We start from the raw sequence: 47,038 nt of genomic DNA, 5'->3' as shown, positions 1-47,038 counted from the left end.
GCGGACCCTCCGGGCTTCGTTCTTTCGTGTTTCCAGCTTATCAGACGCTTTCCGCTCCGTTTTCCGGAGTTTCATTCATCGGATTTGCTTTCCGCCTTGCCGCCCCGGTCTCCCGCGGCGACTCCGGAACTGTACGGGGACCGGCCCGCCACATGCAAATCGTCCCGCCCCGCTGCCGCGGGACGGGACGATCCGTGGTTCGGGCACCGTCAGGCGCGGCCCATCTCCTCGGCGATGGCCGCCGCGAAGGCGTCGATGTCGGCCTCCGTGGTGTCGAAGGCGCACATCCAGCGGACCTCGCCGGTGTGCTCGTTCCAGAAGTAGAAGCGGTAGCGCTTCTGGAGCCGCTCGCTCACCTCGCGCGGGAGGATCGCGAACACCGCGTTCGCCTGGACCGGGCGGACCACCTCGACGCCGTCGATCTTCCGGACCGCTGCCTCCAGGCGGCTCGCCATCGCGTTGGCGTGGCCGGCGTTGCGGAGGTAGAGGTCGCCGGAGAGCAGCGCCTCGAACTGGACCGAGACGAAGCGCATCTTCGACGCGAGCTGCATCGAGGTCTTGCGCAGGTACTTGATGTTGCGCACCCGCTCCGGGTTGAGCACCACCACGACCTCGCCGAACAGCAGGCCGTTCTTCGTCCCGCCGAAGGAGAGCACGTCGACGCCGACGTCGGTGGTGAAGTCGCGCAGCGGCAGGCCGAGCGAGGCGGCGGCGTTGGCCAGTCGGGAGCCGTCCACGTGGACGAGCATGCCCAGCTGGTGGGCGTGCTCGGTGATCGCGCGGATCTCGTCGGGGGTGTAGAGGGTGCCGAGCTCGGTGCTCTGGGTGATGGAGACCGCGAGCGGCTGCGCGCGGTGCTCGTCGCCGAAGCCCCAGGCCTGCTGGTCGAGCAGCTCGGGGGTGAGCTTGCCGTCCGGAGTGGGGACGGTGAGCAGCTTGATGCCGCCCATCTTCTCCGGGGCGCCGCCCTCGTCGACGTGGATGTGGGCCGACTCCGCGCAGACCACCGCGCCCCAGCGCGGGAGCAGCGACTGGAGGGCGACCACATTGGCGCCGGTGCCGTTGAAGACGGGGTAGGCCTCCGCCTTCTCGCCGAAGTGGCGGCGGAAGACGTCCTGGAGGTGGGCCGTGTAGTCGTCCTCGCCGTAGGCGATCTGGTGACCGCCGTTGGCGAGGGCTATCGCGGCGAGGACCTCCGGGTGCACGCCGGCGTAGTTGTCGCTGGCGAAGCCGCGGACGGCGGGGTCGTGCCGCCGTACCGCGTCCGTACGGGTGAGGTCGGTCATCGGGCTGTCAGCCACAGGTGCTGTCCGTTCAGTTCTGCTGCGGGGCGGTCCCAGAGGCCCGCCAGGTGGCCGGCGAGGTCGGTGGTGTCCGTGAAGCCGGCGAACTTCGCCTCCGGCTTCTCGGCCCGCATTTCGGGGCTGACCAGCGCCTTGATGACCAGGATCGCAGCCGCGGCGGTGGGCTCGCCGTCGGGGTCGGTGGTCTCCTTCTTGAAGGAGTCCGCCATGGCGAGGGTCCACGCCTCGGTGGCGGCCTTGGCGGCCGCGTAGGCGGCGCCGCCGGCGGTGGGCTTGTGCGCGGCCGCGGCGGAGATCATCGCGTAGCGGCCGGCGGTGCTGCGGACCAGCGCGGGCTGGAAGGCCAGCGAGGTGTGCTGGAGGGTCCGCACGACGGTGTCGTGCAGGAAGTCCCAGTCGTCCAGCCGGGTGTCGAAGAAGGTCTTGCTGCCGCGCCAGCCGCCGACCAGGTGGAACAGGCCGTCGACGTGGCCGTGCTCCGACTCCAGGTGGTCGGCCCAGTCGTGGACCTCCTGCGGGTCGAGCAGGTCGATCACCTGGCCGCTGACCTTGGCGCCGCGGACGGCCACCCGGGTGGCGTCCAGGGCGGACTCCAGGCGCTGGGCGTCGATGTCGGCGCCGATCACGGTGGCACCGTCGGCGGTGAGGCGGCGCAGCACGGCGCGGCCGGCCGGGCCGCTGGCTCCGGCGACGGCGATGACCTTGCCGGCCAGCGGGGCGTTGGTGGAGGTGGTCACGCGGCGGCTCCCTGGATCCCGGCGCCGGTGATGCCGGCGGTGGCGGCGATGACGCCGCTCAGCTTCTTGTTGAGGGCTTCGTAGAACATGCTCAGCGGGAACTCGTCCGGGAGCACGGCGTCGCACAGGGCCTTGTTGAGGGCCTTGCCGTCGGTGATGTCGAGCGGCAGCGCCTCGGAGCCCTTCGCCCAGGTGGAGGCCGGGTGCGGGGTGAGGTAGCGGGAGACCAGCTCGTAGGCGGCGATCCAGTGGGCCGGCTTCGGCCGGTCGATGCCGTCGCGGTAGAGGGTCTCGATCTCGGCGCAGAGCGCGTTGGTGACCTGCGGGGCGCGCTCCCAGTCGATGCTGAGGCGGTTGTCGCGCCAGCGCAGCGCGTCGTGCTTGTGCAGGTAGGCGAAGAGCAGCTGGCCGCCCATGCCGTCGTAGTTGCGCACCCGGTCGCCGGAGACCGGGAAGCGGAACAGGCGGTCGAAGAGGATCGCGTACTGGACGTCGCGGGCGTGCCGGTTGCCCTCGGTCTCCAGCTTCACCGCCTCCTTGAAGGTGGTGAGGTCGCAGCGGAGCTCCTCCAGGCCGTACATCCAGAACGGGCTGCGCTGCTTGATCATGAAGGGGTCGAACGGCAGGTCGCCGTGGCTGTGGGTGCGGTCGTGGACGAGGTCCCACAGGACGAAGGTCTCCTGCGCGCGCTGCTGGTCCTGGAGCAGGCCCTCGGCGTCGGCCGGGATCTCCAGGCCGAGCTGCTGGACGGCGCTGCTGGAGACGGCGCGGAAGCGGGCGGCCTCGCGGTCGCAGAAGATGCCGCCCCAGGTGAAACGCTCCGGCGCCTTGCGCACGGAGACCGTCTCGGGGAAGAGCACGGCGGAGTTGGTGTCGTAGCCGGCGGTGAAGTCCGTGAAGGTGATCGGCACGAACATCGGGTTGTCGAAGCGGGTGCGCTCCAGCTCTGCCAGCCAGTCGGGCCACACGACGCTCAGCAGGACGGCTTCCAGGTTGCGGTCCGGGTTGCCGTTCTGGGTGTACATCGGGAAGACGACCAGGTGCTCCAGCCCGTCCTCGCGCTGGTCGGCGGGGTGGAAGGCGAGCAGCGAGTCCAGGAAGTCGGGCTCGCGGTAGCCGGTGTCGGCCCACTTGGCGAGGTCCGCGTCGACGGTGGCCAGGTAGGCGGCGTCGTGCGGGAAGTGCGGAGCGAGCTCCTGGACGGCGGCGCGGACGGTGGCGACCAGCGGGTCGACCGTGTGCCGCTGGACGGCGGCCAGGTCGATCGAGCCGTCCTTCGACTGGAGCGGGCGCAGCGTCTCGACGGCCTCCTTCAGGCGCAGCCAGGCCGGGTGGCCGGCGAGGGTCGAGACCGGGGCGTCGGCCGCCACAGCGAGCCTTGGCGAAAGATTCTGCATCGTGGACTCACTTCGACAGGAGTTATTTCAACGGGGACACCATAAGTACGAAAGGTTCTCCTGTTCAAGAGGGCCAGGACCGGCAAAGCTCCGGTGCACCGCCCCTCCGGCGCCCAAACCTTCGACGGGAGGCGGATTGTCCGGCATGTGGACAGTGATCTGGATGTTCTGGACAGATGCGCTGTTCTGATGCGAACCTCCCCGCATGCTCCCGGCGGTGATCACGGTGGCCGAACGCCACGACAGCCCCTTCCGGGCGCCCTCCCGTCGGCACGTCTGCCGTCGCTGTCGCGCGCGCGGCCTGAGCTGCCGCTGTCGCCGCTGCTGTTGACCGGCCTGCCGCCGCCCCGGCTGCTGCCGATCCGGCTCGGGGGGCGCCGCGGACGCGGGCCCGTACGCCGACCATGCCGCGTGTGTTCCGGCGCCGCCACCGGGGGGAAGTGACCCGCCGGGACGCGGGCCGCCCGTCGCGCCCTCCCGCGCCCCTCCTCGTTCCCCCCGTCCCGCCGGTCCTTCCCTGGAGCCCCGTCATGACCCTCCGCAAGCCCTCCGCCGTACTGCCCATCGCCGCGCTGGTCGCCGCCGCGGCCGTGCTGACCGCCTGCGCGCCGCAGGACTCGAAGTCCGACACCGCCTCGGGCGCGGCCGGGACGGCGGCGGGCTGCGCGCCGGGGGCGCTTGCCACGCGCACCGCCGGAACGCTGACCGTCGGCACCGACAAGCCCGCGTACGACCCGTGGTTCTCCGACGACAAGCCGGAGAACGGCAAGGGCTTCGAGTCCGCCGTGGCCTACGCGGTCGCCGAGAAGCTCGGCTACCCGAAGGAGAAGGTCGGCTGGGTGGTCGCGCCGTTCAACAAGGCGACCTCCCCCGGCGCCAAGGACTTCGACTTCGACATCAACCAGGTGTCCGTCAGCGACGAGCGCAAGCAGGCCGTGGACTTCTCATCCGGCTACTACGACGTGCGCCAGACCGTCATCGCGCTGAAGAACTCCAAGGCGGCGGGCGCCAGGAGCATCGCCGACCTCAAGGGCGCCAAGCTCGGCGCGCAGGTCGGCACCACGAGCCTGGACACCATCACCAACACCATCAAGCCGAGCACCCAGCCGGCCGTCTTCGACTCCAACGACCTGGCCAAGGCCGCGCTGAAGAACGGCCAGATCGACGCCCTGGTGGTGGACCTGCCGACCGCCTTCTACATCACCGGCGCCGAGGTCCCGGAGGCCCAGGTGGTCGGCCAGTTCGAGGCCGCCGCGCAGGCCGAGCAGTTCGGTCTGGTACTGGACAAGGGCTCCAAGCTGACCGGCTGCGTCTCCCAGGCCGTGGACGCGCTGCGCGCCGACGGCACACTGGCGAAGCTGGAGAAGCAGTGGCTGTCCGACGCCGTCTCGGCACCGGTGCTGAAGTGAGCGCTGACCTGAGCCCCGGGCCGGGCGGGGAGGCGCCGGGCCTGGAGGCACCGGGCGGGAAGGCGCCGGGCGCCGCCGGACCGGCGGAGCTCACCAAGGCGCCGGCGCCGCGCACCGCACGGCCGACCGGGGCGCCGGCGACGGAGGACGACTACCGCCCGTCCGAGCGGCGGCTGGCGCACGAGGCGTACCGGAGGTCCCGGGCCCGCCGCTCGGCGCTGATCGCCACCGGCTCGACCCTGGCCACGGCCGTCGTGCTCTACCTCCTGATCGTCAACTCCCCCGGGTGGGAGGTGACTCGGCGGACCTTCTTCAACCTCGACTACGCCCGTCAGGCGCTGCCCGAGGTCCTGAAGGGACTGCGGCTGAACCTGGAGCTGATGCTCGGCTGCGGGGCGCTGATCCTGCTGTTCGGGCTGCTGCTGGCGGTGCTGCGGACGCTGCGCGGTCCGGTCTTCCTGCCGGTACGGCTGTTGGCCACCGCGTACGTGGACTTCTTCCTCGGACTGCCGATGATCATCTGCCTGCTGGTGATGATCACCGGAGTGCCGGCGCTGCGGCTGACCGGGGTGACCACCGATCCGCTGCTGCTGGGCGGGGCCGCCCTGGTGCTGACCTACTCGGCGTACGTGTCGGAGGTGTTCCGCTCCGGCATCGAGTCGGTGCACCCGAGCCAGCGGGCCGCGGCGCGGTCGCTGGGGCTGACCAACGCGCAGACGATGCGGTACGTGGTGCTGCCGCAGGCCGTCCGCCGGGTCGTGCCGCCGCTGCTCAACAACCTGGTGAGCCTCCAGAAGGACACCGGGCTGGTCTCGATCGGCGGCGCGATCGACGCGGTGTACGCGGCGAAGATCATCGCGGCTCGCTCCTTCAACTTCACGCCGTACCTGGTGGCGGGGCTGGTGTTCATCGTGCTGACCATTCCGCTGACCCGGTTCGCCGACTGGCTGACCGCCCGGATGAACCGCCGCCAGCTCCAGGGAGGTGCGGTGTGACGTCGAGCGACGTGCTCCGGTTGGAGTCGGTGCGCAAGACCTTCGGCGGCCAGGTGGTGCTGCGCGACGTGGACCTCGCCGTGGCCGAGCACTCGGTGACGGCGCTGATCGGGGCCTCCGGCTCCGGCAAGTCCACGCTGATGCGCTGCGTCAACCTGCTGGAGGGGATCGACGACGGGGCGATCTTCCTGGACGGCGAGGAGATCACCGATCCGCGCGCGGACGAGGACGCCGTGCGGCGCCGGATCGGCGTGGTGTTCCAGTCGTACAACCTGTTCCCGCATCTGACGGTGCTGGAGAACATCACGCTCGCCCCGCGCCGGGTGCACCGCGTCGCCAGGGCCGAGGCACGGGCCCGGGCGCTGGAACTGCTCGACCGGCTCGGGCTGGCGGCCAAGGCCGAGGAGTACCCGGACCGGCTCTCCGGCGGGCAGCAGCAGCGGGTCGCCATCGTGCGCGCGCTGGCCACCGGGCCGCGGCTGCTGCTCCTCGACGAGATCACCGCGGCGCTCGACCCGGTGCTGGTCGGCGAGGTGCTGTCGGTGGTGCGGGACCTCAAGGAACAGGGGATGACGATGGTCCTCTCCACCCACGAGATGGGCTTCGCCCGTGAGGTCGCCGACCAGGTCTGCTTCCTGGACGGCGGGGTGGTGCTCGAACAAGGGCCGCCGGAGCAGGTGTTCGGCGATCCGCAGGAGGAGCGGACGCGGCAGTTCCTCAGCCGGGTGGTCGCCTCGGGTCGGCTCCAGGGCTGAGCGCCCCCGCCTGATGGCGGCCGGGTGGGCGGTCCGCTCGGCCGGGGAGTGCGACCAGGCGTGCGACGGGTGCGCGACGAGTACGCGACGGGTGCGCGGCCAGGGCTTTCGCAACGACGGGCACCACTGTGCGCCCCTGTACGCGCCCTGGCCGCGCCCGGCCGGGTGCGGTGATCGTGGACCGGACGTCCGTCGCCGCGCACGGGGGCGGCGAACAGATGACAGCTCACGGATGACAGATGACAGCCGACAGATTTCATCATCTGTTCACTGTCATCTGTCCGCCGACCGCTGTTCGCTGTCCCCTGTTCGCCGCCCCCGGCGCCCACCGCCCCGGGAGGCCGCCGTTGCACGGACCCACCCTGGTCAACTGGCTCCTCGCCCTCCTCGCCACCGGCGCCGGCACGTCCTGTCTGGTCCGGCTGCGCCGCTCCCCCTGCACCCCGGGCGGTGCGCACCGGCCGCTCGCCCGCGAGTCCGACGCCGCCGAGGCCCTGATGGGGTTGGGCATGGCCGCGATGGCCGTCACCGGCGCCACCGTCCCGCCCGCCGTGTGGGCCGGGCTCTTCGGCCTCCCCGCCACCGCCTTCCTGCTCGCCGCCGCCCACGCCCCGGCCGGCCGGGCGCACCGGCTGCACCACGCGATCGGCGCGCTCGCCATGACGTACATGGCCCTCGCGATGGCGTCCACCTCCGGTCACGGCCACCACCGGGCCGCCGCCCTGGGCCTTCCACTGCTGACCGGGGTGCTCCTCCTCTACTTCGCCGCGTACACCGTCTGGACCGGCAGCCGGCTGCTGCGCACTCCGGCGGGCACCCTCGCGGTCGGCACCGCCGGGCTGCCGCAGGCCTGCCGACTGACCATGGGCATCGGCATGTTCGCCATGCTCCTGACCATGTGACGACCCGCGGGACACCCTCCCGGCACCCCGGAGCCGCCGCCCGCCACGCCGAAGCCCCCTGCCCCTGCCCCCTCCACGCCAAAGCCCCCGTCCGAGCGTGGCGTTGGTCACTGGCCGGTCGAAAGCCGTTCCACCGGGCGTCGCCAGCGCATAGGTTGACAGGGAGCGCGTTGTCGCGTTCCGTGCGTACTCGGGGAGCCCATCGATGCCTGCCCTGATCGGCCTGCTGCTGCTCGGCCTGCTGCTCTCGACCCTCGTGCCCCGGCTGCTGGCCCGGGCCCGCTGGGCGGAGCGCGAACCGGTGCTGGCGCTGCTGGTGTGGCAGTGCCTGGTGGTGGCCGTTCTGCTCTGCTGCGCGCTGGGCCTCCTCCTGGCGGCCTCCGCCGCCCTGCCGGAGCTGCGCTCGCTGGTGTTCGCGGGCGCGCCGCACGGCGTGGAGGCGGCGTACGGCCTCCAGGAGGCCGAGGGCTGGGGCCGGCTGTGCGCCGCGGTGCTGGCCGCGGGCGGGGTGCAGACGGTGCTGGCGCTGACCCGGGAGGTTCGTACGGCGAAGGCGGTGCGCAATCGCCGGCACGCCCAACTGGCAAACCGGGCACCGGAGTTGCCTGACACCATCGAGACCGCCCGGAGCCGCCGGGAACGGCTGGTGGTCTTGGAGAACGTCCGTCCGGAGGCCTGGTCGCTGCCCGGCCCGGACTCCCGGCTGGTGGTCACCACCGGCGCCCTCCAGCAGCTGACCGACCGGGAGCTGGCCGCCGTGCTGAGCCATGAGCGCGGTCACGTCCGGGCCCGGCACCACTGGCTCCAGCAGTTCGCCCAGGCGCTCGCCTCGGGCTTCCCCGGGGTCGGCGTGTTCAGCGCCTTCCGGAACCAGGTGGCGGAGCTGGTCGAACTGGCCGCCGACGACCGGGCCGCCCGTCGGCACGGCCGGCACACCACCGCCCTCGCGCTGGCCGAACTCAACCTGGACCGCGGGGTGTTCGGCTCCTGCCCGCCCGGCCTGGCACAGTCCCCGAAGCGGGTGGACCGACTGCTCGCGGGCCGTCCGCGGCTCTCCGTCCCGCACCGGCTGCGGCTCACCGTCGCGGCGCTCGCCGCGCCCGCCGTGGTCGTGCTGCTGGCCGCGGCACCGGGGCTGCACTCCCTGCTGTGAGGTCGACACCGCACCCGGTCGGCACTTCTGACGGGACGTCAGCCGGAGGCTGATCCGCCGGCCGGGCCGGGACCGTCGCCGAGGGCCTGCTCCAGCACCCGGCGGTGGAGCGGCCTGGCCTGCTCGTAGCGCTCCCGACCGGCCTCGGTGAGGGTGAGCTGGACGCCCCGGCGGTCGCTCTCGCACATCGCCCGGGTGACCAGTCCGGCCTTCTCCAGGCGGGCGATCAACCGCGAGAGCGCGCTCTGGCTCAGATGGACGGTGTGGGCCAGCTCGCTCACCCGCACCGCCTGGCCCCCACCGCCCCCGCAGTTCTCGACGAGACGCTCCAGCACCTCGAACTCGCTCATGCCCAGCCCGTACCGGTCGCCCAGCTCGCGGTCGAGGGCACAGGCCGCGGCGGCATGCCGGGCCAGCAGTTCGCGCCACTGCGCGACGAGACCGGCCTCCGCCGGGGAGTCGAGTTCAGCCACGCCGCCACCCTAGCACGTGCATCGACAATTAATGCGTTCACATTTAATTCATTTGCATTGAATGCATGTGCATGTACTGTCCTCCCCATGACCACCGCGACCGTCACGTCACCCGACGCCCCGTCAACCAGCGGGCCGCACTGGACTCCCCGCCTCTGGGGCACCCTGATCGTGCTCTGCGCCGCCATGTTCCTGGACGCCCTGGACGTCTCCATGGTGGGCGTCGCCCTTCCGTCCATCGGCTCCGACCTGCACCTGTCCACCTCCACCCTGCAATGGGTGGTCTCCGGCTACGTCCTCGGCTACGGCGGCCTGCTGCTGCTCGGCGGGCGCGCCGCCGACCTGCTCGGGCGCCGCCGGGTGTTCCTGGTCGCCCTGGGCGTCTTCGCCGCCGCATCGCTGGTCGGCGGCCTGGTCGACGACGGCGGCCTGCTGATCGCGGCCCGCTTCCTCAAGGGCGTCAGCGCCGCCTTCACCGCCCCGGCCGGCCTGTCGATCATCACCACGACCTTCGCGGAGGGTCCCGCCCGCAACCGCGCGCTGTCGATCTACACCACCTGCGGCGCCAGCGGCTTCTCGCTCGGCCTGGTGCTCAGCGGCCTGCTCACCTCGGTCGGCTGGCGCTGGACCTTCCTGATGCCCGTCCCGGTCGCGCTGCTCGCCCTACTCTTCGCCGTCCGGCTGCTCCCCCGCCCGGTCGAGGAGCGCGCCCAGGGCGGCTACGACGTCCTCGGCGCGATCACCGGCACGGCGACCGTCCTGCTGCTGGTCTTCACCGTGACCGAGGCCCAGGGCGCCGGCTGGCTGAGCCCGCGCACCCTCGGCTCACTGCTGGTCGTCGCCGTGCTGGCCGCCGCCTTCCTGCGGGTGGAGAGCCGCGCCGCGCACCCGCTGGTGCGGCTCGGCATCTTCCGCAACGGCTCGGTCGCCCGGGCCAACGTGGTCGCCTTCGCGATGACCGGCGCGTACGGCGGGTTCCAGTTCGTGGTCACCCTCTACCTCCAGCACCTGCTCGGCTGGTCGGCCCTGGAGATGGCGCTCGGGCTGCTGCCCGCCGCGGCCCTCATCGCGCTCTCGGCACCGTTCATGGGCCCGATCGTGGACCGCTTCGGCACCGGGCGGCTGCTGCCGATCGGCCTGGCCTCACTGGTCGCCGCCTTCGCCCTGTTCCTGCGGCTGGACGAGCACAGCTCGTACCCGGGCCTGGTGCTGCCCTCGATGCTGCTGCTCGGCGTGGGATTCGCGTTCGCCTTCCCCGCGGTGAACATCGCCGCCACCGACGGCGTGGGCGACGAGGAGCAGGGGCTGGCCTCGGGTCTGGTGAACACCGCGATCCAGGTCGGCACCGCGGTGGTCCTCGCCGGGGCGACCGCGATGATCACGGCCGGCAGCGCGGGCGGCGACAGCCCGCAGGCCCAGCTGGACGGCTACCGGCCGGCGCTGCTGTTCGTCACGGTGGTCGCGGTGGTCGGCCTGGTGGTCGCGACGGCGGGCGCCCTGGTGGACCGGCGTCGCAAGGCGGTTCCCGCACCCGCGCCGGATCGTGACGAGCCGACGGTCGGGTCGACCGCGGCCCGGGCCGACGTCCTGGCCGGGCGCTGACCCCCGGACCCCGCCCGTGACCGGCCTCCGCGCCGCCGGGCCATGGCGCCGGCTCCACCAAACCCCCGTGTCGGTGGAGCCGGCCGTCTTCGTGGCGGCCGCCCGGGCAGTGCCCGCCGGGGCACGGTATCCCGGTGCGGCTGTCGGCTCCACAAGTATATTGGCCCGGAGCCAACGAACGTTCGGAGCAGACACGATGGCACCTCGCGGGGATTCGGTCAATGAGGAGATGCGGCAACGCTCCCGCCGGCGGATCATGCGGGCCACCGTCGAGCTGGTTGACCAGTGCGGTTACGCGGGCACCACGCTCACGGACATCGCCGAGCGGGCCGGCCTCGCCCGCGGACTGCTCTCGTACTACTTCGACGGCAAACGGCTGCTCATGCAGTCCGCGACGCACCGGATGATGCACCAGTCACTGGCCGCCACGCTGGCGGAACTGGCCCCCGGGGCCTCCCCCGACGCACGGCTGGCCGGGGCGATCGACACCGTGCTCGGCCTGGCGATGGACCACCCCCGGGTGATGCGCTCGCACCTGGCGCTGATCCTCGACCCGGACAACGGCGCCTTCGTCCAGGACCCGGAGCAGCAGCAGCTCGGCGCCATCCTCCAGGGACTGCTGCGGGACTGGGGCGCGCCCGACCCGGTCGCCGAGCACGCGGTGCTGCGCAGTGCGCTGATGGGCGGCTGCATCGGGGTGCTGCTGCCGGGCGCCGAGAGCCCGCTGGCCCTGATCCGCGCCGACCTCTTCGGCCGCTACGACCTGGCCTGGGAACTGGGCCGCCCGCCGCAGCAGTCCCCGCCGGAACGCGAACGGCCGCCGGCCCGCGGCTGACGGCGGGCGGGCGGCCTGGTGACCGGCTGCCGGGGGGCCTCGCGAGGGAGGGAGCTCACAGGCCCCGGACGGCAGCGGCTCAGCGTTCCTTCAGGATCGAGGCGAGCAGGTCAATCGTGCGTTCCGGCGTGAGGCTGTCCACGCAGAGCCGCTCCATGACCTGGATGTAGGCGTCGACGTCGTCGCGCTTGTCCAGGTAGAGCGCGCTGGTGAGCTGCTCCAGGTAGACCACGTCCGCGAGGTCCTGCTCCGGGAAGCGCAGGATCGTGAACGCCCCGGACTCGCCCGCGTGCGCGCCGAACCGGAACGGCATGACCTGGATCACCACGTTGGCCTGCTCGGCGACGTCGATCAGGTACTGCACCTGACCGCGCATCACCTTGGGCCCGCCGACCGGCCGGCGCAGCGCCGCCTCGTCGATGACGGCCCACAGGCGCGGGCTGGCGCCCTCGGCCAGCAGCTTCTGACGGCGCAGCCGCAGGCTGACCCGTCGCTCGACCTCCTCCTCGCTGATGACCGGCCGACTCTGTCCGAAAACCGCCCGTGCGTACTCCTCGGACTGGAGCAGCCCGGGGATGAACTGCACCTCGTAGGTGCGGATCAGCTGGGCGGCCTCCTCCAGGCCGACGTAGGTCTGGAACCAGCCCGGCAGCACGTCGTTGAAGCTGTGCCACCAGCCGGACTTGTTGGCCTCGCGGACGAGGCCGAGCAGGGCTTCCCGCTCGATGCCGTCGTCCACGCCGTACAGACTGAGCAGGTCGGCGACGTCGCGCTCCTTGAAGCTGACGCGGCCGAGTTCCATGCGGCTGATCTTGGACTCGGAGGCCCGGATCGCGTAGCCCGCGTCCTCGCGGGTGATGCCGCGCGCCTCACGCAGGCGGCGCAGCTGCGAGCCGAGGAGGATCCGGCGGACCATCGAGCCGCCGCCCGGCTGAACTGTGGTCATGCGGTCGAAACCTCCACCTAGGGCAAACAGCGCACAGTCTGCCATCAGTTGAGCGCTCACGGTGCCGATACTGACGGATGTTCCTATCAGTTCCGCACTCCACGCACCAGGATGCACGTGCATCCGGCGCTTGCATATGCCAATAGTGCGACTGCACGTGAATCGACTCTTGCATCTGCAGTGAGCGCACACCACCATGGTGCACGTGCACCTGCACATCCCTGGCAATCCCGCGGGCTCCGTGTCGACCCCACGCGCGACTCCGTGCACCGACCCGACGACGTCCCCCGCGTCATCGGGCGTTCGAGTGCGCGCGCGCCTGGTCGAGGGGGCGGCCGAGCGGCCGAGCGAGTCGGAGGTGACCGGCATGACCCCGGCGGGTCCAGCCGTGTCCGCCCCCTTATGGGAGGAGCTCTTCATGAGCACCGGTACGGCTTTGGCGGTTGACCCCCTTGTGGTCACCTGTACGCTCGCTCCTCGCTTCGAAGCCGTCAGAACCGCGCGCGACTTCGCTCGGAGCACGCTCCAGCACTGGGGCCTGACGGAGCTGTTCGACGACGTCGCGCTGGTGGCCTCGGAACTCGTGACCAACGCGCTCCGGCATGCGATCGGCGCACGGCCCGACCCGTCGGGCGGCACCCAGGGCGAGTACGACTTTCCCATACAGCCGACCCCGGACGGCCGGCTCCCGATCCGAATAAGCCTGGTGCACCGCGCACCCCAGGTGGTCTGCGCGGTGAGCGATCCGAGCAGCATCGGCCCGATCGCCCGGGAGGCCGACTTCGTCGCCGAATCCGGCCGCGGGCTGCACCTGGTGGAGTCGTTCAGCCGCTCCTGGGGCTGGCACCCGCTGGGCAGCGGCAAGGTGGTCTGGGCGATGTTCGAGGCGGAGACGATCGTCGGCTCCCCGCTGGACGGGCGCCCCGGACTCGGCGGCCGCTCACCGCTCGACGGCCCCGTCGAGATCGGCGGACGGCATCGGCGCTCGGCCTAGGACGGGCCGTGCGCCCCGGCCGGGCCCCCGACTCGAACGGATCCCCCGACCCGAGCGGGCCGCGCGCCCAGGACGGACCATGCGCCGGGCGGCGCACGGCCGGTCGACGGAAGCCCCGGGAGGACCGCACCCCGGGCCCTTCCACCCGGCCCCGCCGAGGACTTCCGGTCCAATGCGGACACCTCCGGAGCGGACGCCCCCGGAGCGGACGCCTCCGGAGCGGAGACCGCCGGTGAAGAGGCCCCCGGAAGAGACAAAGACAAAGGCCGTCGTGGTGTCGGCACCCACGACGGCCCCCCGATGATGGAGCACGGCGGTCGGTCAGACCGCCAGGTGGTCGAACTCCCCGTCCTTGGCCCCCAGCAGCAGGGCGGCGATCTCGGCCCGGGTGTAGATGAGGGCCGGGCCGTCCGGGAACCGCGAGTTGCGCATCGCCACATCGCCGCCGGGCAGGGCCGCGAACTCGACGCAGTTGCCCTGGGAGTTGCTGTGCCGGCTCTTCTGCCAGACCACCCCCTGGAGATCGGCGGCGGCCATCCCGTTGTAGGTGTCGTACGAGCCGTGCGTGTCCTGCGAGTCGTGCATAGAAATCTCCCGAAGAGCTTCCGGAGTTGTCGTCCAGCGCGGCGCCCCCGGCACCGTCGAAACGAACGGACCGGCCCCGTACCGGTCCGGCACAACGCCTCACTTGACGCGATGATAGCTGCAGTGCACGTGCATCAGCACGGGACGTTGCAGGTGCACGTGGCCTTTTGTCCGCAGCCGCGAACTCTTCACGGACCCTTCTCCTGACGGTACGTAAACGGACATAGCCGATGAATCGTCGGGCGCGCGATAACCGGCCGTGAGCGCCTCCCCGCTGAATGTTGATCTTCGAATGCCGGGAGTCGCACCCCCGTGACCCTCCGTCAAACCATCCTCATGCTGTGAGACATCTCACGCGCCCCAGGTGCAACGCCGGCCCCCTCGGGTCGCGTCGAGGCAACCACCGGCGGTCGCGCGGGGATTGGGAGCGGAATGTCCGGATTGTAGGCAAAGTGCCCGGACCGGCGCCGGAGACGCACCGGGCTCCGGACCGCGACCGCGTGAAACCCACTCGGCAGCCGACTGCAAGCCGGACGGGCAGATGTCCTACGATCTCCGGCATGAGCACCGCAGCCATCCCGGGCGCGCCACTGCCCGTCCGTACTCCAGGCTCCCGTGCGCGGGGGCGCCACCGTCGTCCCGAGCGCCCCGAGATCCCGGCCGGCGCCCCGGCCCTGGTGCTCGCCGTGCCCGCGACCGCCGGGCCCGAGTCCCGCTCGGTCGTCGAGGAGTTGCTCTCGATCGTCCGCACCGAGCAGAACGGCGTCCGGACCGCGGTCGGCTACCTGCCCGGCAACGGCGGCGAGGGCGCGGGCGGCGAGGACCGCACCGTGGCCGAGCTGCTGGCCATGGCGGCCGAGGCCGGGCTGCCGACGCCCGTCCTGGTGCCGCTGGTGCCCGGCCCGCACACCTTCCTGACCGAGCTTCACGCGCTCGCCGCCGAGTACGGCGCGCCCGTCACCGACCCGCTGGGCCCGCACCCGCTGCTGGCCGAGGCCGTGCACGTCCGGCTGTCCGAGGCCGGGCTGGCCCGGGCCGACCGCGCCCGGCTGTTCGCCATCGCGACCGCCGCGGACGGCGTGGTGCTGACCACCGTCGGCGGCGAGGACGCGGCCGCGGCGGCCGGCATCACCGGCGTGCTGCTGGCCGCCCGACTGGCCGTGCCGGTCGTCGCCGCCGCGCTCGACGTGCCCGGCTCGGTGGCCGCGGCCGTCAACCACCTCAGGGACACCGGCTCGCAGCGCCCGGCGCTGGCCCCGCTGGTGATCGGCCCGGAGGCGGACTCCGAGCTGCTCGCCACCGCCGCCGAGGAGACCGGCTGCCCGTCGGCCGCGCCGCTGGGCTCGTACCCGTCGGTCGGCCAGCTGATCGCCTCCACCTACCTGGCGGCGCTGCCCGCGCCGTCCCCGGAGGACCTGGCACGGGCCGAGGCGGAGGCGGCGGCCGCCGCCGAGGCCGAGGGGGCCCTGGAGGGCGTCCGCGGCGCCCACGCGGCCTCCCAGGGGCCCGCAGGGCGGTAGTCGACGTCGCGCGCCGGTTCGCGCGCTCCGAAGGGCCCGGAACGGCATGCGTTCCGGGCCCTTCGGTTTTGCTCCGCCCGCCCATGGCCGTCCCGCGCGGAAGTCGGACGGCGGCGAAGTGGAATGTCCGTTCTGGCCTTTTTGAAAGGAAATAGGAAACGCGGTCGCGGGCGCTCGCATCACAGCCGCCGCATCATCCGCCGGGGCGCTCCGGCCCGCGATTCGACGCGCCGTCACACCACTTCTGAAGTGCTGCCAGTTGTGGGCTTCCACAACAGGGTTGCTTGAAAACGATCATTTACGATCATGGAGAGCGGCAATTTTGGCAGTTCCCACTAAACCGTGATGCGCATCACAGCCATTTGCAGTTTGAACTTAAGTCTGATTAACGTGCTCCCCGTTCGTGACCACACGAACCCGGTTCATCCGCGACGCCGAGTCCTGCCGTCGGATGTCCTGGCAGCGCGAAATCGCACCACGGCAGGAGCGGGGGACCCACAGGTAAGTCGCCCCGGACCGATCTCCGGAACGGTCCAGGGCTAGGGGTGAAGCCGCGCCCACAGCGCGGCCGGGCAACTCCAGCCCGAATCCGACAGCTCACCTCGCAGGCGTGGGAGAGGACCGCGTCTTCATGCTGCCCACCAACGGCACTCGTCTGTCCAGCCGCACCCGTCGCGTGATCGCCGCCCTCGGCGTCGCGGGCGTCGGCCTCACCGTCCCCTGCATCGCCTCCGGCACCGCCTCCGCCGCCACCGTCGCCACCTGGGACAAGGTCGCCCAGTGCGAGAGCGGCGGCAACTGGAGCATCAACACCGGCAACGGCTTCTACGGCGGCCTCCAGTTCACCTCCAGCACCTGGTCCGCCTTCGGCGGCACCGCCTTCGCGGCGCGCGCCGACCTGGCCACCAAGGACCAGCAGATCGCCGTCGCCGAGAAGGTCCTCGCCTCGCAGGGCCCCGGCGCCTGGCCGGTGTGCTCGGTCCAGGCCGGCCTCACCAAGGGCGGCGCCGCGGCCGCCGTCGACACCTCGGCGGGCTCCACCGCCGGCTCGACCACCGCCAAGCCCGCGCAGCCCGCGCAGAGCGCCAAGCCGGCCGCCCCGGCCGCCAAGCCCGCTCCGCAGACCCAGGCCCCGGCCGCCAAGCCCGCCGCGCCCACCGCGCCCGCCGCGCCCGCCCAGGACGGCACGCAGGCCAGCACCGACTCCACCGCCTCCGGAAACCGGAGCGACTGGGTCCAGAAGCGCCAGCAGCAGGCCCAGAACGGCGACTACACCGTGGTCGAGGGCGACTGGCTGTCCGCGATCGCCGACCAGCACAAGGTGCAGGGCGGCTGGCAGCGGCTGTACGAGCTCAACCGCGGCACCCTGACCGAGGGTCCGGACAGCATCTACCCGGGCCAGCAGCTGTCCTTCGGCGGCAACGGCCAGGCCCAGGCCGGCCAGTCCGCCACCGGCAAGTCCGGCTCGGACTTCACCTGGTTCGACCGCTCGCAGAAGTCCGGCCAGTCCGCGAACGGCGGTGCCGTGAACGCCCAGCCGACCGCGCAGGCCCAGACCCCGGCCGCCAAGCCGTCCACCAAGCCGGCCGCCAAGCCCGCTCCGCAGACCCAGGCTCCGGCCCAGACCCAGACCCAGGCTCCGGCCGCCACCGGCAGCATGGCCGCCGCGGTCTCCTTCGCCGAGTCGAAGGTCGGTCAGGCGTACGTCTACGGCGGCACCGGCAACGGTGGCTGGGACTGCTCCGGCCTGACCCAGGCCGCGCTGCGCGCCGCGGGCGTCTCCGTCCCGCGCGTCGCCGCCGACCAGGCCGCCGCCAGCACCCACGTCTCGCTGGACAGCCTCCAGCCGGGCGACCTGCTGTTCTGGTCCAACAACGGCAAGGACTCCGGCGTCTACCACGTCGCGATCTACGTCGGCAACGGCAAGTACGTCGAGGCCGCCAACCCGAGCTCGGGCGTCCGCGAGCAGAGCATCGCCAACTGGGCCCCGGACTTCGCCGGCCGGGTCTGAGAACGGCGAACAGCTGACGGACGGCGGACGACGGATAACAGCTGACAGATAACAGATAACAGATTTCATCATCTGTCAGCTGTCGTCCGAACGTTGACCGCCCACGCCCCCGGGGAGAGTCTGGTCGCTCCTCCCCGGGGGTTCCGGCATGCCTCCGGCCGTACCTCGTGGCAAATCCCCGCGGTGAAGCTCCGTGCTGAATCCCCACGGCGAATCCCCATGGCGAAGCCCCTGCTGAATCACCACGACGAATCCCCGTGGTGAATCCCCGCCCCAACGGGCATGCTGCTGCTCTGCACCCGAGGAGGAGTCACATGGCCCAGGTCACCGTCACCCTCGACGCGAACCTCGCGATCGACGCGATGTTGCTCTCCGGCACCAAGAACCCGCAGGACGCCGTCGAACTGGTCCTGCGCGACTACCTGGCCCGCGGCCGCCGTACCGAGACCCGTACCGGCGAGGCGGCCGACGGGCACCGACCGACCGTCGACCGCCCCACCGCCCAGGAGGGCTGACCGCCCGACGGCCCGGGCGGCCGACCGCACGCACGCACGCCGAAGGGCCCCGGGGAGCAACCGCCCTCCGGGGCCCTTCCGTCGGCCGTGACGGCCGGGGTTCAGCGCGCGCAGGCCCCGGTGGACCCGCGCATCACCAGCTCCGGCTGGAACATGAACTCGCCGCGCTGGGCCGCGTTTCCGCCGACCTCCTCCAGCAGCGCGTCGACCGCCGCCGTGGCCATCGCCTCGACCGGCTGGCGGATCGTGGTCAACGGCGGCTCGGTGAAGGCGATCAGCGGCGAGTCGTCGAAGCCGACCACCGACACGTCCTGCGGCACCGACAGCCCGCGCTGCCGCACCGCCCGGATCGCCCCGAGCGCCATCATGTCGCTCCCGCAGACGATCGCCGTGCAGCCCTTGTCGAGCAGCGCGCCGGCCGCCGCGTGCCCGCCCTCCACGCTGAACAGCGTGTGGTGGACGAGGTCGTCGGCCTCCTCCCGGGAGAGTCCGAGCACCTCGCGCAGCGCGGCCGTGAAGCCCTCGATCTTGCGCAGCACCGGCACGTACCGGCGCTGACCGACGGCCAGCCCGATCCGCTCGTGCCCGAGTTCGGCCAGGTGCTGGACGGCCATCCACATCGCGGCCCGGTCGTCCGGCGAGATGAACGGCGCGTCGATCTTCTCGCTGTAGCCGTTGATCAGCACGAACGGCACCCCGCGCCCGGCCAGCCGGGCGTAGCGGTCGTGGTCGGCGGTGGTGTCGGCGTGCAGCCCGGAGACGAAGACGATGCCCGCCACGCCCCGGTCCACCAGCATCTCCACCAGTTCGTCCTCGGTGGACCCGCCCGGAGTCTGGGTGCACAGCACCGGCGTGTAGCCGTGCCGGCTGAGCACCTGCTCGATCACCTGGGCCAGCGCGGGGAAGATCGGGTTGCTCAGCTCGGGCGTGATCAGACCGATCAGCCCGGCGCTGCGCTGGCGAAGACGGGTCGGCCGCTCGTACCCGAGCACGTCGAGCGCCGCCAGCACGGTCTGCCGGGTGGCGGCGGAAACGTTCGCCTTGCCGTTGAGCACGCGGGAGACGGTGGCTTCGCTGACCCCCGCCTGCGCCGCGATGTCTGAGAGTCGCGCCGTAGTCACGGTCCCAGAGCCTATTCCAACCACGTCAGACCGCCCACCAGCCGGTGCTGTCCGGAGCGAGCACCGTCTCGCCGCCGTCCACCACGAGGTCGGCCGAGCCCAGCAGCAGCGTGCCCGGGGCGGCGATCCGCACCGGTTCGCCGGTGGTGTTCACGGTGCAGACGAAGGCGCCGCGACGGAACGCCAGGGTGCCCTCGGGGCTCTCCAGCCACTCGACTCCGGTGCCGGCGCCGAGGTCGGGCTGCGCCCGGCGGACGGCCAGCGCGCTGCGGTAGAGCTCCAGGGTGGAGGTCGGGTCGCCGGTCTGCGCCTCGACGCTCAGCCCGGCCCACTCGGCCGGCTGGGGCAGCCAGGACGGCCCGCCGGCCACCGGCCCGAAGCCGTACGGGGCCTCGGTGCCGGACCACGGGATCGGGACGCGGCAGCCGTCGCGGTAGCCGTCCTGGCCGGCCTGACGGAAGAAGGACGGGTCCTGGCGGACCTCGTCGGGCAGGTCGGTGACGTCCGGCAGGCCGAGCTCCTCGCCCTGGTAGACGTAGGCCGAGCCGGGCAGCGCGAGCATCAGCAGGGTGGCGGCGCGGGCGCGGCGCAGGCCGAGCTCGCGGTCGCCGGGGGTGCGGATCTGGGTGCCGAGGCCGGGCTCGTTGGCGAACCGGGTGGCGTGCCGGGTGACGTCGTGGTTGGAGAGCACCCAGGTGGTGGGGGCGTCGACCGGGCGCATCGAGTCGAGCGAGAGGTCGATCACCTCGCGCAGCGCGGTGGCGTCCCAACCAGTGCCCAGGTACTGGAAGTTGAAGGCCTGGTGCAGCTCGTCGGGGCGGACGTAGTTGGCGGTGCGCTGGACGGTCGGGGTCCACGCCTCGGCGACGCCGATCCGCTGCCCCGGGTACTCGTCGAGGATCTTGCGCCAGCTGCGGTAGATCTCGTGCACGCCGTCCTGGTCGAAGAACGGCATGACGTCGTTGCCGAGCAGCTTGAGCTGGTCGGCGCCGCCGAGGTCGGGCAGGCCGGGGGCCTTGACCAGGCCGTGGGCGACGTCGATGCGGAAGCCGTCCACGCCCATGTCGAGCCAGAACCGCAGGATCGAGCGGAACTCGTCGGCGACGGCCGGGTTCTCCCAGTTGAAGTCGGGCTGCTCCGGGGCGAACAGGTGCAGGTACCAGTCGCCGGGGGTGCCGTCCGGGTTCTCGCTGCGGGTCCAGGCCGGGCCGCCGAAGATGGACTCCCAGTCGTTGGGCGGCAGTTCGCCCTGCTCGCCCTTGCCGGGGCGGAAGTGGTAGCGCTCGCGCAGCGGGGAGCCGGGGCCCTCGCGCAGGGCGCGCTGGAACCACTCGTGCTGGTCCGAGGAGTGGTTGGGGACGAGGTCGACGATGATCCGCAGACCCAGGTCGTGGGCGTCCCGGATCAGGGCGTCGGCGTCCAGCAGGGTGCCGAACATCGGGTCCACCGCGCGGTAGTCGGCCACGTCGTAGCCGGCGTCCGCCTGCGGCGAGGCGTAGAACGGCGAGAGCCAGACCGCGTCCACGCCGAGGTCGCGCAGGTAGGGCAGGCGGCTGCGGATTCCGGGCAGGTCACCCATGCCGTCGCCGTTGGAGTCGGCGAAGCTGCGCGGGTACACCTGGTAGATGACCGCGTCCCGCCACCAGCCTCTGGACGCGCTGACGTTCGCCTCGTGAGCGGTGTCGGCGGCAGGCCGGGAGGTGTCGGCCAGGTTCTGGGTCATGGACGGTATCCCTTGGGGACTAGAGGAGCGGAAGGCGCTGGGACGTGGAGGCGCGCGACGAGCTGCGGTCCTGTGACGGCGTGCGGTCTTGCGACGGCGTGCGGTCCTGTGACGACGTGGTGGCGCGCGACGACGTGGCGGCCCGTTACGACTTGGAGGCACCGGCGGTCAGGCCGGTGACCAGGTGGCGCTGCACCAGGTAGAAGAAGGCCGCGGACGGGATCGCGATCAGCACGGCGGTCGCGGCCATCAGGTTCCACTGGGCGTCGTGCTCGCTGACGAAGGTCTGGAGGCCCACGGCCAACGTGTACTTGTCGGAGCTGAGCATGAACGTGGAGGCGAACGGCACCTCGGCCCAGTAGGTGAGGAAGGAGTAGAAGGCCGCCACCGCCAGGCCCGGGCGGGCGAGCGGCAGCACCAGCCGCCAGAAGGTGCCGAACGGGCTGAGCCCGTCGACCCGGCCGGCCTCGTCGATCTCCACCGGGATGGTGTCGAAGTAGCCCTTCAGCAGCCAGGCGCAGTACGGCACGGTGGTGGTCGAGTAGACCAGGATCAGGCCGGTGTAGCTGTCCAGCAGGCCGAGTTCGGAGAGCATCGTGTACATCGGCACGATCAGCACCGCGATCGGGAACATCTGGGTGACCAGCAGCGACCACATCAGCGGCTTGTGCCCGGGGAACTTCATCCGCGAGACGGCGTAGCCGGTGGTGGCGGCGAGCATCACGCCGAACACGGTGGTGACGCCGGAGACCAGCAGGGCGTTGCCGAACCAGGTGAAGAAGTCGGTGTCGGACAGCACGTGCTGGTAGTTCGACAGCGTCAGCTTGTCGAGGATCTGGCCGGGGTGGAGGTAGTCGGTCTTGTCCGGGCCGAGCGAGACGAACAGGATCCACGCGACCGGGAAGAGCGCGATCAGGCCGGCCAGGATCAGGGTGCCGTGGGACAGCGCCCGGGCCATCGGGCTGCGCTCGCCGCGGCGGCGGACCTTGGCGGGCCGGGCGGCCGGGGCCGCGGCCGCCGGGCGGGCCGGGAGTTCGGTGGTGGTGCTCATCGGGGTTACCTGCCTTCGTGGGTCAACTGGGTCCGGGGCCTCAGCCGTTGGCCTGCTCGTTGCGGGCGAGCCAGCGCCGGTAGAAGGCGGTGAAGACGATCAGGATGGACAGCAGGATCACGCCGTAGGCGGCGGACTGCGCGTAGTCCCGGGGGATCTGGCCGAAGCCGAGCCGGTACGCCCAGGTGACCAGCAGCTGGGCGTCGGGGGCGCCGGTGCCGAACAGCAGGAAGATCACGTTGAACTGGTTGAACGTCCAGATCACGCCGAGCAGCACGACCGTGGAGGAGACGGAGCGCAGCCCCGGCAGGGTGACGTACCGGAAGCGCTGCCAGGCGGTGGCGCCGTCCATCTCCGCGGCCTCGTACAGCTCGGCCGGGATCGACTGGAGGCCGCCGAGCAGCGAGATCATCATGAACGGCACACCGGCCCAGGTGTTCACCATGATCGCGGCCGCCTTCTGCGCCCACGGGTCGGTGAGCCAGCCGGGCTCGGGCAGGTGCAGGAAGGAGAGGATGTTGTTGACGACGCCGCCGTCGGCGAGCATCAGGCGCCAGGAGAAGACGGTGACGAAGGTCGGTACGGCCCAGGGCAGGATGAGCAGCATCCGGTAGGCGGCGCGGCCGCGCAGCTTCTGGTTGAGCAGCAGGGCCAGGCCGAGGCCGAGGGTGTAGTGCAGGCAGACGCAGACGGCCGTCCAGGCGATGGTCCAGACGAAGTGCGACCAGAAGCGGTCGTACGAGCCGGGGCCCCACAGGATGTCGGCGTAGTTGTGGAAGCCGACGAACTCGTAGCTCGCCGGGATCTCGTTGACGCCGATCTTGCGGGCGACGTTGAGGCTGTTGGCGTCGGTGAGGGTGAGCCAGATGCCCTCGGCGAGCGGGTAGAGCACCAGCGCACCGAGCACCAGTACGACCGGGGCGATCATCGCGTAGGCGTACCAGTGCTTGGCGTAGGAGCGCTTGACGCGTTCCAGCAGGCCCGGACGCTGCTCGCGTTCCCGGTTGCCCTTGCCGGTGGCGCCCTGCACGGCGACTGACATCGTTTGCACCTTCTCGGGGGGAATTCTCGGGGGGAGCCGACGGCCCGGTCCGCAGTGGGCGACGGGCGCCGCGGGGCGGGTGGCGACGGGCCGCGGGCAGCGAACGGATGACAGCTGACAGATGATGAAATCTGTTATCCGTCATTCGTTCGCCGTCGCGCGGTCACCGCCACCCGCCCGCTGTCATCCGTCGACCGGCGGGCCGGGCACAGGGACTACTTGGCGAAGCCCGGCAGGAGCTTGGCGTAGTCGGTGGAGACGGTGTTCAGCGCGTCCTGGGTGCTGGTGCCCTGGACGGCCTTGCCCAGGTTGGTGCCCAGCGAGGCGAACAGCGAGCTGTACTCGGGCAGCTCGGGGCGCGGCTTGGCGCTGCTCAGCACGGCCTGGAAGCCGGCGATGCCCGGGTCGGCCTTGACGTCCGCGGTGAAGGCGTCGGAGCGGGTGGGCAGGGTGGAGTTCTTCTGCGCGATGAACGCCTGGCTCTCGGCCGAGGTCATGAAGGCGGCGAACTTCTCCGCGGCGGCCTTGTGGGCCTTGTCGGCGCCCGCGTAGACCGAGATGTTGTGGCCGCCGGTGGGAGCGCCACCCTTGCCGCCGGAGCCACCGGGGACGGCGGCGATGCCGAGGTTGTTCTTGTCGGCGAAGGCCGAACCCTTGTAGATGTTGGTGATCTCCCACGGGCCCTGGACGATCGCCGCGACCTTGCCGCTGTTGAAGGCGTCCATCATGTGCGCATAGGCGTCGGTGGTGACGTCGGCCTTGACGGTGCCCGGCGCGGTGAACATCGACTTGTAGGTCTCGACGGCCTTGACGGCCTCCGGCGAGGCGACGGTGATCTTCTTGCCCGCGGCGTCGACGGTGTCGGTGCCCTCGCCGAACAGGAACGGCATCGCGTAGTAGCCGTCGGCGGCCTTCAGCCAGAAGCCGTCCACCCCGGCCTTCTCCTTGACGGCGGCGGCGTCGGTCTTCAGCTCGTCCCAGGTCTTCGGCGCCTCGGTGATGCCGGCCTTGGTGAACAGCTCCTTGTTGTAGAGCAGGCCGAGGGTGTCGGTCACCAGCGGCACGCCGTACAGCTTGCCCTCGTACTTGGCCTGCTGGATCAGGCTCGGCTGGAAGGCGGAGGTGTCCGCGGCGGCCGGGGTGCCGTCCAGCGGCTCCAGGTAGCCGGCCTTGGCGAAGGCGGCGGTCCAGCCGACCTCGGAGCGGAACACGTCCGGAGCACCCTTGGCCCCCATCGCGGTCTGGAGCTTGTTCTGCGCCTGGTCGAACGGCACGTTGACGAAGTCGACCTTGACGTTCGGGTTCGCAGCCTCGAACTTCTTGACGAGCTCCTGGTAGTTCGGCGCCTCGTTGGTGGCGTTCGAGGTGTCCCAGTACGTGAGGGTGACCGGCCCGTCGGCCTTGCCGTCGGAGCTGGAGCCGCTGCTGCTACAGGCAGCCATCGAGACCGCGAGGGCCACAACGAGGGCAGAGGCCGCGATGCCACGCCGCATGAGAACTCCTTGGGAGGGTGGGGGTGCCCGAGATGTTCGGAGACAGGCGCATAATGGCTGCCTCGTACCGACCGCACCGTTGCTGCCGTCGGGCTCGGGAAGGAAGTTAACAGCGGTGCAAGATCGACGGAAAGTCCTTGCAGCAAGTTTCTGCAAGAAACCGCGATCGTTACGCCCGCGTGTCCTGGACGTTGCCGCTCGGTAGTTGACGGCCGCACCGATTGCCCGAATTTGCCCGATTCTCCCCTCTGCTGACTGGCCGACGACACCACCGTGCGTGGCCGAAAGCGGCCTGCAGCAGACTGGACGCATGCGAATCAGAGCCGTCACCAGGGACGAACTTCCACTGCTCGCCGAACTGGAGCGGGCCGCCGGCGCACCGTTCGCCGCGATCGGCATGCCGGAGATCGCCGAGGACGAACCCCCGGCGCCGGAGGAGCTGGCGCACTACCTGGAGCAGGGCACCGCCCTGGTCGCCGAGGCCCCCGACGGGACCGTCGCCGGCTACCTGCTCGCCGAGCCGGTGGACGGCGCGCTGCACATCGAACAGGTCTCCGTGCACCCCGACCACGCCCGCCGCGGCATCGGCCGGGCACTGATCGAGCACCTCGCCGAGACCACCGACGCCCCCGCGCTCACCCTCACCACCTTCGCCGAGGTCCCCTGGAACGCCCCCTACTACGCCCGCTGCGGTTTCCGTCCGCTGGCCGGGGAGGAAGTCACCCCCGGCCTGCGCGAGATCCGCCGCAAGGAGGCCGAACACGGTCTGGACCGCTGGCCCCGGCTCTGCATGCGCCGGGACCTCGCGAAGCCGTAGCGCGCCGGGGCGCCGCCGGCCGGGCACCGCCCGCTAGTTGGTCCCCAGCCGGAGCACGGTCGTCGAGCGGAACTCCTCCCCCGGCCGCAGCTCCGTGCTGGGGAACGCCGGGTGGTGCGGGGAGTCCGGGAAGTGCTGGGTCTCCAGCGCGATCCCGGCGAACGGCCCGTACGGGACGCCGCGCGCGCCGGTGACCGCGCCCTGGAACTTGTTCGCCGTGTAGACCTGGACGCCCGGCTCGGTGGTCAGCACCTCCAGGGTGCGGCCGCTGACCGGGTCCTCCAGCAGCGCGGCCCGCGCCGGGCTGCCGTCCCCCGGCCGGGCGCGCAGCACCCAGTTGTGGTCGTAGCCGCCGGGCCCGGTCAGCTGGGGGTGCTCGTCGTGCACCGACTTGCCGATCGGCGTGGCCACCGTGAAGTCGAAGGGCGTGCCGGCCACCGGCTCGGTCCGGCCGTACGGAATCTGCCGCTCGTCGGCGGGGGTGTACGCGTCGGCGTCCAGGGTGAGCAGGTGACCGAGGACGTCGCCGCTGCCTTCACCCGAGAGGTTGAAGTACGCGTGGTTGGTGAGGTTGACGACGGTCGGCTTGCTGGTGACGGCGCGGTAGGCGATCACCAGCTCGCCGGAGGCGTCCAGGGTGTAGGTGACGGTGACGTCCAGCGCGCCCGGGAAGCCCTGGTCGCCGTCCGGGCTGTGCAGCGCCAGCCGCACGCCGCCGTCGACCGGCTCGGCCTCCCACATCCGGTGCGCGAAGCCGTCCGGCCCGCCGTGGAGGGTCATGCCGCCCCCCGTGGGGGCGAGCTGGTGCTCCTCGCCGTCGATGGTGACCGACGAGCCGTCGATCCGGTTGGCGTACCGGCCCACCACCGTGCCGTAGTGCCGGGCCGGGCCGAGGATCTCGGACAACCGGTCGGTGGCCAGCAGCAGTTGGGCGGAGCGGCCGGAGCGGTCCGGTGCGCTCAGGGTGTGCAGGGTCGCGCCGAGGGTGAGCACGCTCGCCTCGTACGGGCCCGCCGTGAGCGTCCAGCGCTCGATCGCGGCGCCCGCGCCCGAGGGCTCCAGGGGTTCCTGCCGCACGCTGGTGGCCTCGCTCGCCATGGGCCTGCTCCTCACTCGCGGCCGGGTCGCACCGCGGCCGCCCGGTTCCGGGTCCGTCGAGGGGTCGCCGCGGCAGCCCCGTGTCCCGTCAGCCTAGCGACGGCGGCGGCCGAGGGGGCGCTTCCGCGAACCCACGCGCCGCCTCCCGCGCCGCCGTCCACCATCTGGCGCCCCCTACGACCGCCGGGCACCCCACCGCGCACCGGGCACCGGGCACCGGCCACGACCGCCGGGCGCCCCACCCGCGCACCGGGCACCGGCCACGACCACCGGGGCGCCACGACCGACCCCGGGGCCGCTCCTAGCCGTCCAGCTCCTCCAGCCGGCCCGCGTCCCGCTGCTGCTGCGGCAGACCGAGCGCCGAGGCCAGGCCGTCCGGCCCGCTGCCCGCCTTGCGGTAGACCGCCGCCAGCCGACGGTTGACCAGCCCGAGCGGCACCCCGAGCTCGTCGGCGATCCGCTGCGGCGGCACGCCCTGCACGGCCCGCTTGGCGACCTCCCACTCCGCGCTGCTGAGCGTCTCCAGGGTGTCCCGGAAGTCGCGCAGCCCCAGCCGGTTGGGCCGCAGGCCGTAGTTGGCCAGCTCCCGCCGGGCCCGGTCGACCAGCCCCTCCGCGGAACAGTGCTGAGCCAGTTCGATGCCCTGGTACAGGTACTCCTGGGCGTCCTCCAGCCGCCCGACCCGGCGCAGCGCGGCGCCGAGGTCGACCAGGGCGACGGCGTGCTCGTAACCGGCCGGGGACTGCCCGAGGTACGCCACGGCGTCCTCCAGCAGTTCGACCGCCGCCTGGCCGTCCTCGATCCGGGCCTGCAGGCGCAGCGCGCTTCCGATCGCCGAGGCGGTGCCGAAGTTGCGTGCGTCCCGGACCGCCCGCTGGGCGTAGTCGCGGGCACGCTCGGGCTCGTCGTCCGCGATCGCGATGGCGAGGTGGCCGGCCCAGGGCGCCCAGACGGTGTTGTGCCAGCCGCGGACCTCCAGTTGGGCGCCCGCCTCGGTGAGCGCGGCGGCCGCGCCCGCGTACTTCTCCTTGGCGACCAGCAGCTTGCCGTACAGCGAGGCCGCGTCCGGCAGCACCATGGCCGTCGCGTGGTACGGCGGGTGGAAGCCGAACTCGTTGGCCAGCTTCCAGGCCTCGTCGACCCGGCCGCGGGCGATCAGGGTGTCGACGAGCACGCCGATCGCGTCCCACGCCAGCGGCAGCTTCTCCCCGATCCGCTCGGAGATGCGGTACGCCCGGCGCAGGAAGTCCTCGGCCTCGGCGAGCAGGCCGCGGCGGAACCGGGCCAGGCCCATCAGGAAGTAGGCGAAGCCCCGGTGGGCACCGCTCCACCCGGCGATCTCGAACTGGATGATGGCGTCCGCGGCCAGCCGTTCGGCCTGGGCGATGCGGTCGTTGTAGATGTACGTCAGGCCGAGCATCGAGGGCAGTTCGAAGCCCCAGGTGGTGTCGGTCCAGCCGAGGCCCTTGGGCAGCCGGCCGCCGTCGAGGACCTCGTCGGCGAGCGCGAGCGCATCGGCGGAGGCGGCGCCGCGCAGGGTGAGGTCCCAGGCGCGCATGGCGAGCACGGCCCGGTCGGCCGCCTCCCGCCCGCTCAGGCCCCGGCACATCTCGCCGAGCCGGGCGGAGCGGCCCGGGCCGTCCTCCTCGGACTTGCGGAAGGCGTGCCACATGAACGAGGCGGCCTGGAGCCGCTGGCGCCCGGCCGGTTCGGTGGTCCTCAGGGCTTCTTCCTGGCAGACCAGGGCCGCCTGGCCCAGTTCACCGGCGTGGGCGAGCACCTCGGAGAGCCGGAAGGTGGCGTCCACGCGCAGGGCGGGGCGCAGCGGCACCTCGTCGGGGTCGAGGGCCAGTTTGAGCTGGTTGACGGTGGCGACGGGGTCGGTGAGCAGCGCGGAGCACCCGAGTTCGTAGAGCACCTCGGCCTTGATCTCGTCGGCGGGCGGCTCGTTGAGCGCGCGGTGCAGACAGCGCTGGGCCGCCTCGGGGGCGCCGATCAGCTGGTGTTCGACGGCGGCGCGGCGCAGCTTCTTGACGATCCGGTCGTCGCCCTCGCCGGAGTGGGTCTCGACCAGGTGGCGGGAGGCGGCGAGCAGGCCGAGTCCGGCGTTCTCGATCTCGGCGGCGGCGATGCCGTGCATGCCGAGGCGGGTGGCGTCCGGCATGGTGTTGTAGATGGAGCTGGCGATCAGCGGGTGGACGAACTCCAGGTTCCCGTTGGGGGTCTGGGTCAGCACGCGCTGCTTGCGCAGCCGCTTGATGGAGTCGCGGGCGCCCTCGGTGCTCTGGGTGGAGATCCGGGTGGCGAGGTCGACCCGGATGTCGGTGCCCAGCATCGCGCAGGCCCAGGCGAAGCGCAGGGTGCTGGCGCCGAGCCGATCCAGCCAGCTCTTGAGGGTCATCCCGGCGGCGTCGACGGCGAGTTCGCGCAGCTGCCGGGAGTTCTCCTCGACCGGTTCGAGTTCCTGCTCGCGCACCTGGTCGAGCAGGGCGTTGGCCTCGAACGGGTTGCCGTTGACGACGTTCCAGAACTCGTAGCAGAAGGCGTCCTCGGCCCTGTCGCCGAGCTCGGCGCGGATCATGTCGGTGACGGAGCTGAGGGTGAGCCGGTTGAGCTCGTGCTTGCGACCCTTGAGGAGGAGGACGTCCCGCCGGAAGTCCTGGGTCTCGATGGGCCAGTCGTTCTCGTCCTCCCGGAAGGCGAAGACGAGCAGTACGGGAAGTTCACTCGATCGGATGGCGAACTTGGTCAGCCAGGAGAGTGACTCGCCGTCCGCCCAGTGCAGGTCGTCGACGATCATCACCATCGGCGCGCGGCGCGGCGCGAGCTGGGTGAGGACGTAGTCGAGGCCGTCGCGCACGCCCTGCGGGTCGAGGCGGCGGGCGCCGGCCTTGGGCTGCTTGAGGCCCATGGCCGGTCCCACGACCTCCTCCCAGGTGCCCATGACCTGGCTGAAGACCTCGGGCTTCAGGTCGGTGAGCACGGGCTGGAGCAGCTGGCGCAGGACGTGGTACGGCTCCTTGAACTGCCGTTCACCGCCTCGGGCGAACAGCACGGTGGCGCCGTCGCGGAGCTTGGCGAGCCGCCTGACCTCGTGCAGCAGACTGGTCTTGCCGATGCCGGGGCGGCCCGAGAAGGTGAGCAGGTCGCCGATCTCGGTGCCGCCGGCGGCGAAGCCGCGGCAGAGCCGGTCGACAGCGGCCTCCACCGAGCGCAGTTCGGCGTCGCGGTCGCGCAACCGGACCCGGGGCGCGATGCCGTCGCCGTCGTGGGCGGAACCACCGCCCGCCCGAAGTGCGTTCTCCTGCTCGGTCACCGTCGTGCCTCCGCCTCGCCCGCTGCGTCACAGCTCCATCACTGCGTGGAGCCGAGGTTAGCGCCGTGCGGACCTCCCCGTGGGGCATTCGTGCAGGCTGGGGCGGACGGTGAGGGTTTGGGGGCACTGTCAAGGGCAATTGCCCTACATCCCTAACATCCCATCATTGCATCAGATACCCTACGGCCTTCGAGGCGCGGATGATCTTGCGAAGCCCACCCTCACCGTCCGCGCCCCGTCGCGCCAACTCCCCCCACCATCACCGCTCCAACAACAAGCGCCCCCACCCTCCGCTGCACCGGGAGTCCGATGTCTGACGACACCTCACTTCAGATTCCGTTCCCGCACCGCCGCAGTCCGCACGGCGTCCACGCCACCGCACTGCACAGGGACTGGCTGATCCGCCACCCGCTGCTGCCCGACGCCGACCATCCCGGCTACGCGCACTGGGAGGTGGTGGACCTCGCCGCACTCGGCTATCCGGACGCCGGCCCGGACGAACTCGCCCTGGCCGCCGACCTGATGGGCTTCTACTTCCTCTTCGACGACCAGTTCGACGGCCCGCTCGGCCGCCGTCCCGCCGAGGTGGCCCCGATCTGCGAGCGGCTGATCGCCGTCCTGCACGGCGCCCGCCCCGACCAGGGCTCCGCGGTCGAGACCGCCTTCGCCGATCTGTGGAACCGCAGCATGCGGGGCATGCCGGCCCGCTGGCAGGCCCGCGCCGCCTACAACTGGGAGTACTACCTGGCCAGCCACCCGGCCGAGGCGGCCGGCCGGATCTCCACCCGGCCGCCGGACCGCGCGGGCTACCTGGAGCTCCGCCGGGGCACCGCGGCGATGGAGACCATCTTCGACATGGTCGAACGCCTGGGCCAGTTCGAGGTCCCGGCCGCCGTCCTGCACCACCCCGTGCTGCGTCAGCTCCGCCAGCTGGCCGCCGACATACCGTCGCTCAGCAACGACGTGCACTCCTACCCGCTGGAGGCGCCGCGCGGGGACGTGAACAACCTGGTCATGATCGTCCAGCGGGAACGGCGCTGCTCGGCCGAGGAGGCCTGCGCGGCGGTCATCGCCGAGGCCCAGCTGATGGTCGACCGCTGCGCCGAACTGCACGCCCGGCTGCCCGACGTCCACCGCGAGTTGGGCCTCTCCCGGATCGAACGCACGATCGCCCAGCGGTACGCGGACGGGCTGCTCACCTGGCTGGCCGGCTACCTCAGCTGGGAGGCCCGCACCGGCCGGTACCACGCGGTCTGACCGGCGTGCGCCCCGGACCGCCCGACGGGCGTGCGGTGGCGCGACCCGAGAGCGCCGCCCCGGCCGTACGGCGGCGTACGGCGGCACGCCGCGGGGACGGTCCGGCCGACGCACGGCGGCTCACGGAGGCACGCCGGGAACAGCCCCACCGACGCGCGACGGCGCGCGGCCACGGGTCGCGGGGGTGCGTCCGAAACGCGCGCCCCCGCAGTGATCCGTTTCGGGACGCCCGCGGAGATCGGGATCGGGCCCCGGGGTCCCGCGGAGATCGGGATCGGGCCCGGGATCCCGCGGAGATCCGGTCCGGGAACGTCCGGCGGCCCAGGCCCCCGCGAGCGACCGGAAGACACACCCTCCGTACCGGACACGCGTACGGACCGTAGCCGCGCCGGGCGCCCGGCGGTTATCGTGCTCGGCGGCGGGCGCCCCGGCGGGGCGCCGGTCCGATTGCGTGTCCGACCCCTCCCGCCGGACCGCCCCCGAACGGGCGGTCCGGCGTGCCGCCCGTGGCCCGAGCCGTGCCCGGCGGCGCCCGACGCAGCGAGGAGACAGCGAACATGACGGTCTACCAGCCCCCCGGCACGCCCGGCAGCATCGTCGCCTACCGCTCCCGGTACGAGCACTGGATCGGCGGCGAATGGACGCCTCCGGTGCGCGGCGAGTACTTCGGCAACCCGACCCCGGTCACCGGCGAGGTGTTCACCGAGGTCGCCCGGGGCACCGCCGAGGACATCGAGGCCGCGCTGGACGCGGCCCACGCCGCGGCCCCGGCCTGGGGCCGCACCTCCGCCGCCGAGCGCGCGCAGGTCCTGCTGCGGATCGCGGACCGGATGGAGACCAACCTGGAGCAGCTGGCCGTCGCGGAGAGCTGGGAGAACGGCAAGCCGGTGCGCGAGACGCTGGCCGCCGACCTCCCGCTCGCGGTCGACCACCTGCGCTACTTCGCCGGTGCGCTGCGGGCCCAGGAGGGCAGCCTCTCCCAGCTGGACGAGGACACCGTGGCGTACCACTTCCACGAGCCGCTGGGCGTGGTCGGCCAGATCATCCCGTGGAACTTCCCGATCCTGATGGCGGTCTGGAAGCTCGCCCCGGCGCTCGCCGCCGGCAACGCGGTGGTGCTCAAGCCCGCCGAGCAGACCCCGGCCTCGGTGCTGCTGCTCGCCGAGCTGACCGCCGACCTGGTGCCGCCCGGCGTGGTCAACATCGTCACCGGCTTCGGCGAGGAGGCCGGCGCCCCGCTGGCCGCCAGCCCCCGGATCCGCAAGATCGCCTTCACCGGCGAGACCGGCACCGGCCGGCTGATCGCCCGTTCGGCCGCCGAGAACCTGATCCCGGCCACGCTGGAACTCGGCGGCAAGAGCCCCAACGTGTTCTTCGCGGACGTCGCCGCCGAGGACGACGCCTTCTACGACAAGGCCGTCGAGGGCTTCGCGATGTTCGCCCTCAACCAGGGCGAGGTCTGCACCTGCCCCAGCCGCGCCCTGATCGAGACCCCGGTCTACGAGCGGCTGCTCGGCGACGGCCTGGCGCGGGTGCGGGCGATGCGCCAGGGCAACCCGCTGGACACCGAGACCCAGGTCGGCGCGCAGGTCAGCGTCGAGCAGCTGAAGAAGATCCTCTCCTACTTCGAGATCGGCCAGGACGAGGGCGCCAGGATCCTGGTGGGCGGCGAGCGGGCCGACCTCGGCGGCACGCTGGCCGGCGGGTACTACGTCACGCCGACGGTCTTCGAGGGCGACAACGCGATGCGGGTCTTCCAGGAGGAGATCTTCGGACCGGTCGTCTCGGTCACCCGCTTCGACGGCTTCGACCAGGCCGTCGCGCTCGCCAACGACACCCAGTACGGGCTCGGCGCGGGCGTGTGGACCCGCAGCATCAACACCGCCCACCGGGCCGGGCGCGCCATCCAGGCGGGCCGGGTCTGGACGAACTGCTACCACGCCTACCCGGCCCACGCGGCCTTCGGCGGCTACAAGAACTCCGGCATCGGGCGGGAGACCCACAAGGCGCTGCTGGAGCACTACCAGCAGACCAAGAACCTGCTGGTCAGCTACTCCCCCGACGCGGTCGGCTTCTTCTAGACCCGACGAGCCCGGGAGGCCGGGAAAGCGGAGCGGGAGGCCCATCGGGGCCTCCCGCTCCCTCGCCACTCCCCGTGGCGGGCTCCGGGGCGAATCGCCCGTTCCGGGGATCAAAGCACATGAATGCGGTCAATTCACCGACGCGCCGCCGACATGCCCGGACGGCCCGCGCGAAAGCCGTAGACAGGACTCCCCGCCCCTCACCCCCATCAGGGAGTCCCGCGTGACCATCGCCCCCACGAAACTCAGCGACCCCGCCGTCCGCGCCTTCGTCACCGCGGTCAACGCGGGCGACCGCGAGGCCTTCTTCGCGCTGCTGGCCCCGGACGCGACCATGGCCGACGACGGCTCCGAGCGCGACCTGGCGGACTGGGTCGACCGGGAGATCTTCGGCCCGAACGGCCGGATGGCCGTCCAGACCGAGTCGAGCGGAGGCCACGCGCTGGTCGCCGAGTTCACCAACGAGACCTGGGGCACCATGCGCACCGCCTGGCGCTTCACCGTCGACGGCGGGAAGATCCACCGCTTCGAGACCGGCCAGGCCTGAGGCTACCGGTCCAGCCCCAGGCACCCCCGCACCGCGCGGATCAGGTTCCGCGAGCGGATGTCCCCGGTGACGCCCGGCTGCATGCCGTTGGTGACGTAGCCGAAGCCCAGCCCCAGGTCGGGGTCGGCGAAGCCGAGCGAACCGCCCCGACCCGGGTGGCCGAAGCTCGCCGGGGAGGCCATCGGCGCGGTCGGGCCGTGCCGCCAGAAGCCCAGGCCGAAGGTGGAGTTGACGATCAGCACCCGGTCCGGCCCGCTCACCGCCGGCTCGACCGCGCGTGCCAGCACCTCGGGGCCGAGCAGCGGCGGCAGCAGCGCGCCGGAGCCGTCCGGGCGGTCGGCCGCGCCGATCAGTGCCGCGTAGAACCGGGCGAGTGACCGGGCTGTGCCGATGCCGCCGGCGCCGGGGATCTCGGCGGCCTGCACCGCCGGGTCGTTGAGGTCCACGCCGGGGCGCACCGAGGCGAAGGAGCGGGCGGTCAGCGAGGCCGGGTCCTGGTAGGCGTCCCGGACGGACTGCTTGGGTCGCAGCCGCAGCCCGCTCGGACCGGTCCGAGCCGCGTCCGGCGCCGGGAGGTCGACGAGCCTGCCGACCCTGGGCGCGGCGCCGGCCGGCAGCCCGATCCACAGGTCCAGCCCGAGCGGCCGGGCGACCTCCTCGGCGAAGTACTGGCCCACCGTCCGGCCGCTGACCCGGCGCACCACCTCGCCGACCAGCCAGCCGAAGGTGTACGGGTGGTAGCCGTGCGCGGTGCCGGGTTCCCAGGCGGGCGCCTGCGCGGCGACTGCGGCGGCCGCGCGCTCCCAGGTGAGCACGTCCTCCAGCCGCAGCGGCACGTCCAGCGCGGGCACTCCGGCCTGGTGCGAGAGCAGCCAGGCCACCGGTATACGGCCCTTGCCGGCCGCCGCGAACTCCGGCCAGTACGAGGCCGCCGGGGCGTCCAGGTCGAGCAGGCCGCGTTCGGCCAGGAGCAGCGCGGTGGTCGCGGTCAGGCCCTTGGTGACCGAGCGCAGCACCTGCGCGGTGTCCGCCGTCCACGGCACCGCGGGCGCCGGCCGGCCGCCGACCTCGGGCCGGGCGTCACCGCCCCACAGGTCGACCACCTTGCGGCCGCGCACGTACAGCGCGAAGGCCGCACCGAGCTCGCCGTAGTCGGCGAAGTTCCGCGCGAAGGCCGCCCGTACGGGCTCGAACCCCTCGGCCGTCTCGCCCCAGATCTCCACCACCGCGTGCCGCCCTCGACCAGTTCCGTTGCTTCTCGTGCCACTCGGGTTCGTTCTCGATCTCCTTCGATCGAATCCGTTCGAACCGAGCCCCGAAACCCTAACCTGTCCCTCATGACCAACCCTGCCGAGGAACTGCTGGACATCGTCGACGAGCACGACCGCGTGATCGGGACCGCCCTGCGCGGCGAGGTGTACCGGCGCGGGCTCACCCACCGCTGCGTCTTCATCCTGGTCCGCGACCCGGCCGGGCGGATCTTCGTCCACCGCCGCACCGACACCAAGCTCTTCGCCCCCGGCGCGTACGACATGTTCGTCGGCGGCGTGGTCGGCTCCGGCGAGACCTACGCCGAGGCCGCCGTCCGCGAGGCCGAGGAGGAGCTCGGCGTGCACGGCATCGCCCCGCGCCCCCTGTTCAAGTTCCTCTTCGAGCAGGACCGGCTCTCCTGGTGGTGCGACATGTACGAGGCCGAGTGGGACGGCCCGGTCTCCCCCCAGGAGTCCGAGGTCGCCTGGCACACCTGGCTCACCCCCGCCGAACTCGCCGACCGCCTCACCCGCGACTCCTTCGTCCCCGACGGGCGCGAGGCCTACCGCCGCTACCTGGACCTCCGGTCCGCGTAGCGCCGCCACGACCTCGGCGTTCGGGCCCGGTGCGCGGGCCGGAGAGCAGTGGGCCCCTGTCTCCACCACAGGGCCCTCGACGAACTAGGGTGGCGCGCATGGCCTCCCGTACGCCGTCACCGACGGCCGATCGCGCAGCACGGACCTCCGCCTCCGCCCGGGCGGCGGGCGAGCGGCCGCGTCGGCGGCTGAGCGTGGACGAGCGGCGGGAGCAGCTGATCGCCGTGGCGCTGGAACTGTTCAGCCGGCGGCCGCCGGAGGAAGTGTCGATCGACGACATCGCCGCCGCCGCGGGGGCCTCCCGGCCCCTGGTGTACCACTACTTCCCCGGCAAGCAGGCGCTGTACGAGGAGTCGCTGCGGCGGGCCGGGCAGGAGCTGTCGGCCCGGTTCGAGGAGCCCATGGACGGGCCGCTGTCGGAGCGGCTCCACCGGGTGATGGGCCGCTACCTGGACTTCGTGCAGAGCCACGGGCCGGGCTTCGCCGCGCTGCTGCGCGGCGGCTCGGTGGCGGCCAGCGCGGGCACCTCGGCGGTGATCGACGACGTGCGCAGGGCCGCACAGGAGCAGATCCTGGCCCACCTGGCGCTCCCCGAGCCGAGCGCCGGACTGCGGCTGACCGTCCGGGCCTGGATCGCCAACGCCGAGATCACCTCGCTGGAGTGGCTGGTCGAGCGCTCGGTGCCGCTGGAGGAGCTCCAGCTGCACCTGGTGCAGGAGTTCGTCGCCTCGCTCACCCTCACCGCCGCCCGCGAACCGGCCCTCGCCGCCGAACTGGCCTCCTTCTTCGCCGACGAACGCCCGGACGGCCCGACCGGGCGCCTGGTGCGGGACCTCGCGGGGCTGTTCGCCGTGCCGGGGATCGTCGAGGCGGTCACCGCACTCGCCGCCGGCACCCCCGAGGACGGGTCCGCGCAGGCCACCGGCACCACCACCGAGTGATCATCGGGTCATCCTGCGGTTCGGTCCGGACGGCGGGCTCTGATAGGAATGAGCCGGGATCTGACGACCCGCCGCCGCGGCGGGCCCGGTCCCACCCGAAACACCGACGGCAGACGGAGCAGAGCGGGGGGCTCACCAGGTGACCCAGGACGTGCAGTTCAGCGTGGAGGCCAATCCCTTCGCGGCGGCGGAGCAGGTCTGCGCGACCCTCGGCACCCTCACCGACGCCCTCTTCGACGAGCGCACCTCGCGCCACCCGGCGGCCTCGCTGAGCGCCCCGCGGGCGGCCGAACACCCCGCCGCCGAAACGCTGTTCGGCCTGCCCCTGGCCCCCAACGGCCCGGTGCACACCGCCCTCGACCGGCTCGGCACGGTGACCACCGCCGGCACCGCCCGGCCGGGCACCGGTGCACGGCTCACCGACCGGGTGGTCACCGCGCTCCAGGCCCGGTACGGCAGCGGCGCGGTGCGCGGTGCCATCGCCGACCGGGGCACCACCTCGGCCGCGCTGTTCCAGCTCCCGGTCACCGGCGAGTTCGCCGACGCCAAGCTGCGCCCGCCGTTCGCCCCCGCGCTGGCCGCGCTGGCGGCCGGGCAGCAGACCCGGCAACCGGTCGAACTGCCCACCGGCGCGGGCGCCGAGGTCCGGCTGGTCGTGCCGCCCGGCTTCCACGCGCTGACCTCCCCGGGCGGCCCGCCCGGCGTCTCCGCCCGTGCGGTGCCCCCGCTGCCGGCACTGCCCGACGGCACGCACCGGCCCGGCGACACGGACCGGACGGGCGGTACGGACCGGACAGGCGGTACGGACCGGACAGGCGGTACGGACCGGGCGGGCGGTACGGACCGGATGGGCGGTACGGACCCGGCCACCGTGGCGGCCGCCGACGAACTGGCCCGGCACCTGGCGGAGGTCGCCGAGGAACTGTTCAGCGCCACCGGCCCGGAGCCGCGGCGCGACTTCGCGGTGATCTCCGCCACTCTGGCCGACCTGATCCGCGACGCCGGCGTCGTCTACGCCGGCGTCTGCGCCCTGGAACTGGACGACCGCACCTCGGACGCCGCCCTCGTCGTCTCGCTCGCCCGGCACCCGCTGCCGATCACCGCGCTCGCCACCGAACTGGCCACCGTCCGGCGGCACGCCGAGGTGTGGACCGTCCTGCTGCCGGCCGGACCGGCCGCCGTCCTGGTCGAGGGCCGGACCGCCCCGGTGCCCGGCCCGCTGGCCGCCGACGGGCAGCGGCGCTGGGTGGTCACCTCGGCCGTCCAGGCCTTCGTACCGCTGCCGGACGGCGGGACGGTGCTGTGCGCCCAGCTGTCCACGGCGCGGCCGGAGGACTGGGAGCTGTACACGGAGGCGTTCGCGGAGCTGCTGAAGAGCGTCCAGTTCGGCTGGGACGGCGTGCCGGCCGCGATGAGCGGCGTTCCGGTCCAGGCTCCCGCTCCGGTCCGGACACCCGCCCCGGCGCAGGCCCCTGCTCCGGCTCAGGTTCCGGATCAAGCCCCCGCTGCCGCTGCCGTCGCTGCCGCCGTCGAGAAGGAGGCGGAGGAGGAGCCGGTGCACCTGCGCGGCACACCGGTACGGGTACCTCCCGCGGACTTCAACCCCTTCGCGCCCGTCGCGGAGGTCCCCTCCTCCGGTGCGGAGGACACGGCGCCGGATGCCGAGGACCGCCCGAAGGGCACGCCGGTGATGGTCCCGCCGGCCGACTTCAACCCCTTCTCCATGGAGGGCATCCCGGACGCGCCGGGCGACGCGCCCGCGGCCCGGCCCGCCGGCGCCGCTCCGGTCGCCGACCCGTTCGGGACCACGGTCACGGCCGAGCAGAAGGCCGATCCGTTCGGCACCACCCTCCCCTCGCAGGGCCGTGCCGTCCCGCCGCCGCCCTCGACCCCGCCCGTCGTCCCGGCCCATGCCCCGCCCGTCGCAGTGGAAGCGGCGGCACAGGAATCGGAGCAGCCCGGGGACGAGGAGGAGGCGGGTCCGCGCAAGGGCACACCGGTGATGGTCCCGCCGCCGGACTTCAACCCCTTCTCCATGGAGGGCATCCCGGCCCTGCCGACGGACGAACCGGAGCCGGTAGCCGCGGTCGGCGCCGAGCCGGAGAACCGCCCGTTCGGCTGAGCCGGAGGCGCGGCGAGCCGCCGCGCGGTGACACGGCGAACGGATGACGGCCGACAGTCGACAGATTTCAGATTTCAGCGAACGAAATCTGAAATCTGTTACCTGTCAGCTGTCATCCGTTACCCGCTCCCGGCCCCTCTCCCCCCGGCGCCAACTCCCCTGCCGCGAGCGCCGTCGGAGGTCGGCCGCGATCCGCTCCGCCATCAACCGCCGCACACCGCCGACGGGTTCACCCACGCTCCGGGCGCATCTGCTCCGCCCCGGCCGGACCGGCTTCGGCGCTCAGCCCGCCCGCCGGGCCAGGTGCACCACGTCCGGCACCCCCCGGGCGACCGGGACCTCGTGCGACACCACGTCCGAGAAGCCCACCGCCCGCAGCGCGTCCTCGAAGGCTTGCGAAGGCTGCGCACTCCACACGGCCAGCACCCCGCCGGGCCGCAACCGGTGCCACAGCACCGTCAGCCCGTCCGCGCCGTACAGCCCGTCGTTGGACTCGGTGACGGTCCAGTCCGGCCCGTTGTCGATGTCGAGGCACAGCGCGTCGTAGCGCTCGCCGTCCGCCGCCGCGAGGTACTCCAGCAGGTCGGTGTGGAGAACCTCGACCCGCTCGTCGTCCAGTGCACCGCCCGAGAAGGCGCCGAGCGGGCCGGTCCGGTGCCAGTCGATGATCGCGGACTCCCGCTCGACGATGGCGATCCGCCCCCAGCGCGGCTCGGCCGCCGCGTACGCCAGCGAGAATCCGACCCCGAGGCCCCCGATCAGCACCGACGGCCGCTCGACCGGGCCGCCGCCCGTACGGTCCAGCTCGTCCAGGGCCGTCTGGATCAGCAGCCGCTCCGAGCGCCCGTCGGCGGTGTCCATCAGGAAGCAGCCGTTGGCGATGATCTCGAAGTCCCGACCGCGTTGCCGGAGCACCACCTCACCGTACGGGCCCTCCCGCCGGTCGAGCGTGACGACGGCCTCGCGGCCGTCGCGTTCGGGCAGTGCTGTGGTCATCCGTCCTCCTTGGCGGACTCGGGTGAACTCGGGTGAACTCGGGTGAACTCGGCCGCACCACCGCCCTGGTACCGGCGGGCCGGGTGGGCTTGCGCCCGACAATAGCCGAGTCCGCACCCGGGTCCGTCAGGTCGTGACCAGCACCCCCGCGTACGAGACTCCCGCGACGACCACCCAGGATCCGAGCCCGAGCAGTGCGATCCGCCCGCCGGTGCGGGCCATGGTCGGCAGGTGCACCGCACTGCCGAGACCGAACAACGCGGCGGCCAGCAGCAGTTCCTGGGCGTCCGAGGCCAGGCCGAGCGCCCGCTCGGGCAGCACCCCGGTGGTCCGCAGGACGATCATCGCGAGGAACCCCGCCACGAACAGCGGCACGATCGGCGGGCGGTTGCCGGCCTTCACCGACTTCTCACCCGACTTCTCACCCGGCTTCCCGCCCACCTCGCCCTCCGCCGGAGCCCCCGCCGCCGACGTCACCGCCGCCGAAGCCCCGGCCGAAACCCCCGCCGCGACCTTCACCGAAGCCACCCGCGCCATCCGCGCCGCCCGCAGGTTCCGCCGCACCATGACGGCCACCCCCGCGACCAGCGGCGCCAGCAGCACCACGCGCATCAGCTTGACCAGCACCGCCTCCCGCAGCGCCCCGGCCCCACTGGTCTGCGCGGTGGCGACCACCTGCCCGACGTCGTGCACGCTCGCCCCGACCCAGCGCCCGAACTCCAGCTCGTCGAGCCCGAGCGGATGCTGGAGCAGCGGGAGCACGACGATCGCCAGCGTCCCGCACAGGGTGACCAGCGCCACCGAGGCCGCGACGTCCTCCTCCTCGCTGCCCGCCGCCTGGCTGACCGCGCCGATCGCCGAGGCCCCGCAGATCGAGTACCCGGTGGCGACCAGCAGTGGCTGGTCACCGGGCAGGCCGAGCCGCCGGCCCAGCCAGAGCGTGCCCGCGAAGGTGGCCGCGACCACGGCCAGCACCATGGCCACCGTGGCCCAGCCGAGGCCGAGCACGTCGTCCAGGCTGAGCTTGAGCCCGAGCAGCACGATCCCGAGCCGCATCAGCCGCTTCCCGGCCGTGGACAGCCCCGGCCGGGCGATCCCGCGGACCACCGGGCGCACCCCGGGCAGGTGGGCCGCCGCCATGCCGAGCACGACGGCGGCGGTGAGCTTGGGCACGGCCGGCACCAGCGCGTGGACGCCCAGCGCGGCGGCCACCCCGAGGGCGGCGAGCAGCAGCCCGGGGGCGTCCCCGCGCATCGGGGGCAACGAGCGGGTGCGGGCGGCGCGGTGCCGGAGGGTCAGTGCCACGCCGGGATCACTGCTGCCCGTCGGCGGGCATCCGGTAGACCCGCCGGATGCTGGTGCCGAGCCGGGAGACGTCCGCACCGTAGACGTGGATGGAGATCGCCGTGCTGCTACAGGAGTTGCGCACCAGGTGGATGTCGCCGGGCGGGGCGAAGGCGGCGACGGTACCGGCCGGGCCGGCCACGTGCTCGGTCTCGACCAGTCGGGCGGTGGGGCCGCCGGAGACCAGCCGGTAGCGGGTCTCGCTCTCCTGGCCCTGGTGGACGCCGGCCACGCACCAGGAGACGTGGTCGTGGATCGGGGTCTGCTGACCGGGCAGCCAGACCAGGGCGACGACGGAGAAGCTGCCGTCCTCCTCGGCGTGCAGGACGTGCTGGCGGTAGCGCTGCGGGTCGCCCTCGCGGTGGGCGGGGGCGAGCAGCGCGTCGGGGCCGTCCGGGTCGGCGTGCAGGTGCGGGGCGAGTCGCTCGCCGACCAGGTAGGCGGTGAGCTCCGGCGGGAGTCCGCGGTCCACGACGGCGCGGATCTCACTGATCAGCGCGGTCATCCGCTCGGTGAGTCGGTCGCTGCCGACCGTGGCTGAGGGAGTCATCCCAGCAGGTTCGACCCTGGCGACCTATCACGTCCAAGGAGGGTTCGTAAGGAACCTCCCCACTAACGCTTATATGTCAGCGGGCAGCAGCTCACCGGTTACCTACTGCCGGCTACCTGCTGCCGCTCGCCCGTTACCTGCTGCCGGCTACCTGCTTCCGGTCGCCGCCGGGAGTCGTCACCCGGTTCGGCGCTCAGCACCCGACCCGACTCGCCGCCGCCTGCCGCAGGTGGTCCAGCACCAGCCCGGTGGCCGGGATCCGGCGGTGCTCGCGCAGCACGTACGCGCTCACCTGCCGCCGCAGGTGCGGTTCGACGGCCCGCCCGGTGACCTTGCGGTGGCACATGAAGGAGAGCACCAGTGCCGGCATCAGCGCGATCCCGACCCCGGCGGCGACGAGCGACTGCACCGCGAGGTTGTCGTCGGTGGAGAACACGATGTCCGGCGCGAACCCCTCCTCCGCGCAGACGTGCAGCAGGTTGGCCCGGCAGCGCGGACAGCCGGCGATCCAGCGTTCGCCGCCGAGGTCGGCCAGCCGTACGGCGTGCCGGCGGCCGAGCGGGTGCCCGACCGGCAGCAGCACCGTGAGCAGGTCCTCCATCAGCGGGATCTCGTCCACGCCCTCCGGCACCTCGGTGGCCACGCCGGGGTAACGGAAGGCCAGCGCGATGTCGCACTCCCCGCGCAGCAGCCGCTGGACGGAGTCCGGCGGCTCGGCCTCCAGCAGTTCGACCCGCACGCCGGGGTGCTCGGCCAGCAGCCGGGCCATCGCCTCGGGTATCAGGGTGGCGTTGGCGCTGGGGAAGGCGCAGACCCGCACCCGTCCGGCGCGCAGCCGGGCGAGGGCGGCGAGCTGCTGCTGGGCGGCGGACATGCTGTCGAGGATCAGTTCGGCGTGCCGGGAGAGCGCTTCGCCGGCCTCGGTGAGCCGCAGTCCGCGCCCGGCCCGGGTGAAGAGCGGAACGCCGACGGTGCGTTCGAGCGCCTTCATCTGCTGGGTGATGGCGGGCTGGGTGTAGCCGAGCTCGCGGGCGGCGGCCGAGTAGGAACCGGCCCGGACGACCTCGTGGAACGTCCTGATGTGCCGCGAATCGAACACCGGCTCCATGATCCCTCCCGCCCACCCGTTCTCGACAGCCCCGCTCCGGCCCCGCCCGGACCGTGCTCGGACCGTGCTCGGACCGCGCCCGGACGCCCGAGAATCATAAGAGGAATTTGGAGGTATCGACCCCAACCCCACCCGTACCTATGGTTCAGCCCCGAACCAAGCTCCTCACTGCTGCGCCGACGGCGGCAGCCCCATCGCCACCTCGGCCTTGACCACCGGTGCCCCGCCGCGCACGCCCGGGCTGCGCCGGCTGCGCCGTTCCACGAAGCGGGCGAGCCAGGAGAGCAGCAGACACATGCCGATGTAGATCGGTGCGATCACCATCACCACCGGGATGAACGGCAGGTCGTAGTCCAGGTTGGTGGCGATCAGCTTGCCCGCGTGCAGGAACTCCTCGTAGGTGATCAGGAAGCCCAGCGAGGTGTCCTTGAGGGCGACCACCAGCTGGCTGATGATGGCCGGCAGCATCGCCCGGTTGGCCTGCGGCACCAGGACGTACGACATCACCTGGGTCTTGCGCATGCCCAGTGCGTACGCCGCCTCCCGCTGGCCCTTGGGCACGGCGAGCACGCCGGCCCGGAACACCTCGGCCAGCACCGAGCCGTTGTAGAGCACCAGCCCGGTCACCAGCGCCCAGAGCGGCTGCACCTTGAGCGCGACGAAGACGAAGAAGATCATCACCAGCACCGGCATGGCCCGGAAGAACTCCACCACCAGCGTGGAGAGCCAGCGCACCACCCGGTGGTCGGAGAGCCGCCCGGCCGCGAACAGCGCGCCGAAGGGCAGCGCGAACAGCACCGTCCAGCCGAAGGCCTTGAGGGTGTTGCCGAGCCCGCGCAGCAGCAGTTCCTGCACGCCCCGGTACTCGAAGGGCTGCCACTTGGCGTACGTGAACTGGTTGGTGTGGAACAGCATGTAGATCACCCAGCCGATCAGCGCCGCGATCAGCAGCAGCGCGATCCCGCCGTACAGCCGGTGCCGGGCGAGCGCCTTCGGGCCGGGGATGTCGTACAGCGCCGAGGATTCAACGGTCATCGGGACACCGCCACTCGTCGTTCCAGCAGGTTGAAGACGGCGCTGATGGCCAGAGTGATGATCAGGTATCCGACGGCGATCCAGACGAAGGTCCAGACGATGCTGTAGCCCAGCTCGTTGATGGTCCGGTAGGTGCCCAGCAGTTCGGTGACGCTGAACGAGCCGGCGATCGCCGTGTTCTTGGCCAGCGCGATCATCACACTGCCGAGCGGCGCCACCACCGAGCGGTACGCCTGCGGCAGCACCACCAGGCTCATCGTCTGCCCGAAGCTCATGCCCAGGCTGCGGGCCGCCTCGCCCTGCCCGGTCGGCACCGTGTTGATGCCCGACCGCATCGACTCGCAGACGAAGGCCGAGGTGTAGCAGCCCAGCGCGAGCACCGCGAAGGTGTAGAAGGGCAGGGTGATGTTGAACCGGGGCAGGCCCAGCACCACGATGAAGAACAGCAGCGTCAGCGGCGTGTTGCGCAGCAAGGTCACCCACACCGTCCCGAACACCCGCAGCGGCTTGACCGGCGAGACCCGGAAGCCCGCGATCAGCACGCCCAGCACCAGCGACAGCACGGCGCTCACCGCGAACAGCGAGAGCGTGCCGAGGAACCCCTCCCAGTAGGTCGACCAGTTGTCGATCAGCGTTTTCACGGCGCGGCCCTCTCAGTACCGGTCGATCTGCGGCGGGGTGGGCGCCGGCTCCCCGGAGAGGCCGAGGGTCGCCTCGAAGGCCCTCTGCCAGTCGCCGTTCTGGATGTGGTGCTCCAGCGCGTCGTTGATCGCGCCGCGCAGCACGGTGTCCTCCTTCGGCACCCCGATCCCGTACGGCTCGGTCGAGAACAGCGGGCCGACCACCTTGAGCTCGTCCGGCACCTTGGCCGCGTACCCGAGCAGGATCGCGTTGTCCGTGGTCACCGCGTCGACCTGGTTGGTGATCAGGTTGTCCACGCAGGCCGAATAGGTGTCGTAGCCGATCAGCTCGGCCTTCGGGTACTTCGACTGGATCCGCTGGTACGGCGTCGATCCGGCCGCCGAGCAGACCTTCTTGCCGTCCAGGTCCTCCGGGCCGTGGATGGTGTCGTTGTTCTTGCGCACCAGCAGCGACTGCCCGGCGATGAAGTACGGGCCGGCGAAGCCGACCAGCTTCTTCCGGTTGTCGTTGATGGTGTAGGTGCCGACGTAGTAGTCCACCTGGCCGTTCTGCAGGGCGGTCTCGCGGTTGGCCGAGGCGATGGTCTTGAACTGGATCCGGTCCGGCGGGAAGCCCAGCGAGGCGCCGACCATCTTGGCGATCTCGATGTCGAAGCCGGAGTACTCGCCGGTGGCCGGGTTCTTCTGGCCCAGGTACGGCTGGTCCTCCTTGGCGCCGACCACCAGGTGGCCCCGGCTGCGGGCGGCGTCCAGGGTCGGCGAGCCGGTGATCGCGGAGGCGTCCTGGACCTGGTAGCTGGGCAGGGCGCTGGGCTGCGGGCCCTTGGGCGGCGGGGTCCCGGGCTTTCCGCAGCCGGCCGCCAGCGCGGCGAGCAGCAGGGCGACGGCGAGCACGCGCCTGCCCGCCCGTGCGGCGGGCCGCACCCCGGGCCGCGCGACCGGCCTCTCCGCGGGCCGAGCCCCGGGCGTCGTCTCACGGTTCACGGCGCCGCCTCAGTGCTTCAGGATCTTGGACAGGAAGTCCCGGGCGCGATCGCTCTCAGGGGCGCTGAAGAAGTCCTCCGGGGCGCGGTCCTCGACGATCCGGCCGTCGGCCATGAACACCACCCGGTTCGCGGAGGCCCGGGCGAAGCCCATCTCGTGGGTGACCACGATCATCGTCATGCCCTCGCTCGCGAGCTGGCGCATGACGTCCAGCACCTCGTTGATCATCTCGGGGTCGAGCGCCGAGGTGGGCTCGTCGAACAGCAGGGCCTTCGGGTCCATGGCCAGCGCGCGGGCGATCGCGACCCGCTGCTGCTGCCCTCCGGAGAGCTGCGCCGGGTACTTGGCGGCCTGGTCGGCGAGGCCCACCCGCTCCAGCAGCGCGTGGGACTTGGCGTCCGCCTCGGCCCTGGGCCGGCCGCGGACCTTGATCTGCGCGAGCGAGACGTTCTGCAGCACGGTCTTGTGCGCGAAGAGGTTGAAGGACTGGAACACCATGCCGACCTCGGCGCGCAGCCTGGCCAGGCCCTTGCCCTCCTCGGGCAGCGGGTGGCCGTCGATCAGGATGGTGCCGACCTCGATCGGCTCCAGCCGGTTGATCGCCCGGCAGAGGGTCGACTTGCCGGAGCCGGACGGGCCGATGACCACGACCACCTCGCCGCGCCCGACCGTCAGCTCGATGTCCTGCAGGACGTGCAGGTCCCCGAAGTGCTTGTTGACCCCGCGCATCTCGATCAGCGGGGTGAAGGCCGAGGCGCCGGCCGGCGCCGGCCCGGGGGCCGCGGTCACCTGTTGCGCCGTCCCTTCAGCAGCCAGCCCAGCGCGACGCCCGCGATCAGCGTGGCCAGCAGCGCGATCCAGAGCGGCGCGGTGACGGTGAAGACCCAGAACTGGATCTGGACCCTGTCGAGGTTGGCGAACAGGAACCACACGGCGAGGACGACGATGACGCCGATCCCGATGTAGCGCGTGGGGATGCCGCCGATCTCACCGCGCGGGGAACGGGATGGTCCGTCTGAAATCTTGGTCACCGGAGCAGTCTGCGGGCCGGGCGGCCGATTTGCCCGGTTACGCGCTCTTCCGGGCCAGGGAGTAACCCGTACGGGGCAATCAGGCCCCGTACGGGTTTGAGTCCGCTCCGGCCCGACTCCGGCCCGTTCCGGTCCGGCCGCCGGCCGGACCGGAGCCCGCTACCGCTCGTCCCGCCAGGACCGCCAGAGCGCCGCGTACGGACCGCCCGCCGCGACCAGCTCCGGGTGGCTGCCGTACTCGCTGATCCGCCCGCCCTCGACCACCGCGATCACGTCCGCGTCGTGCGCGGTGTGCAGCCGGTGGGCGATGGCGATGACCGTCCGCCCCTCCAGCACCCGGGACAGCGAGCGCTCCAGATGGCGGGCGGCCCGCGGGTCCAGCAGGGAGGTGGCCTCGTCCAGCACCAGGGTGTGCGGATCGGCCAGCACCAGCCGGGCCAGTGCCAGCTGCTGGGCCTGCGGCGGGGTCAGTGAGGTGCCGCCGGAGCCGACCTCGGTGTCCAGGGCGTCCGGCAGGGCGTCCACCCAGGCCCCGGCGTCCACGGCGTCCAGCGCGGCCCGCAGCTCGGTGTCGTCCGCCCCGGGCGCGGCCAGCCGCAGGTTGTCCCGCAGGGTGCCGACGAAGACGTGGTGCTCCTGGTTCACCAGGGCGACCTCCGCGCGCACCCGCTCGGCCGGCATCCGCGCCAGCGCCGCCCCGCCAAGGGTCACGCTGCCGCGGCCGGGGGCGTAGATCCCGGCCAGCAGCCGGCCGAGGGTG

Annotated in this window: 42 protein-coding genes and 1 riboswitch (1 of these 43 only partly in view); of the genes, 18 read left to right on the top strand and 24 right to left on the bottom strand. The window is 72.4% G+C overall.

Annotation, left to right across the window (positions count from 1 at the left end; genetic code table 11):
* Positions 1 to 209: 209 nt before the first annotated feature.
* Genes ACGFSC_RS22585 through ACGFSC_RS22575 form a run of 3 tightly spaced genes read right to left on the bottom strand, consistent with a single transcriptional unit; the run spans position 210 to position 3,438 of the window.
* Entirely contained in the window at positions 210 to 1,286 is a 1,077-nt protein-coding gene (locus tag ACGFSC_RS22585) for a low specificity L-threonine aldolase (protein ID WP_359914671.1), read from the bottom strand.
* On the bottom strand, positions 1,283 to 2,041 hold the full coding sequence (locus ACGFSC_RS22580; protein WP_359914666.1) for an SDR family NAD(P)-dependent oxidoreductase: 759 nt from the start codon (positions 2,039 to 2,041) through the stop codon (positions 1,283 to 1,285). The genes ACGFSC_RS22585 and ACGFSC_RS22580 overlap by 4 nt, the downstream gene beginning before the upstream one ends.
* Positions 2,038 to 3,438 carry a DUF6421 family protein gene (locus ACGFSC_RS22575; RefSeq protein ID WP_359914663.1) on the bottom strand — a complete coding sequence of 467 codons (1,401 nt, stop codon included), beginning with the start codon at positions 3,436 to 3,438 and terminating at the stop codon, positions 2,038 to 2,040. The genes ACGFSC_RS22580 and ACGFSC_RS22575 overlap by 4 nt, the downstream gene beginning before the upstream one ends.
* Before the next feature lie 530 nt (positions 3,439 to 3,968).
* On the opposite strand from ACGFSC_RS22575, the gene ACGFSC_RS22570 reads away from it, so the two are divergent.
* The 5 genes from ACGFSC_RS22570 to ACGFSC_RS22550 all read left to right on the top strand — a co-directional run bounded on the left by ACGFSC_RS22570 (position 3,969) and on the right by ACGFSC_RS22550 (position 8,652).
* Positions 3,969 to 4,847 (top strand): ABC transporter substrate-binding protein, encoded by an 879-nt coding sequence (locus ACGFSC_RS22570; RefSeq protein WP_359914660.1) that lies wholly within the window; start codon positions 3,969 to 3,971, stop codon positions 4,845 to 4,847.
* A gap of 173 nt (positions 4,848 to 5,020) precedes the next feature.
* Positions 5,021 to 5,842 carry an amino acid ABC transporter permease gene (locus ACGFSC_RS22565; protein WP_359914669.1) on the top strand — a complete coding sequence of 274 codons (822 nt, stop codon included), beginning with the start codon at positions 5,021 to 5,023 and terminating at the stop codon, positions 5,840 to 5,842.
* Positions 5,839 to 6,597 (top strand): amino acid ABC transporter ATP-binding protein, encoded by a 759-nt coding sequence (locus tag ACGFSC_RS22560; RefSeq protein ID WP_359914658.1) that lies wholly within the window; start codon positions 5,839 to 5,841, stop codon positions 6,595 to 6,597. Before ACGFSC_RS22565 ends, ACGFSC_RS22560 begins: the two co-directional genes overlap by 4 nt.
* A 347-nt stretch (positions 6,598 to 6,944) precedes the next feature.
* Positions 6,945 to 7,499: a DUF5134 domain-containing protein gene (locus tag ACGFSC_RS22555; protein WP_359914655.1), complete on the top strand. Its 555-nt coding sequence runs from the start codon at positions 6,945 to 6,947 to the stop codon at positions 7,497 to 7,499.
* Positions 7,500 to 7,704: 205 nt separating this feature from the next.
* On the top strand, positions 7,705 to 8,652 hold the full coding sequence (locus ACGFSC_RS22550; RefSeq protein ID WP_359914652.1) for a M56 family metallopeptidase: 948 nt from the start codon (positions 7,705 to 7,707) through the stop codon (positions 8,650 to 8,652).
* Positions 8,653 to 8,690: 38 nt separating this feature from the next.
* Here the strand turns inward: ACGFSC_RS22550 and ACGFSC_RS22545 are convergent, their stop codons facing one another.
* The gene (locus ACGFSC_RS22545) at positions 8,691 to 9,125 is read right to left on the bottom strand and encodes a MarR family transcriptional regulator (RefSeq protein WP_359914649.1); all 435 of its coding nucleotides are present in this window, start codon (positions 9,123 to 9,125) and stop codon (positions 8,691 to 8,693) included.
* A gap of 87 nt (positions 9,126 to 9,212) precedes the next feature.
* Between ACGFSC_RS22545 and ACGFSC_RS22540 the strand changes: the two genes are divergently transcribed.
* A complete protein-coding gene (locus tag ACGFSC_RS22540; protein WP_359914646.1) occupies positions 9,213 to 10,727 on the top strand; it encodes an MFS transporter in 1,515 nt (504 codons plus the stop codon).
* Between the two features lie 229 nt (positions 10,728 to 10,956).
* Positions 10,957 to 11,562, top strand: a complete 606-nt coding sequence (locus ACGFSC_RS22535; RefSeq protein WP_359914643.1) for a TetR/AcrR family transcriptional regulator — start codon at positions 10,957 to 10,959, stop codon at positions 11,560 to 11,562.
* Between the two features lie 79 nt (positions 11,563 to 11,641).
* On the opposite strand, the gene ACGFSC_RS22530 is transcribed toward ACGFSC_RS22535, so the two are convergent.
* Complete coding sequence (locus ACGFSC_RS22530) at positions 11,642 to 12,508, bottom strand: helix-turn-helix transcriptional regulator (RefSeq protein WP_188297256.1); 867 nt, start codon at positions 12,506 to 12,508, stop codon at positions 11,642 to 11,644.
* A gap of 418 nt (positions 12,509 to 12,926) precedes the next feature.
* Between ACGFSC_RS22530 and ACGFSC_RS22525 the strand changes: the two genes are divergently transcribed.
* Positions 12,927 to 13,502, top strand: coding sequence for an ATP-binding protein (locus tag ACGFSC_RS22525; RefSeq protein ID WP_359914639.1), 576 nt, complete (start codon positions 12,927 to 12,929; stop codon positions 13,500 to 13,502).
* Positions 13,503 to 13,823: 321 nt separating this feature from the next.
* On the opposite strand, the gene ACGFSC_RS22520 is transcribed toward ACGFSC_RS22525, so the two are convergent.
* On the bottom strand, positions 13,824 to 14,087 hold the full coding sequence (locus ACGFSC_RS22520; RefSeq protein WP_097235176.1) for a DUF397 domain-containing protein: 264 nt from the start codon (positions 14,085 to 14,087) through the stop codon (positions 13,824 to 13,826).
* 560 nt (positions 14,088 to 14,647) lie between these two features.
* Between ACGFSC_RS22520 and ACGFSC_RS22515 the strand changes: the two genes are divergently transcribed.
* The 3 genes from ACGFSC_RS22515 to ACGFSC_RS22505 all read left to right on the top strand — a co-directional run bounded on the left by ACGFSC_RS22515 (position 14,648) and on the right by ACGFSC_RS22505 (position 18,133).
* Positions 14,648 to 15,607 (top strand): hypothetical protein, encoded by a 960-nt coding sequence (locus ACGFSC_RS22515; protein ID WP_380632276.1) that lies wholly within the window; start codon positions 14,648 to 14,650, stop codon positions 15,605 to 15,607.
* Between the two features lie 453 nt (positions 15,608 to 16,060).
* A riboswitch (cyclic di-AMP (ydaO/yuaA leader) is annotated at positions 16,061 to 16,231 on the top strand.
* The gene (locus tag ACGFSC_RS22510) at positions 16,218 to 17,618 is read left to right on the top strand and encodes a transglycosylase family protein (protein ID WP_359911717.1); all 1,401 of its coding nucleotides are present in this window, start codon (positions 16,218 to 16,220) and stop codon (positions 17,616 to 17,618) included. Its footprint overlaps the riboswitch before it by 14 nt.
* A gap of 314 nt (positions 17,619 to 17,932) precedes the next feature.
* On the top strand, positions 17,933 to 18,133 hold the full coding sequence (locus ACGFSC_RS22505) for a hypothetical protein (RefSeq protein ID WP_359911715.1): 201 nt from the start codon (positions 17,933 to 17,935) through the stop codon (positions 18,131 to 18,133).
* A gap of 101 nt (positions 18,134 to 18,234) precedes the next feature.
* On the opposite strand, the gene ACGFSC_RS22500 is transcribed toward ACGFSC_RS22505, so the two are convergent.
* From ACGFSC_RS22500 to ACGFSC_RS22480, 5 genes are all read right to left on the bottom strand, one after another.
* Positions 18,235 to 19,254: a LacI family DNA-binding transcriptional regulator gene (locus tag ACGFSC_RS22500; protein ID WP_359911712.1), complete on the bottom strand. Its 1,020-nt coding sequence runs from the start codon at positions 19,252 to 19,254 to the stop codon at positions 18,235 to 18,237.
* Positions 19,255 to 19,279: 25 nt separating this feature from the next.
* Complete coding sequence (locus tag ACGFSC_RS22495) at positions 19,280 to 20,977, bottom strand: glycoside hydrolase family 13 protein (RefSeq protein WP_359911709.1); 1,698 nt, start codon at positions 20,975 to 20,977, stop codon at positions 19,280 to 19,282.
* A 145-nt stretch (positions 20,978 to 21,122) separates the two neighbouring features.
* A complete protein-coding gene (locus ACGFSC_RS22490; RefSeq protein WP_359911706.1) occupies positions 21,123 to 22,028 on the bottom strand; it encodes a carbohydrate ABC transporter permease in 906 nt (301 codons plus the stop codon).
* Between the two features lie 40 nt (positions 22,029 to 22,068).
* Positions 22,069 to 23,070 (bottom strand): sugar ABC transporter permease, encoded by a 1,002-nt coding sequence (locus ACGFSC_RS22485; protein ID WP_359911703.1) that lies wholly within the window; start codon positions 23,068 to 23,070, stop codon positions 22,069 to 22,071.
* 215 nt (positions 23,071 to 23,285) lie between these two features.
* Complete coding sequence (locus ACGFSC_RS22480) at positions 23,286 to 24,563, bottom strand: extracellular solute-binding protein (protein ID WP_359911700.1); 1,278 nt, start codon at positions 24,561 to 24,563, stop codon at positions 23,286 to 23,288.
* Between the two features lie 310 nt (positions 24,564 to 24,873).
* Between ACGFSC_RS22480 and ACGFSC_RS22475 the strand changes: the two genes are divergently transcribed.
* A complete protein-coding gene (locus tag ACGFSC_RS22475; protein ID WP_359911697.1) occupies positions 24,874 to 25,380 on the top strand; it encodes a GNAT family N-acetyltransferase in 507 nt (168 codons plus the stop codon).
* A 33-nt stretch (positions 25,381 to 25,413) separates the two neighbouring features.
* On the opposite strand, the gene ACGFSC_RS22470 is transcribed toward ACGFSC_RS22475, so the two are convergent.
* Together ACGFSC_RS22470 and ACGFSC_RS22465 are read right to left on the bottom strand one after the other, a co-directional pair.
* Positions 25,414 to 26,478, bottom strand: a complete 1,065-nt coding sequence (locus ACGFSC_RS22470) for an aldose epimerase family protein (protein WP_359911694.1) — start codon at positions 26,476 to 26,478, stop codon at positions 25,414 to 25,416.
* A 301-nt stretch (positions 26,479 to 26,779) separates the two neighbouring features.
* On the bottom strand, positions 26,780 to 29,794 hold the full coding sequence (locus ACGFSC_RS22465; RefSeq protein WP_359911691.1) for an AAA family ATPase: 3,015 nt from the start codon (positions 29,792 to 29,794) through the stop codon (positions 26,780 to 26,782).
* Between the two features lie 309 nt (positions 29,795 to 30,103).
* Here ACGFSC_RS22465 and ACGFSC_RS22460 point away from each other — a divergent pair, with 309 nt between their 5' ends.
* The 3 genes from ACGFSC_RS22460 (at position 30,104) to ACGFSC_RS22450 (ending at position 33,679) form a co-directional block, all read left to right on the top strand.
* Positions 30,104 to 31,051 (top strand): terpene cyclase, encoded by a 948-nt coding sequence (locus ACGFSC_RS22460; protein WP_359911688.1) that lies wholly within the window; start codon positions 30,104 to 30,106, stop codon positions 31,049 to 31,051.
* Between the two features lie 557 nt (positions 31,052 to 31,608).
* Complete coding sequence (locus tag ACGFSC_RS22455; protein WP_359911685.1) at positions 31,609 to 33,132, top strand: aldehyde dehydrogenase family protein; 1,524 nt, start codon at positions 31,609 to 31,611, stop codon at positions 33,130 to 33,132.
* Positions 33,133 to 33,355: 223 nt separating this feature from the next.
* The gene (locus ACGFSC_RS22450) at positions 33,356 to 33,679 is read left to right on the top strand and encodes a nuclear transport factor 2 family protein (RefSeq protein WP_359911682.1); all 324 of its coding nucleotides are present in this window, start codon (positions 33,356 to 33,358) and stop codon (positions 33,677 to 33,679) included.
* A 2-nt stretch (positions 33,680 to 33,681) separates the two neighbouring features.
* On the opposite strand, the gene ACGFSC_RS22445 is transcribed toward ACGFSC_RS22450, so the two are convergent.
* Positions 33,682 to 34,905 carry a serine hydrolase domain-containing protein gene (locus ACGFSC_RS22445; RefSeq protein ID WP_359911679.1) on the bottom strand — a complete coding sequence of 408 codons (1,224 nt, stop codon included), beginning with the start codon at positions 34,903 to 34,905 and terminating at the stop codon, positions 33,682 to 33,684.
* A gap of 111 nt (positions 34,906 to 35,016) precedes the next feature.
* On the opposite strand from ACGFSC_RS22445, the gene ACGFSC_RS22440 reads away from it, so the two are divergent.
* The 3 genes from ACGFSC_RS22440 (at position 35,017) to ACGFSC_RS22430 (ending at position 38,589) form a co-directional block, all read left to right on the top strand.
* Positions 35,017 to 35,526, top strand: a complete 510-nt coding sequence (locus ACGFSC_RS22440) for an NUDIX domain-containing protein (protein ID WP_359911677.1) — start codon at positions 35,017 to 35,019, stop codon at positions 35,524 to 35,526.
* A gap of 98 nt (positions 35,527 to 35,624) precedes the next feature.
* Positions 35,625 to 36,467 carry a TetR/AcrR family transcriptional regulator gene (locus ACGFSC_RS22435; protein WP_359911674.1) on the top strand — a complete coding sequence of 281 codons (843 nt, stop codon included), beginning with the start codon at positions 35,625 to 35,627 and terminating at the stop codon, positions 36,465 to 36,467.
* A gap of 139 nt (positions 36,468 to 36,606) precedes the next feature.
* On the top strand, positions 36,607 to 38,589 hold the full coding sequence (locus ACGFSC_RS22430) for a hypothetical protein (protein ID WP_359911671.1): 1,983 nt from the start codon (positions 36,607 to 36,609) through the stop codon (positions 38,587 to 38,589).
* Between the two features lie 282 nt (positions 38,590 to 38,871).
* Here the strand turns inward: ACGFSC_RS22430 and ACGFSC_RS22425 are convergent, their stop codons facing one another.
* The 10 genes from ACGFSC_RS22425 to ACGFSC_RS22380 all read right to left on the bottom strand — a co-directional run.
* Complete coding sequence (locus ACGFSC_RS22425; RefSeq protein WP_359911668.1) at positions 38,872 to 39,585, bottom strand: spermidine synthase; 714 nt, start codon at positions 39,583 to 39,585, stop codon at positions 38,872 to 38,874.
* A 126-nt stretch (positions 39,586 to 39,711) separates the two neighbouring features.
* Complete coding sequence (locus ACGFSC_RS22420) at positions 39,712 to 40,839, bottom strand: putative sulfate exporter family transporter (protein ID WP_359911722.1); 1,128 nt, start codon at positions 40,837 to 40,839, stop codon at positions 39,712 to 39,714.
* Between the two features lie 58 nt (positions 40,840 to 40,897).
* Positions 40,898 to 41,479, bottom strand: a complete 582-nt coding sequence (locus tag ACGFSC_RS22415) for a cysteine dioxygenase family protein (RefSeq protein WP_359911665.1) — start codon at positions 41,477 to 41,479, stop codon at positions 40,898 to 40,900.
* 193 nt (positions 41,480 to 41,672) lie between these two features.
* On the bottom strand, positions 41,673 to 42,578 hold the full coding sequence (locus ACGFSC_RS22410; RefSeq protein ID WP_359911662.1) for a LysR family transcriptional regulator: 906 nt from the start codon (positions 42,576 to 42,578) through the stop codon (positions 41,673 to 41,675).
* A 174-nt stretch (positions 42,579 to 42,752) separates the two neighbouring features.
* Positions 42,753 to 43,622, bottom strand: coding sequence for an amino acid ABC transporter permease (locus ACGFSC_RS22405; protein ID WP_359911659.1), 870 nt, complete (start codon positions 43,620 to 43,622; stop codon positions 42,753 to 42,755).
* On the bottom strand, positions 43,619 to 44,263 hold the full coding sequence (locus ACGFSC_RS22400) for an amino acid ABC transporter permease (protein ID WP_359911656.1): 645 nt from the start codon (positions 44,261 to 44,263) through the stop codon (positions 43,619 to 43,621). The genes ACGFSC_RS22405 and ACGFSC_RS22400 overlap by 4 nt, the downstream gene beginning before the upstream one ends.
* Before the next feature lie 12 nt (positions 44,264 to 44,275).
* Positions 44,276 to 45,157 carry a glutamate ABC transporter substrate-binding protein gene (locus ACGFSC_RS22395; RefSeq protein ID WP_359911653.1) on the bottom strand — a complete coding sequence of 294 codons (882 nt, stop codon included), beginning with the start codon at positions 45,155 to 45,157 and terminating at the stop codon, positions 44,276 to 44,278.
* A gap of 99 nt (positions 45,158 to 45,256) precedes the next feature.
* Positions 45,257 to 45,985 carry an amino acid ABC transporter ATP-binding protein gene (locus tag ACGFSC_RS22390; RefSeq protein ID WP_359911719.1) on the bottom strand — a complete coding sequence of 243 codons (729 nt, stop codon included), beginning with the start codon at positions 45,983 to 45,985 and terminating at the stop codon, positions 45,257 to 45,259.
* 47 nt (positions 45,986 to 46,032) lie between these two features.
* The gene (locus tag ACGFSC_RS22385) at positions 46,033 to 46,278 is read right to left on the bottom strand and encodes a LapA family protein (RefSeq protein ID WP_359911650.1); all 246 of its coding nucleotides are present in this window, start codon (positions 46,276 to 46,278) and stop codon (positions 46,033 to 46,035) included.
* 159 nt (positions 46,279 to 46,437) lie between these two features.
* On the bottom strand, positions 46,438 to 47,038 hold the end of the coding sequence (locus ACGFSC_RS22380) for an ABC transporter ATP-binding protein (RefSeq protein ID WP_359901573.1). The gene runs 1,172 nt beyond the window's last position; 601 of the gene's 1,773 nt are visible here — the last part of the coding sequence; its start codon lies beyond the right edge, outside the window — the gene reads right to left on this strand; it ends in the stop codon at positions 46,438 to 46,440.

The organism is Kitasatospora sp. NPDC048715 (genome assembly GCF_043198905.1).
GTDB lineage: Bacteria > Actinomycetota > Actinomycetes > Streptomycetales > Streptomycetaceae > Kitasatospora > Kitasatospora lactacystinica.
The sequence above is the reverse complement of the archived record's forward strand: the minus strand, read 5'-3'. Positions and strand labels throughout refer to the sequence as shown.

What these genes read in the sequence shown, in the direction of transcription:
- ACGFSC_RS22480 (WP_359911700.1), bottom strand. Translation starts at nt 24,563, where the DNA reads ATGCGGCGTGGCATCGCGGCCTCTGCCCTCGTTGTGGCCCTCGCGGTC.
- ACGFSC_RS22525 (WP_359914639.1), top strand. Translation starts at nt 12,927, where the DNA reads ATGAGCACCGGTACGGCTTTGGCGGTTGACCCCCTTGTGGTCACCTGT.
- ACGFSC_RS22535 (WP_359914643.1), top strand. Translation starts at nt 10,957, where the DNA reads ATGCGGCAACGCTCCCGCCGGCGGATCATGCGGGCCACCGTCGAGCTG.
- ACGFSC_RS22470 (WP_359911694.1), bottom strand. Translation starts at nt 26,478, where the DNA reads ATGGCGAGCGAGGCCACCAGCGTGCGGCAGGAACCCCTGGAGCCCTCG.
- ACGFSC_RS22460 (WP_359911688.1), top strand. Translation starts at nt 30,104, where the DNA reads ATGTCTGACGACACCTCACTTCAGATTCCGTTCCCGCACCGCCGCAGT.
- ACGFSC_RS22475 (WP_359911697.1), top strand. Translation starts at nt 24,874, where the DNA reads ATGCGAATCAGAGCCGTCACCAGGGACGAACTTCCACTGCTCGCCGAA.
- ACGFSC_RS22570 (WP_359914660.1), top strand. Translation starts at nt 3,969, where the DNA reads ATGACCCTCCGCAAGCCCTCCGCCGTACTGCCCATCGCCGCGCTGGTC.
- ACGFSC_RS22435 (WP_359911674.1), top strand. Translation starts at nt 35,625, where the DNA reads ATGGCCTCCCGTACGCCGTCACCGACGGCCGATCGCGCAGCACGGACC.
- ACGFSC_RS22575 (WP_359914663.1), bottom strand. Translation starts at nt 3,438, where the DNA reads ATGCAGAATCTTTCGCCAAGGCTCGCTGTGGCGGCCGACGCCCCGGTC.
- ACGFSC_RS22495 (WP_359911709.1), bottom strand. Translation starts at nt 20,977, where the DNA reads ATGACCCAGAACCTGGCCGACACCTCCCGGCCTGCCGCCGACACCGCT.
- ACGFSC_RS22520 (WP_097235176.1), bottom strand. Translation starts at nt 14,087, where the DNA reads ATGCACGACTCGCAGGACACGCACGGCTCGTACGACACCTACAACGGG.
- ACGFSC_RS22515 (WP_380632276.1), top strand. Translation starts at nt 14,648, where the DNA reads ATGAGCACCGCAGCCATCCCGGGCGCGCCACTGCCCGTCCGTACTCCA.
- ACGFSC_RS22420 (WP_359911722.1), bottom strand. Translation starts at nt 40,839, where the DNA reads ATGCGCGGGGACGCCCCCGGGCTGCTGCTCGCCGCCCTCGGGGTGGCC.
- ACGFSC_RS22550 (WP_359914652.1), top strand. Translation starts at nt 7,705, where the DNA reads ATGCCTGCCCTGATCGGCCTGCTGCTGCTCGGCCTGCTGCTCTCGACC.
- ACGFSC_RS22585 (WP_359914671.1), bottom strand. Translation starts at nt 1,286, where the DNA reads ATGACCGACCTCACCCGTACGGACGCGGTACGGCGGCACGACCCCGCC.
- ACGFSC_RS22540 (WP_359914646.1), top strand. Translation starts at nt 9,213, where the DNA reads ATGACCACCGCGACCGTCACGTCACCCGACGCCCCGTCAACCAGCGGG.
- ACGFSC_RS22440 (WP_359911677.1), top strand. Translation starts at nt 35,017, where the DNA reads ATGACCAACCCTGCCGAGGAACTGCTGGACATCGTCGACGAGCACGAC.
- ACGFSC_RS22425 (WP_359911668.1), bottom strand. Translation starts at nt 39,585, where the DNA reads ATGACCACAGCACTGCCCGAACGCGACGGCCGCGAGGCCGTCGTCACG.
- ACGFSC_RS22415 (WP_359911665.1), bottom strand. Translation starts at nt 41,479, where the DNA reads ATGACTCCCTCAGCCACGGTCGGCAGCGACCGACTCACCGAGCGGATG.
- ACGFSC_RS22505 (WP_359911715.1), top strand. Translation starts at nt 17,933, where the DNA reads ATGGCCCAGGTCACCGTCACCCTCGACGCGAACCTCGCGATCGACGCG.
- ACGFSC_RS22455 (WP_359911685.1), top strand. Translation starts at nt 31,609, where the DNA reads ATGACGGTCTACCAGCCCCCCGGCACGCCCGGCAGCATCGTCGCCTAC.
- ACGFSC_RS22530 (WP_188297256.1), bottom strand. Translation starts at nt 12,508, where the DNA reads ATGACCACAGTTCAGCCGGGCGGCGGCTCGATGGTCCGCCGGATCCTC.
- ACGFSC_RS22490 (WP_359911706.1), bottom strand. Translation starts at nt 22,028, where the DNA reads ATGAGCACCACCACCGAACTCCCGGCCCGCCCGGCGGCCGCGGCCCCG.
- ACGFSC_RS22485 (WP_359911703.1), bottom strand. Translation starts at nt 23,070, where the DNA reads ATGTCAGTCGCCGTGCAGGGCGCCACCGGCAAGGGCAACCGGGAACGC.
- ACGFSC_RS22405 (WP_359911659.1), bottom strand. Translation starts at nt 43,622, where the DNA reads ATGACCGTTGAATCCTCGGCGCTGTACGACATCCCCGGCCCGAAGGCG.